Annotated in this window: 62 protein-coding genes and 1 pseudogene (1 of these 63 running past the window's edge); 31 read left to right on the forward strand and 32 right to left on the reverse strand. The window is 65.3% G+C overall.

Annotation, left to right across the window (positions count from 1 at the left end):
• Positions 1-74: 74 nt before the first annotated feature.
• From ACQUSX_RS15315 to cmtR, 9 genes are all read right to left on the reverse strand, one after another.
• Positions 75-620: a hypothetical protein gene (locus ACQUSX_RS15315; RefSeq protein WP_131494546.1), complete on the reverse strand. Its 546-nt coding sequence runs from the start codon at positions 618-620 to the stop codon at positions 75-77.
• 44 nt (positions 621-664) lie between these two features.
• Positions 665-1,480 (reverse strand): hypothetical protein, encoded by an 816-nt coding sequence (locus tag ACQUSX_RS15320; RefSeq protein ID WP_131494547.1) that lies wholly within the window; start codon positions 1,478-1,480, stop codon positions 665-667.
• Positions 1,473-1,904: an HD domain-containing protein gene (locus ACQUSX_RS15325; protein ID WP_131494548.1), complete on the reverse strand. Its 432-nt coding sequence runs from the start codon at positions 1,902-1,904 to the stop codon at positions 1,473-1,475. Before ACQUSX_RS15325 ends, ACQUSX_RS15320 begins: the two co-directional genes overlap by 8 nt.
• A gap of 47 nt (positions 1,905-1,951) precedes the next feature.
• On the reverse strand, positions 1,952-3,226 hold the full coding sequence (locus ACQUSX_RS15330; protein WP_428907931.1) for a Y-family DNA polymerase: 1,275 nt from the start codon (positions 3,224-3,226) through the stop codon (positions 1,952-1,954).
• Complete coding sequence (locus ACQUSX_RS15335) at positions 3,223-3,633, reverse strand: LexA family protein (RefSeq protein ID WP_428907930.1); 411 nt, start codon at positions 3,631-3,633, stop codon at positions 3,223-3,225. Before ACQUSX_RS15335 ends, ACQUSX_RS15330 begins: the two co-directional genes overlap by 4 nt.
• Positions 3,634-4,857: 1,224 nt before the next feature.
• On the reverse strand, positions 4,858-5,397 hold the full coding sequence (locus ACQUSX_RS15340; protein ID WP_428907929.1) for a signal peptidase II: 540 nt from the start codon (positions 5,395-5,397) through the stop codon (positions 4,858-4,860).
• A complete protein-coding gene (locus ACQUSX_RS15345; protein WP_428907928.1) occupies positions 5,394-6,002 on the reverse strand; it encodes a cadmium resistance transporter in 609 nt (202 codons plus the stop codon). Before ACQUSX_RS15345 ends, ACQUSX_RS15340 begins: the two co-directional genes overlap by 4 nt.
• Complete coding sequence (locus ACQUSX_RS15350; RefSeq protein WP_428907927.1) at positions 6,002-7,873, reverse strand: heavy metal translocating P-type ATPase; 1,872 nt, start codon at positions 7,871-7,873, stop codon at positions 6,002-6,004. The genes ACQUSX_RS15345 and ACQUSX_RS15350 overlap by 1 nt, the downstream gene beginning before the upstream one ends.
• A gap of 35 nt (positions 7,874-7,908) precedes the next feature.
• Complete coding sequence (cmtR, locus tag ACQUSX_RS15355) at positions 7,909-8,268, reverse strand: Cd(II)/Pb(II)-sensing metalloregulatory transcriptional regulator CmtR (RefSeq protein ID WP_428907926.1); 360 nt, start codon at positions 8,266-8,268, stop codon at positions 7,909-7,911.
• A gap of 247 nt (positions 8,269-8,515) precedes the next feature.
• Between cmtR and ACQUSX_RS15360 the strand changes: the two genes are divergently transcribed.
• Complete coding sequence (locus tag ACQUSX_RS15360) at positions 8,516-9,106, forward strand: hypothetical protein (RefSeq protein WP_428907925.1); 591 nt, start codon at positions 8,516-8,518, stop codon at positions 9,104-9,106.
• A gap of 79 nt (positions 9,107-9,185) precedes the next feature.
• Here ACQUSX_RS15360 and ACQUSX_RS15365 read toward each other — a convergent pair whose 3' ends face one another.
• From ACQUSX_RS15365 to ACQUSX_RS15430, 14 genes are all read right to left on the reverse strand, one after another.
• Complete coding sequence (locus tag ACQUSX_RS15365) at positions 9,186-9,791, reverse strand: hypothetical protein (RefSeq protein ID WP_428907924.1); 606 nt, start codon at positions 9,789-9,791, stop codon at positions 9,186-9,188.
• Positions 9,788-10,693 carry a ParA family protein gene (locus tag ACQUSX_RS15370; protein ID WP_017831621.1) on the reverse strand — a complete coding sequence of 302 codons (906 nt, stop codon included), beginning with the start codon at positions 10,691-10,693 and terminating at the stop codon, positions 9,788-9,790. The genes ACQUSX_RS15365 and ACQUSX_RS15370 overlap by 4 nt, the downstream gene beginning before the upstream one ends.
• A gap of 218 nt (positions 10,694-10,911) precedes the next feature.
• Positions 10,912-11,685: a hypothetical protein gene (locus ACQUSX_RS15375; RefSeq protein ID WP_428907923.1), complete on the reverse strand. Its 774-nt coding sequence runs from the start codon at positions 11,683-11,685 to the stop codon at positions 10,912-10,914.
• A 1,048-nt stretch (positions 11,686-12,733) separates the two neighbouring features.
• The gene (locus ACQUSX_RS15380) at positions 12,734-12,991 is read right to left on the reverse strand and encodes a hypothetical protein (protein WP_428907922.1); all 258 of its coding nucleotides are present in this window, start codon (positions 12,989-12,991) and stop codon (positions 12,734-12,736) included.
• Positions 12,992-13,060: 69 nt separating this feature from the next.
• Entirely contained in the window at positions 13,061-15,217 is a 2,157-nt protein-coding gene (locus ACQUSX_RS15385; protein ID WP_428907921.1) for an FtsK/SpoIIIE domain-containing protein, read from the reverse strand.
• Positions 15,214-15,486 carry a hypothetical protein gene (locus ACQUSX_RS15390; protein WP_428907920.1) on the reverse strand — a complete coding sequence of 91 codons (273 nt, stop codon included), beginning with the start codon at positions 15,484-15,486 and terminating at the stop codon, positions 15,214-15,216. Before ACQUSX_RS15390 ends, ACQUSX_RS15385 begins: the two co-directional genes overlap by 4 nt.
• A 68-nt stretch (positions 15,487-15,554) precedes the next feature.
• Complete coding sequence (locus tag ACQUSX_RS15395; RefSeq protein WP_428907919.1) at positions 15,555-16,073, reverse strand: hypothetical protein; 519 nt, start codon at positions 16,071-16,073, stop codon at positions 15,555-15,557.
• The gene (locus ACQUSX_RS15400; protein WP_428907918.1) at positions 16,070-17,188 is read right to left on the reverse strand and encodes a M15 family metallopeptidase; all 1,119 of its coding nucleotides are present in this window, start codon (positions 17,186-17,188) and stop codon (positions 16,070-16,072) included. The genes ACQUSX_RS15395 and ACQUSX_RS15400 overlap by 4 nt, the downstream gene beginning before the upstream one ends.
• The gene (locus ACQUSX_RS15405; RefSeq protein ID WP_428907917.1) at positions 17,185-19,332 is read right to left on the reverse strand and encodes a hypothetical protein; all 2,148 of its coding nucleotides are present in this window, start codon (positions 19,330-19,332) and stop codon (positions 17,185-17,187) included. Before ACQUSX_RS15405 ends, ACQUSX_RS15400 begins: the two co-directional genes overlap by 4 nt.
• A complete protein-coding gene (locus ACQUSX_RS15410; protein ID WP_428907916.1) occupies positions 19,329-21,890 on the reverse strand; it encodes an ATP-binding protein in 2,562 nt (853 codons plus the stop codon). Before ACQUSX_RS15410 ends, ACQUSX_RS15405 begins: the two co-directional genes overlap by 4 nt.
• A gap of 1 nt (position 21,891) precedes the next feature.
• Entirely contained in the window at positions 21,892-22,425 is a 534-nt protein-coding gene (locus ACQUSX_RS15415) for a hypothetical protein (RefSeq protein WP_428907915.1), read from the reverse strand.
• Between the two features lie 78 nt (positions 22,426-22,503).
• Positions 22,504-22,797, reverse strand: coding sequence for a hypothetical protein (locus ACQUSX_RS15420; RefSeq protein WP_428907914.1), 294 nt, complete (start codon positions 22,795-22,797; stop codon positions 22,504-22,506).
• A complete protein-coding gene (locus ACQUSX_RS15425) occupies positions 22,794-23,801 on the reverse strand; it encodes a conjugal transfer protein (RefSeq protein WP_428907913.1) in 1,008 nt (335 codons plus the stop codon). The genes ACQUSX_RS15420 and ACQUSX_RS15425 overlap by 4 nt, the downstream gene beginning before the upstream one ends.
• The gene (locus ACQUSX_RS15430; protein WP_017831610.1) at positions 23,798-24,100 is read right to left on the reverse strand and encodes a hypothetical protein; all 303 of its coding nucleotides are present in this window, start codon (positions 24,098-24,100) and stop codon (positions 23,798-23,800) included. The genes ACQUSX_RS15425 and ACQUSX_RS15430 overlap by 4 nt, the downstream gene beginning before the upstream one ends.
• A gap of 230 nt (positions 24,101-24,330) precedes the next feature.
• On the opposite strand from ACQUSX_RS15430, the gene ACQUSX_RS15435 reads away from it, so the two are divergent.
• Positions 24,331-25,101, forward strand: a complete 771-nt coding sequence (locus ACQUSX_RS15435) for an RNA polymerase sigma factor sigma-70 region 4 domain-containing protein (RefSeq protein WP_428907912.1) — start codon at positions 24,331-24,333, stop codon at positions 25,099-25,101.
• Positions 25,102-25,172: 71 nt separating this feature from the next.
• On the opposite strand, the gene ACQUSX_RS15440 is transcribed toward ACQUSX_RS15435, so the two are convergent.
• Positions 25,173-25,493 carry a hypothetical protein gene (locus ACQUSX_RS15440; protein WP_428907911.1) on the reverse strand — a complete coding sequence of 107 codons (321 nt, stop codon included), beginning with the start codon at positions 25,491-25,493 and terminating at the stop codon, positions 25,173-25,175.
• A 34-nt stretch (positions 25,494-25,527) separates the two neighbouring features.
• Between ACQUSX_RS15440 and ACQUSX_RS15445 the strand changes: the two genes are divergently transcribed.
• The 15 genes from ACQUSX_RS15445 (at position 25,528) to ACQUSX_RS15515 (ending at position 39,082) form a co-directional block, all read left to right on the forward strand.
• Positions 25,528-25,659, forward strand: coding sequence for a hypothetical protein (locus ACQUSX_RS15445; RefSeq protein ID WP_428907910.1), 132 nt, complete (start codon positions 25,528-25,530; stop codon positions 25,657-25,659).
• Positions 25,660-25,756: 97 nt separating this feature from the next.
• Complete coding sequence (locus ACQUSX_RS15450) at positions 25,757-26,440, forward strand: SAF domain-containing protein (RefSeq protein ID WP_428907909.1); 684 nt, start codon at positions 25,757-25,759, stop codon at positions 26,438-26,440.
• A complete protein-coding gene (locus ACQUSX_RS15455; RefSeq protein WP_428907908.1) occupies positions 26,440-27,270 on the forward strand; it encodes a hypothetical protein in 831 nt (276 codons plus the stop codon). The genes ACQUSX_RS15450 and ACQUSX_RS15455 overlap by 1 nt, the downstream gene beginning before the upstream one ends.
• Positions 27,270-28,907, forward strand: a complete 1,638-nt coding sequence (locus ACQUSX_RS15460) for an ATPase, T2SS/T4P/T4SS family (protein ID WP_428907907.1) — start codon at positions 27,270-27,272, stop codon at positions 28,905-28,907. Before ACQUSX_RS15455 ends, ACQUSX_RS15460 begins: the two co-directional genes overlap by 1 nt.
• On the forward strand, positions 28,904-29,770 hold the full coding sequence (locus ACQUSX_RS15465; RefSeq protein ID WP_428907906.1) for a type II secretion system F family protein: 867 nt from the start codon (positions 28,904-28,906) through the stop codon (positions 29,768-29,770). The genes ACQUSX_RS15460 and ACQUSX_RS15465 overlap by 4 nt, the downstream gene beginning before the upstream one ends.
• Positions 29,767-30,654: a hypothetical protein gene (locus tag ACQUSX_RS15470; protein WP_428907905.1), complete on the forward strand. Its 888-nt coding sequence runs from the start codon at positions 29,767-29,769 to the stop codon at positions 30,652-30,654. Before ACQUSX_RS15465 ends, ACQUSX_RS15470 begins: the two co-directional genes overlap by 4 nt.
• Before the next feature lie 134 nt (positions 30,655-30,788).
• On the forward strand, positions 30,789-31,211 hold the full coding sequence (locus ACQUSX_RS15475; protein ID WP_131493883.1) for a hypothetical protein: 423 nt from the start codon (positions 30,789-30,791) through the stop codon (positions 31,209-31,211).
• Complete coding sequence (locus ACQUSX_RS15480) at positions 31,208-31,654, forward strand: hypothetical protein (protein ID WP_240740568.1); 447 nt, start codon at positions 31,208-31,210, stop codon at positions 31,652-31,654. The genes ACQUSX_RS15475 and ACQUSX_RS15480 overlap by 4 nt, the downstream gene beginning before the upstream one ends.
• Positions 31,655-31,657: 3 nt before the next feature.
• Positions 31,658-32,032: a hypothetical protein gene (locus tag ACQUSX_RS15485; protein ID WP_131493879.1), complete on the forward strand. Its 375-nt coding sequence runs from the start codon at positions 31,658-31,660 to the stop codon at positions 32,030-32,032.
• A gap of 5 nt (positions 32,033-32,037) precedes the next feature.
• Positions 32,038-32,676 carry a hypothetical protein gene (locus tag ACQUSX_RS15490; RefSeq protein ID WP_428907904.1) on the forward strand — a complete coding sequence of 213 codons (639 nt, stop codon included), beginning with the start codon at positions 32,038-32,040 and terminating at the stop codon, positions 32,674-32,676.
• A 485-nt stretch (positions 32,677-33,161) separates the two neighbouring features.
• The gene (locus tag ACQUSX_RS15495) at positions 33,162-33,686 is read left to right on the forward strand and encodes a hypothetical protein (RefSeq protein ID WP_131493927.1); all 525 of its coding nucleotides are present in this window, start codon (positions 33,162-33,164) and stop codon (positions 33,684-33,686) included.
• Positions 33,687-33,703: 17 nt separating this feature from the next.
• Positions 33,704-36,697 carry an AfsR/SARP family transcriptional regulator gene (locus ACQUSX_RS15500; protein ID WP_428907903.1) on the forward strand — a complete coding sequence of 998 codons (2,994 nt, stop codon included), beginning with the start codon at positions 33,704-33,706 and terminating at the stop codon, positions 36,695-36,697.
• Positions 36,694-37,305 carry a prepilin peptidase gene (locus tag ACQUSX_RS15505; RefSeq protein WP_131493873.1) on the forward strand — a complete coding sequence of 204 codons (612 nt, stop codon included), beginning with the start codon at positions 36,694-36,696 and terminating at the stop codon, positions 37,303-37,305. Before ACQUSX_RS15500 ends, ACQUSX_RS15505 begins: the two co-directional genes overlap by 4 nt.
• A gap of 284 nt (positions 37,306-37,589) precedes the next feature.
• Positions 37,590-38,390, forward strand: coding sequence for an ArsR family transcriptional regulator (locus ACQUSX_RS15510; protein ID WP_131493871.1), 801 nt, complete (start codon positions 37,590-37,592; stop codon positions 38,388-38,390).
• A 20-nt stretch (positions 38,391-38,410) separates the two neighbouring features.
• A complete protein-coding gene (locus ACQUSX_RS15515; RefSeq protein WP_428907902.1) occupies positions 38,411-39,082 on the forward strand; it encodes a DUF3800 domain-containing protein in 672 nt (223 codons plus the stop codon).
• A 105-nt stretch (positions 39,083-39,187) separates the two neighbouring features.
• On the opposite strand, the gene ACQUSX_RS15520 is transcribed toward ACQUSX_RS15515, so the two are convergent.
• Genes ACQUSX_RS15520 through ACQUSX_RS15530 form a run of 3 tightly spaced genes read right to left on the reverse strand, consistent with a single transcriptional unit; the run spans position 39,188 to position 41,114 of the window.
• Positions 39,188-40,162 (reverse strand): M56 family metallopeptidase, encoded by a 975-nt coding sequence (locus ACQUSX_RS15520; protein ID WP_428907901.1) that lies wholly within the window; start codon positions 40,160-40,162, stop codon positions 39,188-39,190.
• Positions 40,162-40,551 carry a BlaI/MecI/CopY family transcriptional regulator gene (locus tag ACQUSX_RS15525; protein ID WP_428907900.1) on the reverse strand — a complete coding sequence of 130 codons (390 nt, stop codon included), beginning with the start codon at positions 40,549-40,551 and terminating at the stop codon, positions 40,162-40,164. The genes ACQUSX_RS15520 and ACQUSX_RS15525 overlap by 1 nt, the downstream gene beginning before the upstream one ends.
• Positions 40,548-41,114: a hypothetical protein gene (locus tag ACQUSX_RS15530; RefSeq protein ID WP_428907899.1), complete on the reverse strand. Its 567-nt coding sequence runs from the start codon at positions 41,112-41,114 to the stop codon at positions 40,548-40,550. Before ACQUSX_RS15530 ends, ACQUSX_RS15525 begins: the two co-directional genes overlap by 4 nt.
• Before the next feature lie 108 nt (positions 41,115-41,222).
• Between ACQUSX_RS15530 and ACQUSX_RS15535 the strand changes: the two genes are divergently transcribed.
• The 9 genes from ACQUSX_RS15535 (at position 41,223) to ACQUSX_RS15575 (ending at position 48,264) form a co-directional block, all read left to right on the forward strand.
• Positions 41,223-41,942, forward strand: coding sequence for a DsbA family protein (locus tag ACQUSX_RS15535; protein WP_428907898.1), 720 nt, complete (start codon positions 41,223-41,225; stop codon positions 41,940-41,942).
• 7 nt (positions 41,943-41,949) lie between these two features.
• Entirely contained in the window at positions 41,950-42,798 is an 849-nt protein-coding gene (locus ACQUSX_RS15540) for a cytochrome c biogenesis CcdA family protein (RefSeq protein WP_428907897.1), read from the forward strand.
• Positions 42,795-43,151 (forward strand): hypothetical protein, encoded by a 357-nt coding sequence (locus ACQUSX_RS15545; RefSeq protein ID WP_428907896.1) that lies wholly within the window; start codon positions 42,795-42,797, stop codon positions 43,149-43,151. The genes ACQUSX_RS15540 and ACQUSX_RS15545 overlap by 4 nt, the downstream gene beginning before the upstream one ends.
• Before the next feature lie 60 nt (positions 43,152-43,211).
• A complete protein-coding gene (locus tag ACQUSX_RS15550) occupies positions 43,212-43,877 on the forward strand; it encodes a class I SAM-dependent methyltransferase (RefSeq protein WP_428907895.1) in 666 nt (221 codons plus the stop codon).
• A 674-nt stretch (positions 43,878-44,551) separates the two neighbouring features.
• Entirely contained in the window at positions 44,552-45,382 is an 831-nt protein-coding gene (locus ACQUSX_RS15555) for a hypothetical protein (protein WP_428929992.1), read from the forward strand.
• A 50-nt stretch (positions 45,383-45,432) separates the two neighbouring features.
• The gene (locus ACQUSX_RS15560) at positions 45,433-46,842 is read left to right on the forward strand and encodes an MBL fold metallo-hydrolase (protein ID WP_428907893.1); all 1,410 of its coding nucleotides are present in this window, start codon (positions 45,433-45,435) and stop codon (positions 46,840-46,842) included.
• A gap of 30 nt (positions 46,843-46,872) precedes the next feature.
• A complete protein-coding gene (locus tag ACQUSX_RS15565) occupies positions 46,873-47,169 on the forward strand; it encodes a rhodanese-like domain-containing protein (RefSeq protein WP_417554743.1) in 297 nt (98 codons plus the stop codon).
• On the forward strand, positions 47,166-47,510 hold the full coding sequence (locus tag ACQUSX_RS15570; RefSeq protein WP_417554744.1) for a DsrE family protein: 345 nt from the start codon (positions 47,166-47,168) through the stop codon (positions 47,508-47,510). Before ACQUSX_RS15565 ends, ACQUSX_RS15570 begins: the two co-directional genes overlap by 4 nt.
• 1 nt (position 47,511) lies before the next feature.
• Positions 47,512-48,264 carry a sulfite exporter TauE/SafE family protein gene (locus ACQUSX_RS15575; protein ID WP_428907892.1) on the forward strand — a complete coding sequence of 251 codons (753 nt, stop codon included), beginning with the start codon at positions 47,512-47,514 and terminating at the stop codon, positions 48,262-48,264.
• Positions 48,265-48,384: 120 nt separating this feature from the next.
• Here the strand turns inward: ACQUSX_RS15575 and ACQUSX_RS15580 are convergent.
• A pseudogene (locus ACQUSX_RS15580) lies at positions 48,385-48,837 on the reverse strand (DUF4395 family protein); the annotation flags it as partial.
• A 63-nt stretch (positions 48,838-48,900) separates the two neighbouring features.
• Between ACQUSX_RS15580 and ACQUSX_RS15930 the strand changes: the two are divergent.
• From ACQUSX_RS15930 to ACQUSX_RS15935, 4 genes are read left to right on the forward strand one after another with little or no spacing between them, the layout of a single operon-like run.
• Complete coding sequence (locus ACQUSX_RS15930) at positions 48,901-49,032, forward strand: DUF8730 family Cys-rich protein (RefSeq protein WP_487250604.1); 132 nt, start codon at positions 48,901-48,903, stop codon at positions 49,030-49,032.
• A gap of 4 nt (positions 49,033-49,036) precedes the next feature.
• Positions 49,037-49,411: a thioredoxin gene (gene trxA / locus ACQUSX_RS15585; protein WP_417554747.1), complete on the forward strand. Its 375-nt coding sequence runs from the start codon at positions 49,037-49,039 to the stop codon at positions 49,409-49,411.
• Complete coding sequence (locus ACQUSX_RS15590) at positions 49,408-49,710, forward strand: metal-sensitive transcriptional regulator (RefSeq protein WP_417554748.1); 303 nt, start codon at positions 49,408-49,410, stop codon at positions 49,708-49,710. Before trxA ends, ACQUSX_RS15590 begins: the two co-directional genes overlap by 4 nt.
• 20 nt (positions 49,711-49,730) lie before the next feature.
• On the forward strand, positions 49,731-49,892 hold the full coding sequence (locus ACQUSX_RS15935) for a DUF8730 family Cys-rich protein (protein WP_165875491.1): 162 nt from the start codon (positions 49,731-49,733) through the stop codon (positions 49,890-49,892).
• 10 nt (positions 49,893-49,902) lie between these two features.
• On the opposite strand, the gene ACQUSX_RS15595 is transcribed toward ACQUSX_RS15935, so the two are convergent.
• Positions 49,903-50,220: a metal-sensitive transcriptional regulator gene (locus ACQUSX_RS15595; RefSeq protein WP_428907891.1), complete on the reverse strand. Its 318-nt coding sequence runs from the start codon at positions 50,218-50,220 to the stop codon at positions 49,903-49,905.
• Between the two features lie 116 nt (positions 50,221-50,336).
• On the opposite strand from ACQUSX_RS15595, the gene lgt reads away from it, so the two are divergent.
• Positions 50,337-51,224 (forward strand): prolipoprotein diacylglyceryl transferase, encoded by an 888-nt coding sequence (gene lgt, locus ACQUSX_RS15600; RefSeq protein WP_428907890.1) that lies wholly within the window; start codon positions 50,337-50,339, stop codon positions 51,222-51,224.
• Between the two features lie 39 nt (positions 51,225-51,263).
• On the opposite strand, the gene ctaD is transcribed toward lgt, so the two are convergent.
• The 3 genes from ctaD to ACQUSX_RS15615 all read right to left on the reverse strand — a co-directional run.
• Complete coding sequence (gene ctaD, locus ACQUSX_RS15605) at positions 51,264-53,012, reverse strand: aa3-type cytochrome oxidase subunit I (RefSeq protein WP_417554751.1); 1,749 nt, start codon at positions 53,010-53,012, stop codon at positions 51,264-51,266.
• A gap of 40 nt (positions 53,013-53,052) precedes the next feature.
• Positions 53,053-53,304 carry a hypothetical protein gene (locus ACQUSX_RS15610; RefSeq protein ID WP_417554752.1) on the reverse strand — a complete coding sequence of 84 codons (252 nt, stop codon included), beginning with the start codon at positions 53,302-53,304 and terminating at the stop codon, positions 53,053-53,055.
• A 180-nt stretch (positions 53,305-53,484) separates the two neighbouring features.
• Positions 53,485-55,131: the 3' portion of a heavy metal translocating P-type ATPase gene (locus ACQUSX_RS15615; RefSeq protein WP_428907889.1), read on the reverse strand. 612 nt of this gene lie beyond the right edge of the window; 1,647 of the gene's 2,259 nt are visible here — the last part of the coding sequence; its start codon lies off the right edge, out of view; it ends in the stop codon at positions 53,485-53,487.

Genomic DNA, 55,131 nt, shown 5'->3' on the forward strand with positions numbered 1-55,131 from the left:
AGCACAACCAGTAGCGGCCGCTCCCTGAATCGAGGGGCGGCCGCTACTGGTTGTGGCTGTGTCGTGCGGTCGAACTATCCGTTGAGGGATCGCGCGACCATGACTTTGACGTTCTCGTCGTCTTCCTCGAGGCGCGAATCGACAGCGCCGACCTTGGTGTTGACGATCTTGATCCTGCCCAGGCGGAGATCTCTTGCTGAGACGTGAGCGAGCTGCTTGTCCGTCAGCCGGTAGGACTTCCAGGTCATCCACTTCCCCCGGGGAGCCTGCACGAGCGCGTTGACGCGAGCCTCGGCCTGCTGGCGCGCCGTGGGGACTGGTGAGGAGCCGAGGATCTCCTCGACGGTTCGTGCGGCGGGATCCTGCTTGAACCGTGTGACGAGGTGGCCGACGGTCTGCTCATCGAGCTTGCCGATGCCGCTGCGGATCTGCTGCAGCGCATCGTCGGCGCTGATGGGCGCGTACGTGTTGGCGTGCTCGAAGTAGAAGTCGCGGTAGAGGCCCTGGTTGAGGTGGAACTTGCCCGTGTTCTGCACGTAGGTCCAGATGCGCTGCTCGTTGTCTTCGTGCGCGATCCAGACCGGGGTGCCGGCGGTGTTTCGGACCAGATAGAGGTTCATGATGTTCCTCGCTCCATTCTCAATTGCCTACATCTTAGTTTATCTTAGTCCGTCTTGGTAGGGGGCGGGGTGGGAGGTGTTGGTGGCCCATAGGCCTTCTCGACGGCGACGACGCTGCCGATGTGGAGGTCGACCAGGCCCGGCGGGGTCGGGACGATGTTCCAGGCGTCGACCATGGTCGCGTGGGCCGCGGCGCGTGTCGGGTAGGGCTGCGTCTGATCGCGCAGCGTTTCGTAGTCGTGGTGGTAGCGGTCTTTGATCGCGGCGCCGGCTTCGGAGTGGAACTGGATCTCGACGTCCTGGTCGGTCTCACTGTGGTGCACGACGATCGAGTGCAGGCCCTTGTACGGGTTGCCATCGACGAAGGAATGCTCGATCTCCTTCACTTCCCACCCCTTGGCGACGAGACCTTCCAGCGTCTCCTGTGCAGCAGGTACGACTCGATCGGGAGTCGGTGCGACCACGGTGTAGCGAACGAAGTCGGTGAGGCGCCCCGTGATCTCCACCGGCGTCGCTGTGGGATCAACCAGGATCCGGCTCTCAATCTTGCCCGCGAGGGATGCCGGCGACTTCATCCGATACTCGAGGTTGTGCATCCGGCAATCTGACGGGGCTGCGTCGATGATCGCCACGGTGATCTCCGGTTCGATGGCGGCGATCTCTTCGAGCTTGTGGATCGCGGCGCCGGCGACGGTGGAGCCGTAGGTGTCGTAGAGCTCTGCAGTCGACGGCGGGTGCTCTCCCCAGTCGACGTCGGGTGCGTCGTCGGTGGCCGCGGGGCGAAGGTCGTCGACGTCGACGTCGCGGAGGTGGCGGTGGTCGAGGCAGCGGCGGCCGCCGTCCTCAGATGATCTACACACGGGAGAGGGCCTCTCGTGCCGCGGCGTACTTCGCGGCCAGTCGGGAGCGGGTGACGTCGTCGAGCAGGGCAGTGCGGGCCGGATCGGTGTTGTCGTCGATGTCGGCGTCTTTCACCTGTCGCGCGAGGGGGTTCCGGCTGACACGGGCGTAGTAGTCGGCGCGCGGTTCGCCGGGCCGGTGGGTGATTGCATCGACGGCATCGACCACTTCGAGAGGGAACTCCGCCTGCAGGTCGACCAGCTGCACGTCGGTGTCTTCCACGACGTCGTGGAGCCAGGCGATCGCCTCCAGCAGCTCATCCCCCTGCACGCGAGCGACGACCCGCGCGGGGTGATCGATGTAGGGCTGACCGCTCTTGTCGACCTGGCCGGCGTGCGCGGCGCGGGCGATCGCCTCAGCTCGTGTGCTGATCTGATCTGTCATTTTGTGTCCCCCTCTACCTTCATCTTAGAGAGGGGGTCCGACACCGCTCAGGCTCGGGCGACGATCAGCTCATCCCAGTGCGTCGTGGCGCGTTTGGAGAGCATGCCGCGGTGCATCTGCCAGGACGGGCCGGGGCGCATCCCTCCCCACCCGAGCCCGAGGACCTCACGCCCGGCCTTCTTCTGCACCTGGTCGATGATGGTGGCGATCCCGGCGTCTTCGTGAGCATGACGGAACAGCTCGAGCGGTTGGATGACTGCTGCCGGTTTCAGGTCGGTGAGCATGACTCCCGCTCGCGCCCACTTCACCCCTTCCTCGATCTGCGGGAGGAGCCGGTGCGCGGCGCGGGTGAGCTCCACCGGGTCGGCGGTGGGGAACGGCAGTCGCACCATCTGTGACGGGTAACGGATCTGCTCCGTGTAGTGGCTGGTGCCCGCGAAGGCGGTGAGGATCTTCGCCACCTGCTGGTGCTTCATGAGCCGGGTCGACGCCTGCTGAGCGTAGATCGACAACGCCTGGCGCATCCCATCTCGGGTGGTGACCTTCTCGGAGAAGCTGCGGGACACGATCAGCTGATCCTTTTTGCCGGTGCGATCCTCCTCGGCGGCGATCGCCGGCACCCCGCGCAGCTCGAGCGCCGTGCGCATCACGACGACGTTGAACGCCTTCCGAATGAGGACGGGATCCGCGGCCGCGAGATCCGCGATCGTCGTGATGCCGATGCCGGCCAGACGGCGCTCGAGGCGAGACGCAATCCCCCACACCTCGGAGACCGGCAGCCGGGACATGAGCGCGTGGCGCCACTCGGGCCTGGTCGCCGGCCACACGCACACCCCGTCGAACACCGCGATCTTCTTCGCCGTCTTATTGCTCAGCTTCGCTAATGTGCGTGTCGGTGCGATGCCGACGCAGACCGGGACGCCGATGAGCCGGCGGAGGGTGTCCTTGATGTCTCGGCCGAGGGCGGCCATCGCTTCGGGGTCTTTCGCGATCCGTGGACTCACCTCGAAGAACGCCTCATCGATCGAGTAAATGGACAGGTCCGGGGTGAAGCGAGACAGCACGTCCATGACCCTGTTCGAGCAATCTTGGTAGAGCTCATAATTCGACGACAGGGCAGTCAGGTCGAGCCTCTGCGCGTGCGGCCGCAACTCGAACCAGGGCTTGCCGAGATCCAGGCCAATGGCTTTCGCTTCCTTCGACGAGGCCACGACCATTCCGTCGTTATTGCTCAACACGACGCAGGGGCGGTTCTCGAGACGCGGATTCACGATTCTCTCGAAGGACACGTAGGCGCTGTTGATGTCGACGTGCCCGATCATCTCCGGCTCCGATGGAACCTGAGGCTCACGGTGACCACCCCGAAGATCTCGAGTGTGGAGAGTTCGTCGACGACGACGTCGGGCCACTCGGCGTTCTCCGCGCGCAGCGCCCAGGTGCCGCGTTCTCGGACGAGGCGCTTGATGGTGAAGTCGCCGTCCAGGATCGCGACGACGACATCCCCCGAGAGCGCCGTCTTCGACCGGTCGACGATGACGACATCGCCATCGTGGATGCCGGCGTCGACCATGGATGTTCCCGAGACGCGGACGAGGAAGGTGGCGGCCTGGTCCTCGATCAGCAGCTCGGTGAGATCGATCGGACCGGCGTCATAGTCTTGGGCGGGGCTCGGGAAGCCCGCCGGGACCGCGTCGAGCAGTTGCGGCAGCGGAGTGGGTTCCGTGGTCACTGAGTACGCGTACAGAGGTACGACTGTTCTAGGCACTGGCTCCCCAAACTCTCGAAACCCTATTCGTAGAGTGTACGCCCGCCTGAGGGCGCTCACGAGGCCTCCGTGCGACCTCTCCCCCGGAATCATGCGGGAAATCGCGTGTATTCGTCCCCTCGCCGAGTCATCTTAGAGCGCGGCCGACGACGCCCGGCAGGGGGGCATCGAAGCGCTCGAGCTCGCTGCAAGCGGGGAACGGCGAGGGCGTTCTCCCCCTCTCATCGCCAGGCGGCAGCTCGGTCTTTGCGTGACACACAGTGTCACCACCCGGGGAACCTGTGTCACTCAAAGCGGGTTTGTGTCACCCAACTGCGATCGCTGCTCGGGTGCCCGGTCTCGCATCACCGAGGGCTGTGCTCCGCCGTCATCTGGGCACCCAGCCCCCTGTAGTCTCGCGCGGCCGCCGCCCCGGGGAGGCCGGAGAGAATCGTCCACAGGAGCAGCCAGACGATCGCTCGCCCGAGGGCGAACGGCACAGCTGCAGTGATGCCGAGCCAGCACCAGCGCCCCGCTCGCCAGCCCGGCGAGAACGGCCCCGCCACCAGCGATGTAGAACGGCGGTGCCATCGCGCGGTGAACCGCGATCCACGCTTTCGAATCGCGCATCGGTGAGGGTGGTTCGGCAGCCGAGGATCCGCTGCCTGCGTACGGTGCCGCGACGACAGGCATCCGCGTACCAGACCACCAGCGGCAGTGATGAGGAAGGGGGCGACGAGCTCGAGCATCACTGAGGCCGCGAGACGTTCTACAGGTCGGTGAGATTTCTACAGATCCGGTGAGACAGACCTGTCGAAAACTGCTTGAAAAATGCTTGCAGATTGCAATACACGTTGACAACCCTGATAGGCTGTGCCGTAGCTCATCTTGCGCTCTAGCGCATAGGGAGGCGGAGGCACAGTCTCTCACGGTAATCACCCCGCATACACCTTCCGCCCCGCGAAACCCGGCGAATCCTGCTGGCTTTTTTCAAGCACAAAGCAAGCATCCGAGGCACTGCCCGCCCAGCCCGCTGCCCCTTCCCCCAACCGCCTGTGGCGCCACAGCTCAGCCCGGTGAGGGTCGCAAGACCGTCGGGGGGTTCCGGTGTCCAGTCTCACCGGATCTGTAGAAATCTCACGTACCTGTAGAACGTCTCACTGGAGTTGTAGATTCTCATCGGAGTTGTAGATTACTCCTGGATGAGATCTACGTTTCGTTCTTTCGTTCGGTGTCGTTGCGGATCGCCAGGAGGGCTCCGGTGATCGCTGCGGTGAAGATCACGATGTCAGCGACGTTCCCGATGAACCAGTTCCCGTAGGCGAGGAAGTCCACGACGTGACCCCGGGCGAACCCGGGATCGCGGAAAAGGCGGTCGCCTGCGTGTGAGGCGGCAGCTCCACCGAGCGCACCGACGACGATGGCCCACCCCAGCCGTCGCACTCGGAACGCGAACACGATCGCTGTGACCGTGGCGGCAACAGCGAGTAGCGCGAACACCCAGGTGAAGCCTTCGCCGAACGAGAACGCCGCTCCCGGGTTATAGGCGAGCTGGAAACCCAGCAGGTCACCGATCAGCGGGATGCGCTCACGCTCGGTGAGGGTCGCTTCGGCCCACACCTTGGTTCCCTGATCAATCAGCACGACAACCACGGCGATCAAGAGCGCTCCACCAGTGAGCTGCCACCGCCGCGTCGACGACAGCTTGCGGACAGCGGGCGGGTGAGCCTCATTCTGGGAGGAGGTCATGCGAGCACCTCGATCAGACGGACAATGACCCCAGATTCGATCAGAATGAACAAGCCCAGACCGATGAACACGGCCGGTACGAGCCAGTGCTCGACGCGCTCCAGCCCCTCGGTGACAGCCTTGTTGGTACCGATCAGCCGACCGGCCGCACACCAGACCGCGACGAGGATCAGGAACACGACAATCGTGATCGCGACGTCGCCGGGGGCGCTGGTGCGGAAGATCGGCGTGTAGAGGGAGATGTTGTCGGCCCCGTTGGCGATCGTGATCCCGGCGACGCCCCAGAGTCCGACCGCGGTGATCTTGGCATCATCGTCATCGTCATCGCCGTTGCGACGCAAGCCGCGCACGAGCGTCCAGATGCCGATGCCGAGCGGGATCAGCCCGAGGAAGCCCACCCATTCGTCCGGGACGATGGTGAGGCCGAGCGCGGCGATCACGCTGATCACGACGAGGGTGATGAACCCGAGGTACTGGCCTGCGACGATCTGCCACGGTCGCGGCTTTCCTCGGCTGGAGGCGAGGAACAGCACGGTGAGCACGACAATGTCGTCGATGTTGGTCGCAGCGAACAGGCCGATCGCTGATCCGATGGTCGCGAGCATCAGCTCTTCACTCGCGGAGTACGGGCGGCGCGCAGGCCGTTGAGGATAACGATGACCTCGGCGACCTCGTGGACCAGGACGACGGCTGCGAGCCCCAGCACGCCGAAGAGCGCGAGCGGGAGCAGTGCGGTGATGATCAGCAGCGACAGGATGATGTTCTGGTTGATGATCCGTCGACCTCGGCGGGCGTGGTCGAACGCGCGCGGGATGAGACGCAGATCATGGCCGGTGAAGGCCACGTCGGCGGATTCGATCGCTGCGTCAGAGCCGGTCGCTCCCATCGCGATGCCGATGTCCGCGCCGGCGAGGGCCGGGGCATCGTTGATTCCGTCACCGATCATCGCGACCGGCCCTGCCTTCGACAGTTCTGCGATCGCGGCCGCCTTGTCCTCGGGACGCAGCTCGGCTCGCACGTCACTGATCCCGGCCTGCGCAGCAAGCGCGCGAGCAGTCCGGGCGTTGTCGCCGGTGAGCATCGTCACGCCGACGCCCTGACCGGTGAGCGTTCCGACCACCTCGGGGACTTCTGGGCGCAGTTCGTCACGGACGCCGATCGCGGCGACCGGCGTCCCGTCACGATGCACGATCACGACCGTCATGCCCTGCTCTTCCAACTCCGCGACCCGCTCCGCGAGGTCGCCGGCGTCCAACCAGCGGGGACTGCCGACGGTGATTCGCGATCCGTCGACGGTGCCATCGATGCCGTGCCCGGCCTGCTCAGTCACATCTGCAGCTGCTGGAGTCCCCGGCGCCGCGGCAGTGATCGCTGAGGCGAGAGGATGGGTGCTGTGCTGCTCCAACGCGGCCGCCCAGGCCAGTGCCTGGGTCTCGGTCACGCCGTTCGCCGTGAGCACGGCGGTGACCGCCGGTTCGTTGCGGGTGAGGGTGCCGGTCTTGTCGAGGGCAACGTGTCGGACGGTGCCGAAGCGCTCGAAAACGGCGCCGGACTTGATGATCACGCCGAACCTGCTCGCCGCACCGATCGCCGCGACGACCGTCAGCGGCACCGAGATCGCCAGCGCACACGGAGAAGCGGCAACTAGCACGACGAGCGCGCGAGTGATCCACACCTCCGGATCGCCCAGCAGCGACCCGATGATCGCGACGAGCGCCGCGAGGATCAGAACACCGGGAACGAGCGGGCGGGCGATCCTGTCCGCGAGACGAGCACGCTCGCCCTTCTCGGTCTGCGCTTTCTCTACCAGCTCCACGATCGTCGTGAGCGAGTTGTCGGTGCCAGCAGCTGTCGTCTCGACCTCCAGTGCGCCGGCGCTGTTGATCGCACCGGCCGACACTGCATCGCCGGGCTCCACCTCGACCGGGATCGATTCCCCGGTGATCGCTGAGGTGTCCAGGCTGGAGCGACCATAACGCACGACCCCATCGGTGGCGATCCGCTCGCCCGGCCGGACCACCATGATTTGGCCGACCGTCAGCTCTCTTGCCTGCACCTGCACGGTGGTGCCGCCCTGCAGCACGGTTGCCGTCTCCGGCACGAGCTTGAGCAGTGCGCGGAGCCCGCCGCGGGCGCGGTCCATCGCCTTGTCCTCGAGCGCCTCAGCGATCGAGTACAAGAACGCGAGAGCTGCGGCCTCCTCCACGTAGCCGAGGATGACTGCACCGATGGCGCTGATCGTCATCAGTAGACCGATGCCGAGCTTGCCCTTGAACAGCTTCCGAACCGCGCCCGGCGTGAACGTCGACGCACCCAGCAGCAGGCCGACCCAGAACAGCACCAGCGCCGGGATCTCCTGGCCGGACCACTCCAAGATCAGGCCGGCCAGGAATGCGACCCCGGAGAGAACCGGCACCATAATTCCGCGGTCTCTCCACCAGGGTCGCTCGGCCTCTTCGATCTCCTCCTCCGCCATGCTGGCAGGCTCGTGCTCGCAGCCACATGCCGCGCTCACGCGTTCGCTCCTGTCGCACAGCAACCAGCCACCGTGCACGCCGTGTCCACGCACGGCGCGTGCTCATCCACAGCCAGCGTCACGTCTACGAGCGCGACGAGCGCTGCGGCGAGATGCGGGTCGGCGATCTCGTAACGAGTCTGGCGGCCCTCTGGCTCAGCGACGACGATCCCGCAATCGCGAAGGCACGTTAGGTGATTCGACACGTTCGAACGGGTGAGTACCAGATCGCGCGAGAGGACGGCCGGATAGCTGGGCCCTTCGAGCAGGGTCATCAGGATCCGTGAGCGCGTCGGATCGGCCATCGCCCGGCCAAGCCGGTTCATTACATCGATACGGGAAGCAATAGTCAGCACACGCTGACTATACAGTCACTGGTGACATATTTCTAGTTCGACTGGGTGTCACCATAACCAACACCTCTGGTGAGACGACAGATCGAACGCGGCTGGTCTCTTGTGCGCAAGAATCTGAGGTACATGTGTCCCATCTCGCGACAACACCAGTGAGATCGGACATCCGGTAGGTTCGACCCACGACCTCGACGGGATGGTGTGACGGATGGCTGATTCGGGTTCTCCTTTCGCTTCGACGAATGCTCTGGTGGAGGTCTATGGCCGCTACGTCGACTGGGTCGAGAAGCTGGGTCAAGATGAGCGGCCCCAGTCGGACGGCGAATGGGTGGATGCTCTTCTCCGGTTGCTCTCGATCGATGAGGAGCTGCTCGATCGGGCTATCGATTTGAAGGCTGCGGTGGACGCTCGCGCGTTGTCGGATCTCCCGCTCGAGGTGCAGCCCGAGGTGCAGTTCGCGGTGGACTACGTCGCCGAGATCCCCGACGTCGCCAAGCTGCACTCCGAGCTCGCGCGTCGATCAGATCGGGTGCGGGCGATCAAGGCGTCTGGTGAGCCAATGACGGAGCCTTTCTCGACCGATCTCCCGGAACCGTTCCTGGCTCAGTGGGTCGGTGTTCGGGAGGCAGCGAAGTTGTTGTTCAACCAGGTGCAGCTCCACAACGCCCAGGCACGTGCTGCCGCGTTCGAGCGTGCTGCAGAGCTCAACGGCATGCCCGTCGAGACGAGCACCCACCGCGGCGACGATGGATCATTCACTCATACCGTGAGCGTCTCCTTCGACCGTGACGAGCAGCCCAAGGCCACCTGGTGGCAGAGGCTCTTCGGACGCCGCGCCTGACTCCCCCGGTGTGCTCCTGACGCACGGAGGGCCCGCTCAGCTGGTGAGCGGGCCCTCCGTGCGTTGAGGTGCTGCGGGTCTATTCCTTGAGGTACGCCAGGCGGTAGACCTCGTTGACGAACGCGCTGCGCGACGGTGCCCCCACGGATGCGGCCAGCTCGGTGAGCTCGTCCTCCTGGGCCCCGGTGATGCGCAGCTGGATCTGCGTGCCGCCGGCGCCACGTGAGCGGCGCTTACGGCGCTGGAGCAGCCCACCAGCCTCGGCATCCTCGGGTGCGAAGATCGCCCGGATCTCCTCGAGGGGAACGCGCTCGAGGGCGTCGACGAGGAGTTCGTCATACGTCTTGTCAGGCTCTCCCGCAGCGATGCCTTCACGACGGGCGACGCGAACGGCAGCGAGGACGACCGGGTTGATGTACGCGGGAACGTTGTCGACCTTGTTCTTGGCCGGATCGGCCGGGGCGGCCTCACGAGTCGCCGGCGTCACAGCTGCAACAGGTTCAGCTGCAGGAGCGTTCGGGATGCTCTCGGTCGCGTCGGGGCTGGCAGGCGCCGGTGTGGCGGCCTGACGCGGCGGAGACGGCTTGCGGGGTCCGAGGAGGCCGGTGAGTTCGGCTGCGTCTTCGCTGCCGGCGCCCTTGAATGCGTCGGCGAGGCTGCTCCTCTTGATCTCGGGGGCGTTCATGCGAGGACTCCTTCTGCTTCACGTTCCTGCTCGAGCTCACCGACGCGCTGCAGGAGCTCCTTGGTGAACTCCTTGTAGTTGTCGGCCAGCAGGCTGGGGTCTTGCGCGTAGAGCCCGTCGACGGGCTTCTCACCGCTCTTGAGCGCCTGGATGCGGGCGGTCTTGTCGGCCTTCGAGGCCTGCTTGAGCTCGTGGACGAGGAGGCCGCGCTTGCGGGCGTCGACGGCTGCGGCCTGGTGGTCTCGGATGATGGTGTGGAAGATCGGTGCGGAGTCCCCGACGATCCCGGAGAGGCTGTTGCGCACGTCTCGCTCGATGCGACGGGAGCGGCTGTTGATGCCGAAGAGGAGCACGCCGGCGAGGCGGAGGTTGGGGTTGCGCTTGCGCACGGCCATGAAGCGAGCAGCGACACGTTCGACGCCGTCGATGCTGGCCTCATCCGAGCGGGTCGGGATCACCACGGCGACCGATGCGGACAGAGCGGCTTCCACGAGGATCCTGTCGCCCGGAGGGGTGTCGATGAGGATGAGGTCGTAGTCGTCGGCGATCGCGGCCAGCTTCGACTCGAGGACCGCGTCAAGACCCTCGGCGCCGCGCTGTTCACGGGCTCCGAAGACAGCCGGGGCATCACCGACGGCTTCGCCGCCCGGGACGACATCGAGGTTCTCTCGGACGTTCTTGAGCAGCGGCAGCGGCATGCTCGTCAGGAACGCATTGAAGAGGGACTCCCCCGTGTCGGGCTCGAAACCCAGCTCGCGAGACAGGTTGCCCTGCGGATCCAGGTCGACGGCGAGTACTCGCAGTCCCGAGGCGGCCGCCATGCCGGCGACGTTCGCGGTGGCGCTGGTCTTGCCAACGCCCCCCTTGCCCTGGGCGACGCTTACGCAACGCTCAATGCTCATCGGTATCTCCTTCAGTAGTTCCTGCTTGTTTCAACGTATGAGAACTAGCGCAAAGTCCTGCGGTTCGACACGCTATATTTCCCGCTTGATTTCGTGCGGGTGTTGTTGCGTTACGTCAAGCGGTATTCACTTCGTGACTTATGGCTAGCTTTCCTTCGTGACGTAACGCCTGCCTTATGGCCTTAAGTATGGCGGTAAGTGTAGGTGGATGTCCAGCGTTAGTTGCCGCGTGTCGCGTGGCGCTCATGGATGAGATCCACGACGACAGCGAGGGGAGTGCCCGGATCGAGCTGAGAGGTGACGGCCGTGACGGTGTGGGGGAGTGCCGGGCTGAGTGTGACCTCGACGGCCTGTTCGCTATCCCGCGTCCAGATGAGGGCAGCGTCGCCGGTTATCAGCTGCCAGCCGTCCGCCGTGAGCTGCTTGTGCATGGCCGTGAGGTCTCCGACGAGCTCTTGAGTGGCTGCAGGAGCGTCGTACAGGCGGATGCCTCGGCCGAGGACGGCTGTGACAAGCTCGACGACGTCAGTACGGCGCTCCCGTGCGATCGGCTTCCGTAGCCGCCTGGTCGAGGCGAAGAATGCCTGTGCGGCTTCGTACGCGGCCGCCTGCTCCTCCGGGGTCGGCAGCTCCTGCAGGGCTGCCTGGCGGCGCTTCTCAGCTCGTTCGACATCCTCGCGGCGGATGCGCTCGAGCGTGGTCTCGCCCTCGGTGAGTTCGTTCAGGCGGCGAAGAGTCCAGGCGAAGTGCGCGAGCGGATCCCGCAGCTCTTCGTAGCGGGGGGAGCGGAGCTTTCCGGCCTCAATGAGGCGCTGGAGCGCGTCAGCCAGGCTCTGAGGCGTATAGCGGCGCGGTGTGATGCGGTTGCGTTCGAGGATCCGGGTGAGGTTGCCGATGTGGCGGCCGCCGCGGAGTACTCCAGGGCGCAGCGGGGCGCCTGGGCGGGGTGCGGAGCCGTCTGAGAGCAGGAATCGCTGGGCGATAGCCCACACGAACCGTTGTGTTTCGAGATCGCGAGGTGCTCTCTGGGACCGTGGTTGTGACTTCCTCTTCAGCTTCGGCCGCGCAGCGGCTTTCTCGCGCGCTTCAGCGCGTGTTGGTGAGTACTTTTTGACAGGGGGGGTCTTGTTAACCGAACCCCTGCGGGGTAGGTGGAAAGTATCCACAGGCACGGCTTCGGAGATCGGCTCAGCGCCACGAGGATCGTCCGTGTGGGTTTCTGCGGTGAGGGCGGGCATGGTGAGGGCTCGGACGGATCCTGCGGCCTCCTGGTAGCTGCCGTGGGCCTTGCGTGCCAGGGAACGTTCCTGTGGGGAGAGGTGGCGGCCGCGCACGATCGTCACGGACGCTCCAAGGGCTTCGAGGATCCCCCTGGCGGTGCCGACGTGCCGGCCAGACATCCCGAGCCGCTTCGCGACCGTCTCCCTCGACGTCGTGACGCCACGGCCTGAGGTGGAATCTGCCGTCGACGCATCGTCGCGAGCCACCATGATGACCGTGTCCGCCTTGATCTTCCCGCGGCACAGCTCCACACCTCGAGGAGAGGCGAGTTCTTCGACGACCCAGCTCATCCACGCCGACCGAGACCGCCATGCGGGCACAGCTGCGTAGGCGCCATCCTCGACAGGCAACGACCACGACGAGCATCCTCCGGAAACACCGCGGTGGCTGCGAGGGTGCGAGGCCTGCTGGGCATCGCTTAGACCCTGGTCGCTGGAGAGTGAGTCATCGAGCGGCGTACGAGAATCCCGAAGGCCGGATCTATTGGCGTCGGAAGTCGAAATCTGCTTGCAATTTTCTTGCAAATTGACAGCAGAAACAGGCTCGAAAGACTGTGTATCAGGGCGCGCTTGAGCTACGATGAGATCACCTTCTGATGAGCGTCAGTGGGTATAACAAAGCTCCGGGTGCCTCCCGGTGCGAAGCCAGGACGCCGGTCGCCAAACCGGATTCCTGCGAAATTCAGATCAGTAGCGGCAAACTTCTGAGATCTGAACCCAATGCGAACGGGCCCTCTGCTTCGGCAGGGGGCCTCTTGCGTTAAGCCGTGTCGATAGGCAGCTCCCCATCGCGGTCGAGCGGAGGAACCCAGGGCGGAATGCCCTGATCGGTCAGCTCGAGATGATCCACAACCGCCTCGAAGAACACAGCTCCCGTCATGCCGGAGCGCTTGGCTATAGCCTCGAACCGAGACTTGCTCGTGCTCTCCACAGTGTAGGTCAGCTGCACAGGTTGCACCATGGTGCCCCGTGCGCGGCGCTGAACGCGGCGCTTCGGCTGGTCTTCGGTCGTGGACATGCGCCCAGTTAACCCCACCAATGGGATTATCTCTAGTGGTGGGGTTAGGCGTGTCGCGAATCTCTCTCATCAGTTTTCTGCGCTCACGGGGGAACGAGTGATGAGGGTGTTGCCGGTGGGGATGGTCTTGGAACCGGGGTCTCCTGTAGCGAAGTCGCGGTAGGAGAAGGTGATGTCCTCTTCGTCCTCTTCGGCGAACTCGACCAGGCCCCAGGTGTCGGAGTCTTCGTCGACGAGGATCAGGATGCCCTCGGCCCGGAGCTCGCCGTCGACGAGCAGCTCTTCGGGGAACTGGTCGATGGCGGGGGAGTAGCCGCTGAACATCTCGGCCTCGTCGGAGATCTCCGGCTCTTCTTCTTCGATCTGGATGCGCTCGAGGAGGGCGACCTGAGCGGCGAGCTTTTCGCGGCGGATGTCACCTTCGGCATCGCCGAGGATCTTGCGTTCGCGCTCGATGAGCTCGGGGTCGCCGGCGTTGATGATGGGCGTTGCCATGTGGTGGCCGTAGTCGGCGTAGATCGGCTTGCCCTTTTCGTCGACGTCGATGACGTCGTCTTCCAGGTCGACGATCTTCATGATGTCGTGGATGCGCTTCTTGGGGCGCATGTTCTCGACGAGCTGCAGGTCACCGGGGAACACCCACCGCTCGGGGTGCTCGGCGTCGGTCTGGTACGGGTCGGGTGTCCAGAAGCCCTGCACCTCGACGGCCTGGCCCTGCTTGTTGTACGCGATGCCGCGGCCCTTGGCGGTAGTGGGGATCGTCGTGCCGGTGGTGTAGTTGTTCCACATCATCTTCGCGGCCTCGGCCGAGAGGCGACCCCAGCTGGCGCGGAAGGTGTAGTTGTCACGCATGTCACCGGTGAGGAAGTCGGCGTCGGGGCGCTGGAGGCCGTTCATGATGTGGATGCGCATCTTGCGGCCGAGGGAGGCGATGTCGCTGATCTCGTCGAGGACGGGCGGCTGTGCGGCAGCACCGCGCGGCTTGACCATCCGGTACCAGCGCAGCAGCGCATTGCGGAAGGTCTTGAACTCGTCGATGACGAACAGGATCGGCACGAACTCCTCGAGGCGGATGGATCCGGCCTCATAGGCGGCCATGCGGCGCTGCATCTCTTCGTAGACCTCGTGGGCGACGCGCGCCTGGTGGTCGATGCGGCCGGCGATGAGCTTGACGTTGGGCCAGGTGCGCAGTCCGAGCATCTCGAAGCGCTTGCCGTCGATGCCCCAGATCTCCCAGCCGTGTGCGGCGAGGAATCCGATGACGCCGAGCTCGCAGACGGTCTTGCCCTTACCGGTCTTCCCGGTGGTGAGGAAGTGGGGATCCTGCTTGGGGCGCCAGCTGATGACGTTGCCGTCTTCGTCGATCGCGACGGGCACGGCCAGGTCGTCGTAGGTGGCGAGCGGGTCGACGGTTTCGGGGGCGACAAACGGGTTGGGGATGACGTTCGGCAGCTCGGGGCGGGGTTCCATCCAGAAGGTGTCGTTGGGGAGATCCCAGAACGCCCTCCAGCGGCCCTCGAGCACGCCGGAGATCTGCGACTCGACGGAAGCACGCACACCGCTGCGGGAGAGCTTCGGGGCGACCTCGTACTTGACGCTGATGCGGGTGACCTTCGTCGACGTGATCGTCTTCCCGTCGACCTGGCGGGTGACCGGCTCGGTGGCGACGGTGGTGTTGGCGCTGCTGCCGAAAGTCTTGGCGACGATGAGCTTGGAGCGCTCGATCTTCTCGTCGCGATCGCGCTCGACTGCGGAGGTGCCGGAGGCGACCATGATGACGGTGCTCTTCTTGTGCTTGGCGACCTTGAACGCGGATCCGAACTGCCGCTTGGCCAGTCGACGGATCTCCGCGAGCATCTCGGGGACTTCCTCGTCGGCGAGCGGGTTGTAGACCACCTTGAGCTGGGTCGGCTTACCGACCCAGCCGCCGCGGTACTTCGAGGGCACGACCTGGCCGCGGTGGGGGTCTGGCCAGCCGAGGATCCCATGCACCCGGTGCAGGAACAGGTCTGCGTCGTCGTGGCGTTCACGGTTGCGCAGGTAGAGCGCGACGGTGCCGGCGATCAGGAGGGCGCCGAGGATCCCGATGAGTACGGCGCCGACAGTGTTGGAGGTGATGTACGCGAACATGCTGATCGCGATCGTCGAGAAGAGGACGATCGCGATAGCTGCAGTCGGCTTCGTTCGTGGCGGAAGCGTCGACCCGGGGATGATCATGCGGCTCATTTCTCAGCCTTTTCCTTGCGTGCGGCGCGGGCGCGGAGCAGGAGCAGGATGAGAGACACGATCGCTCCCACGACGCACAGCACGATGAGTACTCGGGGGAGATCCAGGCCGATGCCGTCGTGGAAGGGGATCAGCACGTTGTCGGTGACGAGGATGTGCCAGTTCACGAGGGCATCCCTCACGCCCGGGACGAGCTTCGCCAGCAGCGGCGGAACGAAGATCATCCCGGCCAGGATGTAGATCAGGGTGTCGGTGTCGTTTTCTTTCACGATGTCTCCTCGAATCGGTGCTCTCACTTAGAAGGGGTGGGCGCGGGCGCCGTTAACCGACAAACTGCCTATTCGGTGGTCTCGGGCGGCATCAGGGTGAAGGCCTTCCAGGCGCCCTGACCGGTGGTGCCGACCTCAGCTGCGCGCACGAGCTCGAGCCGCCAGACGCCGATGTCGGTCGGGACGTCGACGACGACGAGCGTGGAGCTGGGAGCGTCGACGATGGTTGCCGGGCCGGTCAGCTGCGTCACGGTGATCATGCGCGGGTCGGTATACGCCCACGCGTCCTGCGCCTCCACGGTGAGCAGCGGGGAGAGCTCGGCCCACCAGGCGTCGTAGTCGCGGTCGTGTGACACGAACACGGTCATCGCGGCCTCTGCAGCCGCCACCGCCTCCTGCTGGCTCTTGAAGTCCGCCTTGTCGTCGCCAACGGGCTCACCCAGCGTGGGGAATCCCTCGGGCCGCTCCGGCCCCTGCACCGCGGTGGGAGTCGGGGTGGGCTCTTCGATGTCGTTGGGGGTGGTGCACCCTGCGAGCAGAAGCACGCCGACGACGGCTGCGGCCGCGGTAATCAGGTGGATTCTCATGCTCTTGCCTTTCCGTAGTACTCCCAGTGCCATGCCTCGTCCGGCCCTTGGCCGCCGGCTGCCGCCCACGGCGGGTGCTGCCAGCCGTAGGCGGGGGCGTTCTGCTTGAGCCAGTGGAAGATCTCGCTGTTGAACCCGATGGCCCAGTGCCCGCGATCGCCAATGTCGACCGCCATCGCCCAGCCGTGGTTGCTGGTGCCGGGCTCGGCCGCGTTGTCGCCGTATTTCCGCTTCGCCTCGACCTGGCCGGGGTAGTCGCGGTAGCCATCGTTGATCGGGAGGTCGTACCCGAACTGGGCCTTGAAAGCCGCGTTGAGCTGGATGAGCGCCTGGGTCGCGTCGCCGCGCAGCTTGTACTCGGCCTGCCAGGGGATCGGGGTGAGCAGGTTCTCGGGGATGCGACCGTTCTGGTGCCCTCCCCACGGTCCGGGAGGCGTCCCTGTGGCCGGCGGGTAGTCGCCGGATGCGCCGACGGCGCAGCTGCCGGCATCAGGGCCGGAGGTCAGAGGAAGGCCGGTGAGCGTAGAGACGATCTCGCTGGCCGCGTCGAAGAACTTCGCGTAGTGGTACGGGTCGGCGTTGCGCTGCACGCGGTGCGCGGCGATGGTCGGCTGCAGGGTCTCCCACCCGCTGACCTTGAGCAGCGAGGCGAAGAACTTCGATGCCGCCGTCTGCGCGTTCATCCGCTCTGCAGGCGTGCCCCACCACTCCTGCTGCTGGAACAGACCGATCGACGACGTCGCCGATCCATCAGGGTTCCTCACCCCGTTGGTTTCCCAGTCGCCGTAGTCGATGTTGACGAGGCTCGACTCGCCCATCGCGGTCATGACACCGATCACCTGACCGCGCCCGTCGATGCCGAGCTTCTGCGCGGCGATGACGATGTGGGCGGCGTTGACGAGCTGCTCGTGCTTGTATCCGGCGATCGGCCCTGCAGGGACGCCGTCGACGTCGAGCTCCGCGGTCTGGGTCGTGCCTTGCTCGTTGGGGAAGCACCCTGCGGCGTTGGCGCCGAAGATCACCGTCATACCCATGACGAGCCAGTACACGAGCACCGCGGCGGGGATCACTGCGATAGCAGCAATCCCCGCGATGACACCGCCGGTCTTCTTCACTTGACGCCTCCTGTGGTGGCGGATGCTGCGGCCGCTGCCAGACGAGCCCGAAGTGCGCTCGAGGACGACGACGCCGCGCTGCTGACAACGGCGGAGCTGGTGGCCGCGGTTGCCGTAGCGGCCCCGGTAGCGGGCGTGCTGACGGGCGTCTTCGGTCGGTAGGAACTCGTGCGCGACGGTGCCTCTCGGGGCGCGATCTGGCTGGATCCTGCAGCGTCGACGATGATCTGGCGTCCGTACGCAGCGAATGACGACCCGGCAGGCCGCTCGTCGTGGTCACCATCCCCGGTGGAGGTGGCCTTCTCGCCTCGAGAGGCAACCTGCTCGATGCCGCGCTGCAGGACGAACTTGCCGCCCTCCTTGGTCAGGGTGAGCACCGCGGCGCTTGTACCGCCGGTCGCGGCCGCGAGAGCGACGGATGCGCCTGTGGTCAGCAGTTTCGTCGCGGCGGCCTTCACCCCGCCTGCCTTCTTCACATCGGTCTGGGTGAGCTCGATCATCGGCTGCGCGGGAGCAGCGCCTGCCGGAATGCCGGTGATTGCGGGCTGCGGGGCAGCACTGGGGGTTGGGGTCGCGTTGGAGGCGGCGGTGGCGGCGGTGGCGGCCGCCGCGGGAGAGCCGCCCGTCGCTGCTGCAGCGGCTCCAGCGGCCGCGGCCGCAGCTGTGGAAGCCTTCTGGTGAGCGTTCCACGACAGACGGCTGGAGACGTAGTTCTCGGCCATGCGCTGCGCGCGATCTCGGATCGGGTGCGCGCGGTCGGCAGACTTGCCCAGGCCAAGCCGGGCGAGTCGCTCGGAGAGCTTCTCCCCGGCCTTCCTGGCCTTGTAGAAGTTCCAGATGAGCGCGATCGCCATCGTGAGCACCACGGCGTTGATGACGATCATCTGTGCGAGCGTCGACAGCGGTGTGGTCTCTGCGAGGGCCATCATCATGCTGGTGGTGATGGACAGGAACCCGGAGACCAGGACGATGCTGGCGCCGATGCTGAACAGTCCTGCGAGGATTCCGAGGGCCGAGCTCCACCATGCGCGACGGGCGAACCCGGGCGCGATAGCGGCGTAGGTGGAGAACAGCCACTTACCGGCACTCCACAGCGTGAAGCCGGACGCGAGGAGCAGCACCATCCCGAGGATGAAAGACAGGAAGTTCAGGGCACTGGATCCTCCGGCAGCGATGCCGGCGGTGATGACGAACCCGATGTTGGTGTTGGAGGCGTACTCGGCGGCTTCGGGGGCGCAGGGGCGAACCGCGTCACGGACGGCGCTGCCGTCTTCGAACGGCTTCGAGGCGATCATCGCGTCGTTGAACGCAGTGGCGCACGAGCCCTCGAGCAGCTGGCCGAACACGATTTCCTGCGCGGGGTAGCGCACCCAGGCGTCCATGATCTGACCGATGAGCGCCTCAGAGACGACCTCCCGTGCGGTGTCGGGGGAGGGCATCTTGTCGAGGAAGGACGCGTCGCCGCTGGAGATAGATGCCGCAATGGATCCGCCCCATGCCTGTGCGGTGCGCAGGCCCCCGTCAGGGCCGGTGATCATACCGATCGGGTTCGCGAGAAGGGTGACAGCGAGGACGCTCGCGGCGACAGAGATGGCCATGTCCGTCGCTCCGGCGGCGACGCGGCCGCGCATGACGGCGACGAAGCCGATGATCGCAGCGAGGGCGAGGCCGACGGGGATCCATCCGATCTGCGAGAGAAGGCCGGAGAGCATCTGGAAGATCGCTTCGATCGGCGGGGCGATCCAGTCGATCCATTCGAGGGTGACGATGAACTGCATGAACCACAGGCCCCAGCTGAGGCCGGTGAGGTTAAAAACCCAGATCGCGTCGACGGTCTGCGCCAGGAACGCCTTGATCGGGTCGAACACGCCGCCACGATCCATCGGCAGGGACACGTACTGGGCGATCGAGATCCCTGAGCTGTCTTTGGCGTCGATAGGGGCGAGGAACGGCAGAGTCGCACCGGCGTCTCCGTCGGCTGCGTACGCGAGGATCACGTTGCCGCCGAGGATCGATGTGATCGTCCAGATGCCGACGAGGATCGCCACGGTGCGCAGCGGGTGGCGGCGGATCCACTTCCACACACGGCGGATGCGACGACGAGTCCCCTCAGCGGTGCGAGCGACGGATGCGAAAGCGGTCATGAGTTCACCTGCTCAGGGGAGGGCTTGACGGTCTTCGGGGTGGAGAGAGTGGCCGCGGCACGGTCAGGGCGACGAGAGACCCGCGTGCGGATCTTCCCCATGCGGCCCCGCGCGTCACGGAAGAGGGCTTCACCGCGGCGACCCACCGGCACCTTGTTGTCGGCGCCAAGAGGGGAGAGGCCTTCGGTGACGGTCTGCACGTTCGCCGGGATCTTGCTGAATCCCTTCTGGAACCACTCCAGGTTCGACTCCGCCGCCAACGGGTCGGTTTGACGGGTCAGGATGCGGTTCTTGATGAGTGATCGGGTGATCTCGTCGCCGAAGTCGCGGGCATCCTGAGAAGCCACGAGGACGGGTGCGCCGTGCTTGCGGCCGTCGCGGAGGAAACGATTGATTTCCGCGAGGCCCTGGGGGCTGGCGGTGACGTGTGCGAGCTCGTCGGCGGCGAACACCGCGAGCTCGTTGGGGTCGCGGAAGCAGATCTCCCGAGCGATGCGGGTCAGCAGCGCGTACATCGCGTGCCCGAAGAGCTTGTCCAGGCCCAGCTGGTCGAACATGGCCGAGTTGTCGATCTCTTCCTTGGTCGGAAGGGCGACGCCGTGGGTGAGGAAGACGATGCCGCGGCTGGCGAGGTTCAGCGGCGGAAGGTCGTTGTCGAAGAGGACGGCGCCGTACTCGGTGTCGGCGTACAGGTTCATCAGACCCGCGAGCTCGCGGGCTGTCTCGTCGGTGCGGCCAAGTTCGGTCAGTCGGGCGAGGAGCGCGTTGGCGTTGGTCAGCCCGGCGTTCTCTGCCTTGCGCTCATTGAGGACGTCGGCGAGCATCACCCCCGCTGCGGAACGGGCCTTCACGCCGAGGAGGGCAGAGCAGAGCGTGAGCATCTGGCTGGCGCCCGCCTTCGCGCCGAAGATACGCAGCGGGTCAAGTGACCACTCCGGGGCGACGAGGTCGACGATCGTCGCCTGGGACGGGTCGATCGACTCGGCGAAAACGCCGTACTCCTTGGCGTCGGTGCGGTCGATGACGATGAAGCGGCCTCCACGGTCATGCACTGCACCGAGGATGATCTTCATCGCGACGGACTTGCCACCACCGGGCTCACCGGCGATGCCGATAGAACCAGAGACGTCACCAGTGATCTGTCCCCACAGATCCAGGAGCACCGGCGGTTCCGTTCCCGACGTGATGTTGTCAGCGAAGAGCAGACCCGTTCCGTCTCCTAGGTCCGTGGACGTCATGGGGGCGAGTGAGGCGAACTGCGTGCCCGTGGTCAGCTCCGCGAACTCCTTCACGATGCGCTCGGACGGGTGTCCGGGCCACATCGCCCACCAGAGCTTCTCCTGACCCCCGATGGGGATGTCGAACTGGAACTCGAGGTTGTCGGCGAAGTACTTCTTGGTGAACTGCGCGCGCTCGGTGGCTTCGTCGGCGGTGTCGCCAGCAACGGCGACGATGAACGTCGCCTGAATCTCCACCTCGCGCTCGGACGCCCCAAGCGCCTGGTGCCATTCGCTGAGGTCGCGGGCAGTGACGTCGAGGTCGCCACCGGATCCGGTGATCGCGGCAGTGCCCTCCTGCTGATCCATCTGGTCGGTGAGGTTGATCTCTGCACGCGCGTTGCGACGCTTCGCATCCCGGGCTCGCAGGCTCTGCACCCGGAAAACCCAGTCGGCGTTCACGCCAAGCTCGTCGAGCGCTCCGACCCAGTCGAGATCCTCATCCCATCCACCCCGCGGGCTGCCAGCCAGTGCCATCAGAACCTGGTAGCTAGCCGCACCCGTGCGAGTGTCCGTCACCTTGAGGAAGCGGTTGGCCAGCGGGTTGATCCGGCTGATCTTGCCCTTCGAGTCGGTCTGCCCACCCTCGTCGAGGTGAGGCAGCGGGTACGACTTCGGCGTGGTGGTGTGCTGCAGGTGCTCATCGATCAGCACCTTCGTGGCTCCTCGAGGCAGCTCGTCCGCGCGGGGCGCCGGCGCCGGGTTCTCGTACAGTCCGCGGGTCATCGCGTGGGTGCCAATCCACAGCTGCTCGGCCGGGGTCGACCGACGCGGGACGAAGGATGCCGGGATGGCTTCTTCGATGCGAGCTGCAGCGCGCATCGCTGAGGTGATCTCTTCGGCCGAGGGGGCGCGCAGCGGAAGCGCCACGGTCTCGCGGACGGAGTGCTCCATCCAGCCGTAGACCATGCGGGCCTTGTCCTTGAGGCTCCGAACGCGCAGAGGCACGGAGATCCAGTACTCCCGGCGGCCGTTGGGGCGCATGTCGAACTCGTCCATGCTGAGGAGTACTTCCTCGGCCCACACAGGGTTCTCGCTGACGTCGACGCCGGCGAGCATCTTGTTCGCGACCTCCTCGGGGGAGACGATGCCTCCGAAGCCCATCAGCATGTATTCGCCGATCAGACCCTGCGCCAGCGCGCGGTGGATCTTGCGTCGGACGTCGTTGAGTTCGCTACCTCCGAGACCCTTGGGGAGTCCGTCGAGGCGCCAGGTGGCCCACACGGTGCCCGTGCGCGTCCACTTCAGGTGGCCCATGATCGCGGTATCGGGGATGCGCATGTCAGCTCTCCTTGGTGCGTGCCTGCTCGAGCAGACGGTCAAGCCCCGACGCGTAGCGAGCCGGGGCAGTGGGGGACGTGGCGAGGGTGAGCGGGGGAGTTTCCGTAGCCGCGGTGATCGTCGGTGCGGGAACCGCCACCGGTGCAGGACTCGGGGCGGCGACGCGGACGGGTGCGGGCTCGTTGACGGCGGGGGCTCCCGCGATTAGGACAGTTCCCGTGAGGCGATGGGGCGATCGCAGTTTCATCGGCTGACCGTTCAGCGTTCCCGCTGCTGGGTTTGCGATCGCCCCCACCGTGTCGGCGGCCATGTGATGGATCTTGCGTCGTGTCGAGGGAAGCTGGCCGGCCAGGTACAGGGCGACGGCAGCCATCCCCAGCAGTGCGACGATGCGGACGAGGGGGAACGTGCCGAACAGCGGCCCCCACACGCTCATCGTGTTCCACCCGATGACGAGCACGACACCACCAGCGATGAACTGCGGGACCGAGTAGGGCCCGCCGGGAAGACGGGTGTTGCCCGCCTTCCCGACCATGATGGGGATGCGGCGAACGCTTGTGTAAAAGCGGCTTACGCGAGGCCGCTCGACATCGGGAGTACTCATCGGCTGGGCCTACGCGAATTCGCCGCGGAACAGGTTGCCGATGAGCTGAAGGCCGCCGTTGAGTGCGAAGTACGCCAGAGCGGCGACGAACAGTCCGCCGAGAACCGCACCTGCGCTGAAGCCCTTCTTGAACGCGGTGATGAGGAACAGGATGACGATGACCGTGAGGCCACCGTTGACAACGAGCTGGTACAGCTCGTTGTTGAATCCGTTGGCGGTGCCGATAATGCCGTCGGCGTGGACGATCAGCTGCGTGCCGACGTGGTCAAATCCGGCGGCGAGTGGCTGGATGAGAGATTTCACTGGTCTTCTCCTTCGGTGGTGTCATCGGTCGATGACGGGGTGGGTGCAGGGGACTCATCGACCTGGGCGGTCGAAGAGGACTGGGAGGTGCTGAGGCTGGTGACTTCCCACCGCCCAGCACGAGCGGTCAGATCGACGAAGTACGTGGCGGTCACCGTGCGGCCTTCGGCGGTCTGGAGGGTCACGAGAGCCTGCACGAGGGTCGTGTCACCGTCGGCAGGAGACTTGGACGGCTGCTCCTCGGCGAAGAACGACACCGGAGTCAGGAGGGCGAACGGTGCCGGGGAGATAGCGGGAATGGTGACGCCAGGCGTCAGGTAGGAGCTCGTGCTGCCCTGTCCGATGAGGTAAGCAGCCAGCATGAGCTGGATCGTCTCGACGGCGGGGGAGTCGGAGGAGAGCTGCGTGTTGAGCCCGAGCCCCGCGGCTCCCGCGGTCGACTGCGGGCCGACAACGGGCGCCGGGTATCCGATGGCGCTGAGGCGGTCGGATGCGGTGTCAACGATCACCTCGTAGTAGCGGCGAACCCATACCGGTTCTTCTTCACCTGCCTGCTCCATCACGTCGGCGCCGACCATGACGGTGACCGTGGTGGCGTCCTCAGTGGGCGCTGTCTCCACCACGGCGAGGTTGCGGTACTCGAAGGGGATGTCGCCGAGTCCCGGGGGAGCGGTGGTGACGTAGGTCTCCAGCGCCGTGCTGTCCTCCTTGGTCGCTGACAGCCAGCTGCCGACGAAACCGATGGCGAAGGATCCAGCTGCCTGCTGCAGCGGGGTGAGGTCGCTGGACTCGGCCGCGGCCGCCACGGGAGCGGATCCCTGGCCGCGCGCAACCAACATGCCGATCGCGAGCGGCCCACAGGCGATCGCGACGAGCATGACTACGGTGACGGCTTTCGAACCGAGGAGAGAGCCGTTCGTGAAGCCAGCCGACTCTGCGGCGCCGTCGTCGATGGGAGCATCGGTCGCCGCCTCGGCAGGCTTCTTCTTCCCGAAGAGCTTCATGCCGCACCGTCCGTCGTGTTGCGCTGCGGAAGGTCGACGGGACCGGTTGTGAGGCGCTGGTAGGTCTCCGCGGCGTCTTCGTACCGACGGGACTGGAGGAAGGCCAGCGCCCGCTCCCGGGTCGCCTGATCGAACAGGCCCTCATGGAGATCGAGAGCGATGTCCTGCCCCTCGTCGTAAACCCCGAGCACCTCGGCCTGATTCTTCAGTTCGCCAAGAAGCTCAGGCCCGATCTCCTCCACGTCGCGACCCGCCTGTGAGCCCATCTCGATCTCTCCCATCGATCCCGGGCCCGGCATGGACCCTCCTACCTGTAAGGGGCAGCCAAGAACGGGCGAAACCGACAAAGAGATCGAGAAAAAGTTCGCGGAGCTCGCCGGTACACGTGAACTTCCCCGGAATCACGCGGATCTCGCGCGTGTACTCGCCAGCGAATCACGCAGCGAAGAAGGGGCTAATACACGTACGGGTACACGCGCGGTGAGGAACGTCGAGGGCGATCAGGTCCACAACACCTCTGGGAGCTCCGATGTCCTCCACCATCCAGCCGGCACCGCTGATGACGCGTCTCAACCTCGAATGGTCCACCACGCACGCACCCCGCGAGCACTACTTCGGTGCCCTCGGCATCCGCGTCTGTGGCGAGCTGCTCGAGGAGATCCACCACGTGCACCGCGCCGCCCGCAGCAAGCAGATCAGCTCGAGCGACCGGGACGCATACCTGGCCGAAGAGGATGCCACCCTCATCGAGCTGATCAGCCTCGCTCACACCGGTGACCGCATCGCCGAGCGCACGCTCGTGCAGCTCCTCCTCCCGGCCGCGCAGCGGATGGCGCACCGCGTCCGCAGCCTCGGCGACATGGACCGGGCCGACCGCGTCGGGTACGCGATCAGCATGGCCTGGGAAATGATTAGCCAGTACAAGCTGCACCTGCGTCGGCGCGTGCACGCGAACCTCACCATGGGGCTGCTGCGACTGCTCAGCCCGAAGAAGACCCAGAACGACCTGGTCGTCGCGAACTGCACGACCCCCGTGAGCGAGGATGTCCTCGAGGCGGTCGCCGGCGGATGGAATGGACCGGAGCAGCCGATCGAAGTTCTCGCCGCGCGACTGTTCTCCTGGGGCGTCGACAACGGCATCGTCACCCGTGAAGAGACCGCCCTGCTGGCCCGCGTCACGCTCGGTGAGGAGAAGCAGACAGACATCGCTCAGGAGCTCGGCGTATCCGTCGACTGCATCAACCAGCGCATCAAGCGCTCACGGCAGCGTCTCCGCGTCGCCTTCGGCGAGATCCTCTGACAGAGGACGGCACAGCGGGACGCCTGATCAGCGGCCCTCATCTCAGTCGAGGTGGGGGCCGCTCTCTGCGCTCACCGGGTCAGGCCGAGAGAGGTCGCCAACAGATCGAGCTGCTCACGCAGCGCCTGCTCATCGACGCGCCACACAAGCCGGTTGAACCCTGATCGGGCGCCCAGCTTCGACGGGTCACTCTCCTGCACGAGGATCCCTGCATCGACCAGCGCTTGAGTGTGCGCGATGAGGGTGGTTCGCCCCACCTGCAGATCTTCCATCAGGTCGTGCGCGGTCACGGAGCCCCGCGTCAGGGTCGCCCGGATGATTCCCGCCCGCAGTGCGGGGATCCCGAAGGCGCGAAGCACGCGGGCGCGCTCGTCGGGAGAGTCGGGGGTCATGACCCCCATTGTGGCATCCGCGTAACGATCAGCTGTGAGCACCGAGATGATCGCCACTGACCACCGATATAACGCCGAAGCGGTTTACCCTGAAGGTGGCGCTAAAGAAGGTGGCTTAGTCGCCTATGGGCTTTCAAAAATGATGAAAGCCTGTAGGCTGGGCTGAACCACCGGGGGGTGGCACCGAACATTGGATCAGTTTGTCGGTTTCAGACGTGAGAGAGCACCCCTTCTAGGTAGAAGCCCTCACGGAAGGACACGACGTGACCATCACGGCACCCCCGCTCACCCCGAGCACCCCGGACGCGGCCCCCGCATCCAAGGACGCCTCCTCGGCCGTCAAACCTGTCCGTACCCGTCGCTCCGGGATCTGGGGCTTCGCCGCACTCGCTCTCCTCCTCCTCGGAGCACTGGGCGGAATCTTCATGTTCCAAGCCGCAAGCAACGCCACTCAGGTGTTCGTCGCCGCTGGGGATATCGCCCGCGGCCAGACGATCGAGAAGGACGACCTCACGACGATCTCCATCGCCGCGGGGCAGAACACCACCGCGATCTCAGCCACCAAGGCGGATGACATCCTCGGGACGATCGCTTCCGTCGACATTCCGGCGGGCGGCCTCATCACCGAGACTTCCACCACGACCGCCCTCACCGTCCCCGACGGCAAGGCGCTCATCGGACTCACGCTGCAGCCAGGTCGGCTCCCCGCCCAGCAGCTCACCGCTGGAGACAACGTCATCCTCGTTCCCGTTCCGGCGCAGGGCGTTGCCGATGTCGAGGTCATCGCGGACCAGACGATCCCCGCTGTCGTCTCCCAGGTGCGCCCGATCCCCAACAGCAACGACGTCGTCGTCGACGTCTACGTCGCGACCCAGGCAGCCCCCGGGGTCACCAGCAAGGGCGCTGCCGGTTCCATTGCTCTCTACCTCGCACCGGGGGACAAGTAATGGCCATCATCGCCCTCACCAGCCTCGCCGGAGCCCCCGGGGTCACGACCGCGGCAACGGCACTCGCCGTGCACTGGCCGCGACCCGTCCTCCTGCTCGAGGCCGACACGAGCGCCGTCTCGACGCTGATGGCCGGCTTCTTCCGATCCAACCTGCGCACCACCGACGGCGGGATCGAAAAGCTCGCCTTCGCCCTGGCGCGCAACGCCCTCGACACTGAAGACCTCCTGGACGGCGACTACCAGATCGCGATCCCCGTCCACGATCTGCCGCCGATCCCCGACATGCCGATCCCGTCCATCCCCGACGGCCACAAGCTCTGGGTGATTCCCGGGTTCGTGAACTACGCCATCGTCGACGGCGTCCGCGGCCTGTGGAACAAGCTGCCGCGCCTGCTCAGCGGCCTCGACGACGGCGGCATCGACGTCATCATCGACCTCGGTCACCTGGACGTCGACGACCCTCGTCTGCCTCTTCTCGACGCCGCAGACTGGGTTCTCGTCACGGCGAGCTCATCCATGATCGATCTCAACAGGGCCTACCGTCGGCTCGAGCTGCCGGATATCAATCAGCGTGCACGTGCTTTCGCCGGCGATCGCTACTGGACCTTGCTCACCTCCCCTGCAGCAGAAGCGGTCTCCACGAAGGAGTTCGGCACCCATGTTCTCCCCGTGGTGTCCACGCTGCCGCATGACCCGGACGGCGCCGCCGTCTTCTCACACGGACGCCCCGACCCCAAGCCGAACAAGAACGCGTATCGACGGGCCATCCGAAGTGTCGCCCAGGATCTCTGGGTGCTGCGCCACCGCGATCAGAGGAGCGTCAGCTGATGACCGACCAGCCCGATATCGAGATCGCCACCCGCCCGTTCCTCGGCGACATGCTCAGCCCCAGCAGCAGCGCCACCCCTCCCGTGCAGCCTGCCCCGACCTCTGGCAACCACCACCTGCTGGCAGCGATGACCGGAGGCCGACCGCCCCTGCACCTCGTCGACGACACCGACAGCGAACAGCTCGAGCAGGTGTACGCGAACTCGGTCGACCTCGCCGCCGCGTACCCGACCGAAACTGAACCGGATGAGGAGAAGCTGCGCGCACGCTCTCGCCGCCGGGAGACCGCCGCCATCCGCGCCGACGGATACCTGCAGGTGGACTGGAACATCGTCAAGCAGCTCACTCGCGAGCTCACCGCGGCTGACGAATCGATCGGCCGGTCGCGCCGTTCCTTCGACGTCGCCACCGCCTCCCCGGATCCGGAAGATGAGTTCGAGCAGCGCACCATCGATGAGATCAAGGTCATCATCAACCGGTACACCACCCGCATCGCTGGTGCGAAGGGCTCAGATCACGACTGGACGGATCTGAAGAAGGCCCACTACACACAGGCCATCTTCGACCAGGCCCACCGCTATGGCCGCTTGCAGCAGTACCTCCGCGAGCCTGACGTGGAAGACGTCTCCGTTGTCGGATACGCGAACGTCGTGGTCACCAAGACCAACGGAATCCGTGAACGACGTAGCCCGATCGCTGAAGATGACAAAGACCTCGAAGACCTGATCGCCGAGATCGCGTCGCACCGAGGACGCACGTTCACCAAGCCGAATGGATACCTCGACCTGGACATCGGCGGTGCGCGGTTGTCGGCGACGGGTGTCGGGATCACTTCCGACACCAACCTCACGATCCGTAAGCACAACCTCGTCGACATCGAGCTTGCCGACATGGTGGCTAACGGGACCATCTCCCAGAAGATCGCTGATTTCATGGCCGCGGCGTCCCGCGCCAATCTGTGTGTCATCGTCGCTGGCTTCCCCGGTGCAGGAAAGACGACGATGCTCCGTGCGCTGATGTCCACCATCCGGCCGGAGGAGAAGATCGTCACGATCGAGACCGAAAGGGAGCTGTACCTCAACAAGCTCCCTGAGCGACACTGGCAGGTGCAGGATCTGCAGTACATCCCGCCGCAGTCCGCCGGCGCCGACAGTGCAGCCGGATTCACTCTCGACCAGTGCTTCATGCTCGCCGTTCGCTCCAGCGCGCAGCGCATCCTCTTCGCTGAGATCCGAGGCCCCGAGGGGCCCGTCGCTTTCAAAGCGATGGAAGCAGGACGTGGATCGATGTCCACGATTCACGCGCGGAGTGCGGACCACACAATCCGCCGGTTGGCGATCGTCCTCATGAGCGAGGAAGGGCTCACGGATGACACTGTGCCCATGAATCGGATTGGGGACAGTCTCGATCTCATTCTCTACATCAGCGAGCTCGAGAACCCCGATGGGACTCGGCGACGGGTCGTTACCGAGGTTGCTGAAGTCCGCCCCAATGACCAGGGCCTCCCGATGGCTTCGAAGCTGTTCAAGTACGACCCCAACATCAAGGACTGGACCAACCCGGAGGATCCGTCTCCCCAACTCGACGGGCCCCTGCGGCGCGCCGGGTACGACTGGGAAAAGGAGATCCGCGGATGATCCTCGGCAGTTCTCTGGCCGGGGTGGCCTTCGTAGGCGGACTCATCATGGTCGCGCTCTACTTCCGCCCCGCGCCTCCGAAGCAGGCGCCGACAAAGCCATCTCTCAGCACCCGCTGGGGTCAGGTGAGCAAGAAGACCAAGACGGGTCTCATCGTCGGTGGCATCCTCGGGATTATTGCCGCCATCATCTCCGGCTTCCCGGTGATGGTGATCGTCGTCCCCGCCGCGATCACGATCGTGCCGGCTCTCCTCGGAAAGCCGTCGACGTACGAACGCGACCTCATCCTCGCCCTCGAGAACTGGGCGCGATCGCTCGCGAGCACAGCAGATACCGGCGCCTTCACTCTGCGAGAGGTCATCGGGATCACCCAGGGTAGCGTGCCTCAGATGCTCAAGGCGCCGGTCAACCGCCTCTACACGCGGATGAGTTCCAGCTGGTCCACCGCTGACGCCCTTCGCGCGTTCGCTGACGAGCTGGACAACTCCCATGCCGACGAGGTCACCATCTACCTGATCCAGGCTGCAGAGTTCAACGCCGGCGGCCTCTCGAGAGCCCTCGAGAGCGTCTCGGAAGGCCTGAGCGCCACCGCCAAGCAGAAGATCCTCATCGAGGGAGAGCGGAAGAAGCCGCGCGAGACGATGATCTCGATGACCTGGATCGTTGGAATCACTCTGGTCATGCTCGTCTTCTTCGCTGGCACCGGAAACATGGACTTCTACCGGACTCCCCTCGGAGGCGTGGCGCTGGGTCTCATCCTCAGCTCCTTCGTCGGGCTGATGGTCTGGGCGCGCGCCATCACCCGGGTGCCCCCGGAGCCTCGATTCCTCAGCGCCCCGGTTTCGACGGAGGTCGGCGCATGAACCCCACACTGATCGCCGCCGTCCCCGGCCTCCTGGTCGGAGGGGGACTCGCAATCACGCTCCTCGTCCTGGCTCCGCGCACCGTCCGAGCAGGCGATGCACTCGTTCGTCTCGGCGAAGCATCCGTGGCCCCCACCATCAGCAGCCCTCCGCTTTCCCAGTGGGACCGGATCGGGAGCTGGCTCTCACAGAACCTCCCGCAGGTGAAGTTCCTGGCGCCGCCCACCCGAGATCTCGACCTTCTGGAGATCCCCGTCTCCCGATTCTTCGCGCGCAAGTTCCAGCTCGCGATCCTCGGCCTCTTCGCACCCGTCGTCCTGTCGCTCCTCGCACAGGTCTTCACCGGACAGCCCTTCCCGCTGCCCCTCCTCGTCAGCCCCGTGCTTGCACTCATCATGTGGATGATGCCCGACGGGCAGGTGAAAGCCCGTGCGGCAGCTGCCCGCCGAGAGTTCACCCGATTCGTGAGCGTCTACCTCAAGCTCGTCGCGGTGGCGCTGCTCGGCAGCACCACCGCAGACACCGCTCTCAACGATGCCGCTTCCGTCTCGGATACCTGGGTGTTCCGGCGCATCCGCCGAGAGTACGCGCGGGCCGAACTCACCCGCACGACCAAGTGGGACGCGATCGAGCGTCTCGGCGCTCAGATCGAGATCCCGTCACTGATCGAGCTCGGCCGCACGATGCGTCTCTCCGAAGCTCGGGTCAGCCTTCGCGACCAGCTGCTCGCCACCGATCAGAATCTGCGAACGCTCGTCGAGGCGGCCGATGAGGACGCGGCGAAGAAGATCACCAAGCGCAGCGGACTCCCGGTCTACATGACGCTGTTCCCCGTCATCCTCATTGTCTTGCTCCCTCCGATTTACAGCCTGTTCACCATCTGACCAACGAAAGGAAACATCATGGATGAAATCCCCTGGAAGGCCGTTTGGATCGTCGGCGGCGTGCTCGCCGGCCTCGCGATCATCGGCTTCCTCGGCCCGTGGGGCCTCAGCTACATCCAGAGCGTGCTGCCCGGATGACCATGCGAATCCGACAGCAGCAGGGATGGTTCACCCGTCTTCGCGCGAAGCTCTCGCGCGAAGACGGGTGGGCTGGCACCGTCGTGCTCATCATCGGCACGATGTTCCTGCTGCTGCTCGGAGTCCAGGGTTTCGTCTGGTTCACCGCCTCCAACGCCGCGCAGATCGCGGCCCAGTCTGCCTACACGGTCGCCCGCTCGTACGAGTCGACGCCCGAAGCAGGACAGGCAGCGGCAATCCAGCTGCTCGAGTCCATGCCGGGCACGCTGCGCGACCCCGTGGTGACGGTCAACCGCACGGCGGAGTCTGTCACCGTGACGATCACCGGGCAGGCCACCGAGGTCATCCCCGGCGGCCTGATCCCGCCTGCGACGTACACACTCACTGGACCTGTTGAGAGGTGGGTGCCAGCACCATGAAGACCTTCCTCAGAAAACTGTTCAGTGACGAGCGGGGAGATCTCGAAGACCTCCCCGGCTGGACGATCATGAGCATCGGCGCAGTCGCGCTCGTCAGCCTCATCCTGCTCTTCGGTCGACACGGATACGTGAACAACACCGTCCAAGCTGCCGCCTACGCTGCAGCCCGCGACGCCTCGCTCTCTCGTGCCGGCGACGCCGTCCCGCACGCCATCTCCGCAGCTCAGGTCGTCCTCGGCGACAACGTCCAGTGCACCGATCTGGACGTTCGAGTTGGCGGCAACGGTCTCACTACAGGCCTCGGCGAAGCAGGAACCGTCTCCGCCACGATCACCTGCACCGTCTCCACCGGTGACCTCGTGATGCCCGGCATCCCTCTCCCTGGCACGTTCACCATCGAGAAGACCGCTCACAGTCCCGTCGACCCCTACCGAGAGAGGTGACCCGTGAAGTTCCTCACTTGGTACGTCATGATCTTCATCGTCCTCGTCATGCTCGCCGGCCTCGCTACCGATTCCCTCGGGAAGATGCAGACGCTGCAGCAGGCCCTCACCATCGCGCAGAGCGCCGCTCGAGCTGGGACCAACGCCGCTACCGGCACCAGCACGAACGGCGACGCCTTCGACCTCTCCACGCAGATGGCGGCCACCGCCGCACAGAACTACCTCGCATCCGCAGACGTCCGAGGGACCGTTACCGTCACCGGAGATACCGTCTCCGTCACCGTGAACATGACGTATGAGCCTCATATGCTCGGACCCATCGGACTCCCGTCCATCCCCGTCGAAGCAACCGGCTCCGCCCGACTGATCGGAAACTGAGAATCATGAACCGCCGCACAGCAACCGCCATTGCCGGAGTCCTCGCCGTCACCGCGATGATGCTCACGGCATGCACGCCCAGCGAGCCGACGCCGACCAAGGAACCCACGGCGAGCGCGACGCCGACCGCGGAGCCGACCGGAGTGCCGACCCAGGCGCCCGTCGCAGCGCCGAAGGACGAAGCCGAAGCCGTCGCTGCAGCGAACACCGCGTACATCGCCTTCCAGCAGGCGCAGTTCGACTTCATGGCGGACCCTGATCTCGGGCCGGACTACTTGGTGAACTTCGTCTGGCCCGGAACCCGCATGGAGACGATCATGCAGGACACCTACAACAACAAGATCGAGAAGAAGACTTCAGTGGAAGGGGAGCCGTTCGGATGGCAGGCCAATGAGGCTCTGTCCTATGTCGCTCCCCTCACGAACCAGAGCAATGGCGAGGTCGATCCACTCGGAGCCGTGAATCTCTTCGGATGCAGCGACAACACCGGTACGACGTTCCTGCTGGAGGGCGTCGAGAACACGGACATCCCCAAGGGCAGTTTCCCGTACCAGGTCGAGATGCTCTACAGCCCGGACTTTGAAGGCTGGTTCGTATCGAACTCGACTGAGATGACGGGCATGGAAGGGGCGCCGCTGTGTTGAGAACATGGGCGCGTCGCGGCGCAGCAGTCCTTGTCAGTTTCGCGGCCGTGATCGCGGTGTCTGTCTCCCTCTCGGTCCCCGCCGCCGCAGCGAATAACTGTCACACGAACTCGCAGGGTCAGGTCGTGTGTGATGTCGAGGTAGAGGTTCCCGGAGGCCCGGGCTCGGAGACTCCAGGTACGGGGCCGGCTGATTTCACGCCAGGCCCGACGACCTGCACGTATACGCCGAAGGAGGGCGAGCCGAGAGAGGTTCCGTGCTCGAAGGACGGCGGTTGGTGGGCGAACGACATCCAGTGCTACTGGACGTTGGATGACCCGCAGCGCCCTGCTCCCACCGGGCGTGACGCCAGCGTAGGTGCCTGGTACTCCTGCCTGCCGATCGAGCCCGCGGACTGCGGCGGTCGCCTCTGCTACGGCACGAGCGTCTGGCGTGAGACGCCTCCTCCCGGTGTGAACCGGTACACCCCCGCTCAGGCGGCAGGGATGCTGGCACGCACGTTCGTCCTGAAGCCGATCGAGATCGGCATGGCGCCGGAGCAGAAGGTGCACTCGGACGACCCTGCAGGCACGGCTCCGTACCGACGGACCTGGGTGGGTATCCCGGTCTGGCTGTGGGTTGATCAGCCGACGGAGAGCACGTGGGGGCCGATCTCACGCACCGCGACGTATGGCGGTGTGACAGTCTCTGGAACCGCGAGCGTGCAGTCGCTCACCTGGACCTCGGGCGATGGACAGAGCCTCAGCTGCGGCGCGGGTACCCCCTTCGACGCTGCAGCGATGGCGAACCAGGCAGCGGTCGACTCGCCCACCTGCGGATTCCGGTACCAGCACCAGTCCGATGGCGGCACCTTCACCCTGTCGGCAACGTCGACGTGGGCGGTTGAGTGGACTGGTGGCGGACAGTCTGGCCGGATCGCGATGCCGACCACGACGACGTCGACGACAGTCCGTGTGGGTGAGCTGCAGTCCGTTAACGTGTCACAGGACGGCGATACCTTCGGCGGTTGAACCGGAAGGAACGAACGATGAAGAAGCTGCTCACCGGGGCGGGCGCGCTCCTGCTCCTCACGGGGATCCTCGTAGGGATCCCCGCAGCCCTCGTGGCGCTCGCCGGGAATCCGTTCCCGACCGCTGAGCAGTGGCACGCGATCGTCACCCTCACACCCGACTACGGCAACGTGATCATGTTCACGAAGATCCTGCCGTTGGTCATCTGGGTGCTGTGGGCGGCATTCGCGATCCCCTTCCTCGTCGAGCTCGTCGCCGCGATGGGCGGACGCAAGACCACGAAGAAGGTCGCCGTGTTGCGTAACCAGCAGAAGCTGGCCGCCGGTCTGATCGCCGCAGTCGCGGTCATGTTCGCCGGTGGCGCCGGGGCTCTCGCCGCCCCCGCTCCGGCGTCAGCAGACTCCTACTCGGTCGGCACCGTGGGCGCCTCTGCGAGCCCGCTGGACCTGTCCAGCGCCATGGCCTCGGTTCAGGCCGCACAGACCCCTCCTGCGGCCCCTGAGCAGCAGCAGGTGGTGCACCAGGTCGTCGACGGGGACACTCTGTGGGATCTCGCCGTCCAGTACTACGGCCAGGGCGAGCGATTCGTGGAGATCTTCAACGCGAACCTGGGGGGGCAGCCCGACGGACAGAGCCTGACCGACCCGGATCTCATCCTCCCCGGCTGGCAGCTCAGCATCCCCGGCGTCTACACGCAGGCTCCGGTCGAAGAGGCACCCGCGCCGACGACGCCGGCGCCGACGCCTGACGAGTCGGTGCAGGCTCCCTCGACAGATGCGCCGGTCTTGGACGGTGCAGAGGGAGGCGCTGGCGGAGGTGCCGGCGGAGGCGCTGGCGCCGGTGAAGCCACGGACGTGCGCGGCATGGGTGAATCCATCGACCGCCCGGTGGTTGAGCAAGCCCCCGCCGTCGACGACGCGTCAGAGACAGCCGACGAGGCCGACATCACGATCCCTCTGATGACGGCCGGAGGCATCGCAGGACTGCTCGTAGCCGGTCTTCTAGGCGCGTTGGGAGCGCGCCGACTACGACAGCGCCGCAAGCGCGTCAAGGGAGAGCGGATTGCTCTGCCAGAGCCTGAGGTGGCAGACCTCGAGCTGGAGATGCGGATGGTGGAGAACCCCATCGGCGTCACCGACGTCGACAACGCCCTGCGCACCCTGCAGGCATGGGCCGAGGACAACGGCGAGCAGCTGCCCGAGCTGCTCGCCGTCCGGGTTGCCGACGATGAAGTGGCCCTGTACCTGGCCGCGCCCGCGGATCTGCCGGAACCGTTCGAGTCGATGCACGAGGACCGCACCGCCTGGATCGTGCGGCCCGGCCGCGCGCAGGCCCCCGACCGCCCCACCGTGTCCCCGTACCCTGCCCTCGCCACCATCGGCACGGACGCACAGGGCGGCTACGTGCTGCTGGACCTCGAGCAGATCGGCTCCCTCAACGTCACCGGCGACGAAGAGATCGCACGAGGGATGCTGAACGCTCTGGCGTGCGAGTTCGCGACGAACCCGTGGTCGGACGAGATCCAGGTCACCCTCGTCGGCCTCGACGATGCGCTGGCCCGGGATCTCGATCGGATCCGCATCCACCAGGTCGCTGACATCCCCGCTCTCGTGCGCAACCTCCGCGCTGACCTCGACGACCGTCGGGACGCTCTGGACTCTTACGGCGTCGGCGGAGTGCTCGAGGCGCGATCGCGCGCCACCGACATCGAGACCTGGGCGCCGCACATCGTGATCCTGGCCGAGACTCCGATCGGCTCCCTCCGCGACGATCTCGCCGAGCTCGTCGCACGGATGCCGCGACTGGGCATTGCCACGATCGCCCAGGGAACCGCGCTGGCAGCCGGTGCCACCGTCGAGGTGACCTCGAAGGAAGACGCCGAGTACCGCAGCGGCGGGGCCCTCCCGCCCCTCCCGTTCCGCCCGCAGATCCTGGCGGGCGAAGAACTGGAGCTCGTGCGGTCCCTGTTCGCCACCACCGACCGCGAAGCGCAGCCCGTCGACCTCGAGCAAGAACACGCCCATGCCGCGGCCGAGGCAGAGCCTGCCGAGACCACGGCCGAGTCCGTCGACGTCGCAACGGCTGAGGACGAGCTGACGCCCGCCGCCGAAGCGACTGAGGTCGCCGCGGTGCCCGCAGCCCCCGAGCCCGTCGCCACCACGGCGGTCGAGATCCCCGAAGACGCCCCCGTGGCCGTCGTCGACGAGCATGCCGACGAGGAGCCCGCCGACATCGACGTGCCGAGCGTGGAAGTCCCCGACTGGCCCGCTCCCTACATTCGTCTCCTCGGCCCCGTTGATGCGCTTAACGTCGACATGGACGCGATCCCTGGCCGCGGCATCGAGTTCCTCGCCTTCCTCCTCCTGCAGAACACCCCCTCCGTCCCCGGAGCGCTCGTGCAGAAGAAGCTCTGGCCCGACACGTTCTCCAAAGACAACAACAACGCCCGCCAGCTCGCGAAGCAGCTCCGCCGCATACTCGGCCATGACCCGTTCGGTCAGCCGCTCCTCCCCGAGGGCCGCAGCAGCGCCGGCTTCACCATCCACGACCAGATCCGCACCGACTGGCACGACTTCTGCGACCTCATCGGTCCCGACCTCAGCACGACCCCGAACGAGAACCTGATCCGCGCCATCCGCCTCGTCCGCGGCCAGCCCTTCGACGGTCTCAAGCGCCGCGGCGCCTGGTGGGCCTGGCGAGGACCGATCGAGGAGACCATGCGCGCCGCGATCCTCGACGCAGCCGACGAGCTCACCCACCGCGCCCTCGCGACCGGCAAGTTCGACGATGCCCGCCTCGCCGCCCGCATCGCCCAGTCCGCCGACCGCCTCAACGAGGCCGGATGGCGGCTGGAGATCGAGACCGCCATGGCCGCCGGAGACGTCGACGCGTTCAACACCATCGTCGGCGCCATGTTCGAAGTCGTCGGCGTCGACGCAGAGATCGACGACGCCACCCAGCAGCTGCTCGATGACGCCCACGAAAAGCTCCCCGGGCTCGCAGCACGGTGACCGAGCCGTCCACGTACCTGCTGGAACCTGCCTACACCCCCCGGCGGTCCTTCGCAGGGCCGTGGACGCTCATTTCCCTCAGTGCTGCCGTCCTCGGCCTCCTGCTCGTCGCCGCCGCACCTGTCCTGGGTGGCACCGCCTACGGCTGGGTAGTCGTCGCCGTCACGGCGGTCCGCTCCGCGCGTCTCGCCGTTGTCGATGAGCGCACCCACACGCTCCCCAACCGGCTCACCGGGGCACTGGCCGTGTTCGGGATCATCCAGGCGATCGGCATCTCCGCGTGGCGGCACGACGCCGCTCCTCTCGTCATCGCGGGGGTGACAGCGGGGATCCTCGCATCTCTTTACGCTCTTCTCGCGCTCACCAAGAGCGGCGGATTCGGTGACATCAAGTTCGCCGGCGCGCTCGCGTTGACCATCGCCCCCTACGCGGGGCTCTTCACGTTGTACTTGCTCCCCATCGCCTTCGTCATCAGCGCGGTCAGGATCATGGCCCGTCGCGTTCGTGGACGAGCGGCCAAGCACCCTCACGGGCCGTCCCTTGCGATCGCCGGCATAGTTCTCCTCGTTGGATCGATGCTCGCCGGCCCCGCACTGATCCTGGCCTAGCCGCGACACGCCGCAGACGGCAACGGGGCGATCAGTTCCTCGACTTGCTCACGGACGGCAACTGGCCCCCCCGAGTGGTCACCGGTTGTACGCAATCGTGAATGGTGAGTCGCATCGAGTCGCATCGAGTCGCAACGGCGAATCGCAGCGGTGAGTCGCACTGTGTGGTGCGAAACGGCAAGTGAGACTTCGCCGATTCGCCGAGTGGCGAACGGTGAATGTGGTTCGATCTCCTCATGAGTTCCGAAACGACCACTGCCACTCCCGAGCAAACGAGGGAGGCCATGACGACACTGTCCCGAAGGAGGTACACCCAGATCCGCAGCATCCTCGTCCAGCTGCCCGAGCGTGGCGCCCCGAGAGCATCGACGGTATCGAAGATGCTGCACGGGCGGAAGCACCGAGCGCTGCTGCTCTATCTGCTCCTGCTCACCTGCTGGCCCTGGCTGGAGGAGCGCCGAAACCCCCTCGAGGGGTCGATCTGGATCCGCGCACTCACCTCCAAGAGCGGTCTCACCTGGACGCCGTCGACGCTCTCCCGCGCATGGGCCGAGCTCGCGGATCTCGGACTAGTGGAGCTGCCGAAGAAGGAAGGGCGATTGCGTCGACCACGGCCCCGCCGTGAGGACGGCGCTGCAGACTACGACGTCCCCGGAGGGCGCCGAGACAGGTACAACGCCTACTTCTCCCTCCCCGACGAATTCTGGACCGATGGCCTGTTCGCCAAGCTCTCCCTCCCTGCTCTCGTAATGCTGCTCGTCATCGCGAAAGAGACCAACTCGAAGAAGACCAAGGAGGTCTGGCTCCCCTATGAACACATGCCCGAGTGGTACGGGATCAGCGCAAAATCGGCGCAGAAAGGCATCACTGAACTTCTCGCGGAGCGCCTCATCAAGCGTCGCCCGGATGTCAGGCCCGCCCCACTCTCACCCACAGGAAGCACCACACACATGTACTACTCGCTCACCGGCGTCTACGGCCACACCTCGCGCGCCGCCCGCCGTAAGAAGGCCGCGAGCGCCCGCGCCGAGCGTGAGGCGCAGCGAGCGCTGGACGCGACACCCGAATCTCAGGAGACATCATGAACCCACCACCATCTAAGCCCGTGCGGCTCATCTATGTCGACGACTCTGGTGCCGAGCGCAGCGGCTACGCGACCTTCAGCTGGCTGGAGCTGCGCATCGACGACTGGCAGGTCGCGCTGCGTGAAGTGCTGGACTGGCGGCATCGTCTCGCTCGTGAGCAGCAGGTCCCGGTGACCTACGAGCTGCATGCCACCAAGTTCGTCAATGGCCGCGGCGATCCGTCGCTCGATCCTTCGTGGAACCGCCATAAGGCGAAACGGTCGCTCGTCGTCGACGACGCGTTCCGGATGCTTGCGGCAGCACCTTGGTTGTCGGTGGGGACCGTGTATTCGCAGACGTCGCTGCGCGGGCGCGCCTTCGCTGACGAACGTTCACGTGTCTATGGTGAACTCGTCACCCGGCTGGATCAGCGCCTCACGGCTGCGGGTGAGCTCGGAATTCTATACATGGATGGGGATGGCACCGACCGTAGCTATGTTGCGGCACACCGAGAGCTCAAGCTCGCTACCCGTTCCCTCATCGAGGATCCCGCGTTTCAGCACTCGCACAGCAGCCATTTGGTGCAGTTCGCCGATCTCGTCGCCTATGCCGGCTATCAGCACGTTCTGCAGCTGCCGGAGAAGCGGTTCACGTGGCCGTGGTACCCGTCTCTCAGTGCGGTCGACGTGAACGGTGGCCCGCTCGCTGTATAAGCCCGGAAAAAGAAGCTGGACCCGTTGGCCAGTGTTCACTGGGCGGGTCCGCTTGTATAGCTTACCTGATTCCGCGGGCCGAGTCTCAGCCATCTGGGTACTTCGTCAGACGCAACCGGTGATCGCAGCGGACGCGTAGGGGAGCTGGATGGCAATGGAGACTATGCCCAAGGCCAACAGGTACGCCGCGATCGCGATCAGTGGGACTGCGCCGGACAGTCCGCCCCCTGGTCGCACGAGTTGCCTGATCCGTTCAGGACCGGCGGCATGCAGCGCAGCTGGGTGAGAGTCGAGGGATGTATCAGGAGAGGGCTTCGCTATTTTGAGTAGGGCCCCTACAAGAGCGGGGGTTCCGACGGCCTGGCGCGCATGGTTGTCGGCCGCGATCTCGAGATAGTGAGGGATTGCTTCGGCGACTGCTGCAACGAGAGGCACCCATCGGAGATAGGCAGCTATGCCGTCGACCAGTGAAGATATCAGATGGTGACGCTGCCGCAGGTGAGCATGTTCGTGTTCCAGCACGGCGGCGAGTTCGTCGTGGTCGAGTGAGCGGATGGCGCCCGAGGAGAGGACGATGCCGCCATCACGCAAAGCGAATGTGAGGGCGAGGACTGTCTCGCTGTCGATGACGGAGACTTCGTGACCGTGGAGGCGGGTACGAACCGATCCCGACCGAACCGCTTCGGCGGTGACACGCGCTTTGCGCGCATTCCGCAGCATCCGTGCGCTCGTGGCTACACCCAAGGTCAGCGCGACGACCGCTGGTATGGCGAGGAAGAGAATTGTCGGAACGAGCGAGCTCGTCGTTGAGTCGAGGAAGGGATTCGCCGCCGCCAAGCAACGCTGACAGACATCCGCAGCCTGCCCGGAGAGCACCACAGGTCCGGACCCGGCCCAGGCGAGCACTGGGCCGATGGCCAGTACGGATCCGATCCAGACGAGCATCCCGCCGACGATCAGTCCGATCGCTAGGCGAGGGATGCGGACCAGCGCCGGTGCAGCTCGACGCAACAGCCACGGGCCGAAAACTGCGAAGGCCGCTCCTCCCACGAGGAGAAGAACGGCGACGGTCAGTGGCATCACGGCCGTCCAGCCTCGTCGCGGCGATCCAGGTAGTCACGGAGAAGGTCGAGCTCATTCTCGGGCAGTGAATCGACGAACTGCAGTATCGACGACACGCGGTCGTGCGTACCTGCCAGTACCTGCTCGATGAGGCCCGCTGCATGCTCTTGCCTGCTCACGCGGGCGGCATATCGAGTCGACCGGTCTTGCCTTGTGATCACCAGCAGACCTTTCCGATCAAGGTTTCCCAGCACGGTCGCGATCGTGGTGTACGCAGGGTCAGTGGGAAGTCCGTCGATGACATCTCGGACTGTGGCGGGGCCGCGCTCCCAGAGCACATCCATCACCTGCGACTCGAGTGCACCAAGGCGAAATACCTCGCGGGGTCCATCTGCTGGATTTCTCATGCCGCCACCCGTGCGCGACGTCGCGATACCGGGCATGCCACCTGACCGCGCAGCCGTGCAACGAGTGCAATTCCCGTCGCGACGAGCGCCACGACGGCAAGCACAGGCTGAAAGGGCGCGAACCATGCTATGGCTCCCGAATACCCCAATGCGAGAAGCGCCAGCTTGTTGCAGACCGGGCATCCCACTGCGAACCACGTCAGCAGTCCGCCGGCCACTCCGAGTCGTCCACTCCGTCGATCACTGCGATCAGCTTCGGCCTCTGCTGGAGCGGGATCGGTTGCACCGGCCGATGAGTCACCCTTCACGTAGGTGCCAACGAGCATTCCTGACATGGCCGCCGTGAGAAGCAGGACAGGCCAGTTCCACCACACTGGCGGGATATCGCGAGCGAACACATCGTTGGGAATCAGAACGGTGACGAACCCGATCACGAGGACGACGGGTACCGCCGTGATCACCGAGGCCAGAACCTGCCGCGGCCCCCACCGTCTAAGCGCCTGTGCGGCGAGTGTCAGGCTCTCCCGCTGCTCCCGGAAGAAGTCACTGACGGCGCGCTGCATGGAACCATCATCACACGAGGTCGACTATCTTGCACAGTCGACTATCTGACATAGTTGACTATGTTGGATAGTCGACTGCCACCTACTCTGCGACCAGGAGGTCCACTCATGACGAACGCACAGAAGCCCCGGCCGTGGCCAGTCTGGGTGGTGCCGGTGGGGGTTCTTGCCATCGTGGGGATACTCATCGCGCTCGTGCTCTCGCTCACCGCTCCACAGGAGAGCGCAGGTGACGACTCGACGGGCCCCATCGTGATGGAGAACCCGGAAGGGCCTGATCTGTCCACTGCAGAGAGTCGTGACGAGAACGATCTCCTCGCAGCCGGTCCAGCTGATGCGCCCGTGGTCCTCGTCATGTTCTCCGACTACCAGTGCCCGTTCTGTGCGCTGTGGAGCGAGAACACATTGCCGGCGATGATGGAACACGCGGAGAACGGCGACCTGCGGATCGAAGTGAGGGACGTCAACGTATTCGGCCCGGCCTCCGAGCGCGCTGCACGAGCCTCCTATGCAGCCGCCCTGCAGGGATCGTTCTGGGAGTATCACCACGCTCTCTTCGCAGACGGACACCACCGCACAGAGGCCAACCTCAGCGAAGAGGCGCTCATCGCTCTCGCAGACGACGTGGGCTTGGACACGGAGAAGTTCTCGACAGATCTGAACGCCCCTGCGACAGCGGAGGTGATTGCGAAGAATCAGAATTTCGGACTCGAGTTGGGCGCGACGTCGACGCCGATGTTCGTACTGGGTGGCAAGCCGATCATCGGCGCACAGCCGACCGAGGTTTTCGAAGACGCGTTCCAAGCCGCACTGGAATCGGCGCGCTGAGGCCGCCGTGGAGATCGGATTCGTTGCCGCGTTCGTCGGAGGAGTGCTTGCGCTCCTGAGCCCGTGTGCGGCACTGCTGATGCCCGCCTTCTTTGCGTCGACGATCGGCACCGGTTCTCGACTCGCGCTCCACGGTGCAATCTTCTACGGAGGTCTGCTCGTCGTTCTCGTCCCGCTGGGGGTCGGGGCCGGGGCACTGGGAGCGCTCTTCGTATCGCATCGTCAGGTGGTCGTTCTCGTGTCATCTGTGGTGCTTGTCGCCCTGGGTATCGCACAGACTCTGGGCTTCGGATTCGACCCTGCCCGCCTCCTTCCGTCAGGTGCGGATCTCCACGCTCGCGCCGCTTCCAAATCGGGCATCGCGAAGACCGCGATCCTCGGCGCAGCCAGCGGCATCGCCGGCTTCTGCGCCGGCCCGATTCTGGGCGCCGTCCTGACCCTGGCGGCGACCCGCGGCAACGCCGTGGCCGCCGGAGCGCTTCTGGCTGTCTACGGCGCGGGGATGGTCGTTCCGTTGCTGCTGATCGCCGCGCTGTGGCAGAAGCTCGGGGCTCGCGGGAGACAGGTGCTTCGCGGCCGCACCTTCACCTTTGTCGGTCGCGAGTGGCACACGACGTCAGTGATCACCGGCCTGCTCGTCACCGGCGTCGGCATCCTCTTCTGGGTGACGAACGGCCTGGTGGGTGCACCTGAACTCGTTCCCGTCGAGGCTCAAGCCTGGTTGCAGGCGAACGCGAGCATGTTGGCGAACCCGCTCGTCGATATCACTCTCGTCCTCATCCTCGCTGCCCTCATCCTCGCCCTGTGGAGCCGTCGCCGTAAGCGTCTCGCCGCCCCAACAAGGGATCCGGAATGACCGAGAGCACCAGCTCGATGTACCCCATGGGGTATATCGAGCTACCCTGGTCGCACGGCCCGTCGGAGACGAAGGAGGAGACGATGGCTCGAAAACTTCCCGAGACGAACGACCCTCACGACGACGCAGGATCGGAGGCGATCGCCACGCACGCGCGGTCAGGCCACCTCGACATGAACGACCCAGTGATTCGCCGCGAAGCAAATCGAGCGATGCGGCAGGAAACCCTATCCCACCTGTGGGGCGACAGTGCTCACCGAAAGGGGGTGCAGAGGGCGCTGTTCATAGCGCTCATTGTCCTCGCGGTGTGGATCGCGGCACTGTTCACACCGGTCCTTCTCGGGATCCCGTGACACCGCGACATCCGCGGCGACCTCGCACGACATCGCATCAGTGAGCTGATGAGGCACCGCATGATCACAGAAAGCGAGCCAACCATGACGGACGCAGATTCTTCTGACGCACAGGCGTTCTGGGAGGCCCGATACGCGAGTTCGGAAGCCGTGTGGTCAGGGCGTGTCAATACGGTCGTCCGAGAGGTCGCCGAGTCCCTGGAACCCGGATCAGCTCTCGATCTTGGCTGCGGCGAAGGCGGCGACGCGGTGTGGTTGGCATCTCGCGGGTGGGAGACGGTGGGCGTCGATCTCTCTGAGACTGCTGTGGAGAGAGCGCGCACCGCCGCGGCGAGTGTCGGCCTGGACGCCAACGCTGTCAGTTTTGTCGCAGCCGACTTGAGCGAGTGGACGACTGCGCAGACGTTCGATTTCGTCACGTCGGCGTTTCTTCACTCGTGGCCGGTGGAGATCCCGAGGTCGGACATCGTGCGACGCAGCAAGGACTTCGTGGCGCCGGGCGGCTCGCTTCTTGTCGTGGCTCACGCAGCGCCGCCCCCCTGGGCAGACGCCGCATCCGCTTCCTCCGCGAGCTTCCCGACCCCGGAAAGCGATCTCGCGACCATGGATCTTCCCGACGGTTGGCACGTCGACCGTTGCGAACTCAACGAGCGCGAGGCGATCGGTCCGGGTGGGCGCCGAGCGACGCTTATCGACAGTGTCGTGCTGGCGCGCCGCCCGAGCTGATCGAGAGGGGTCGTCTACGTGTTACGAGGTCGAGCACATGCCGCGCGGAATGCTGGGCCCCGCATCGGCAGTTTCGCCAACGGTCCGAGCAGGCAGAAATCGAACACAGCTGACGCGAGGAAGAGCAGACCCGGGGCAAGCAGGAGCAGCCACCACTGGCCCGCGATTACACCGACCGCGCTCAGAGCAACGCCGAGGATGCCCCGCACCCAGCGGCCAGCGGTCGATCCAAGAAAAGCGATAACGGGCATGACACCCCTCCGATTCCATACCCCCGTGGGTATACAGCTGAGAGTAGCGCACATCATGAACCGCAGGGTGGCAACTTCTGTCGAGAATCTGCAGCAGGGGTCACCGCGCGGCCGACACGACAGGGATCAGCGATGAACCGCCGCCTGACACGGGCCTGCGCAGCAGTCGCCGCCGTGCTGGTGTTGACGGGATGCACGAGCGAGCCGCTGGGAGCGTCCGCCGGGGAGTTCTCGGCCGCGAGCGACACCGTTGTGTTTGATCGGTCCCCCACCCGGTTCGGCGATGGTCTTGTGGCCGTCCGTTATCCGAGCGCACAGTCAGCGGAACTCACCTTCGTTGTGACAGACGGAGAACAGCAATGGGAAGCACGCACGAACCCTGCCTGTACGGGGTTCGCTGTCACGCGAGTCGATGGGGAAGACTTGCTCGTCATCTTCGATTCCGACGCAGCCTTGCATGACGGTGTCATCGCCACAGAGACCACGGCGACTGCGTTTCGCGATGACGGGGCCGTGGCGTGGGGGCCGGTGAGCGTGAACGGCGGGATGTCCGACCTCGGCCTGATCACAGTCGAGATGCTGGGTGGCGCTCTGACCGATGAGCCGGCATCGGGGACGGCGCTCTCACCGCGCACGGGCGAGGCACTTGACCTGCCCGACACCGAACGGCCGGCGTACGCGCACGGCGGACTCCTGGCCTCGAACACGCCAACTGGGGTGGCCGTGCGGGATGCGGCAGCTGACGGAGCTCCTCTGCTGTGGAAGTCCGAGCCCGAAGCGCCACCCGGGGCAAGCGGTCCGGCGCGTGTTGCGGCAGACTCGACGATCCCCGCGGGCGACATTCTCGTCCTGGAGTGGCCGACGGCCGACGGCGTTCAGTTCACGGCCCACCGGTTCGACAACGGCGCGCTCCTTGCGATTCTTCCGGGCACACCTGCTGCGAGAACACTCTCCACGCCGGCTGAGGACATTGTCTTCTTCACCACAGACACACCAACCGGACGGACCGTGGTCGCTGTCTCTCCGTCTCTGGGAGAGCTCTGGCAGGACGAGGTTCCTTCAGCCAGTCAGCCGGTGTCGGCCACCACGGGCAGCGTCTGGTTCACCGCCTCGAGCGGATACATGAGGCGGGATGTCGATGCCGCAGCCTTCGTCGACGATGCCGGCCCCGCGCCCGCACTCGCGCTGCGCTCGGGTGCCGTTCTCATGGCGACGACGCGGGCGACTGAGTTCACGCTCGCACCGTCACCTTGACACGCATACCCCTGGGGGTATGCTGGGGTGAGGTTTTCGAAGGGAATGTCATGCTGTTGGAACGCTTCTATGATGAGGATCTCGCTCAGGCCAGCTACCTGATCGGCTGCCAGGCCACGGGGGACGCCGTCCTGGTCGATCCGCGACGGGATATCGGGATCTATCTCGATGCGGTGAAGAAGCACGGGCTGCGCGTCACAGCCGTGACGGAGACCCACATTCACGCGGACTATCTCTCCGGAACGCGCGAACTGGCGCACGCCACCGGCGCTGATATCTTCGTCTCCGGCGAGGGTGGGATCGACTGGGAATATGGCTTCCCCGCGAACCGCCTGCATGACGGCGACATCATCACGGTGGGAAACATCCGGGTGCAGGCACGGCATACGCCCGGACACACCCCTGAACACCTTGTCTTCCTGGTCACCGATGGCGCGTTCGCTGACGAACCGGGCTACGTGCTGTCCGGTGACTTCGTCTTCGTCGGCGATCTCGGGCGACCCGATCTCCTCGACGAAGCCGCCGGCGGGGTGGACACCCGATTCCAGGGCGCGCTGGATCTGTTCGACAGCCTGCGCACGGTCTTCCTCGCACTTCCTGATCACGTGCAGGTTCACCCCGCGCACGGTGCGGGAAGCGCGTGCGGGAAGGCACTCGGTGCCATTGCGTCGACGACCGTGGGCTACGAACGGCGTCACGCCTGGTGGGGGCCGTATCTCGCCGCCGGCGACAGAGACGGATTCGTCGCAGAGCTTCTGGACGGGCAGCCTGATGCGCACGCATACTTCGCACGGATGAAGCGGGAGAATCGTGATGGCCCCTCGGTCCTCGGACCGCTGTCCGACCTGGTCGAACTCGACGCGAACCGCGCGGCGGGTGCCATCGATGCCGATGAAGTCGTATTTGTCGACACCCGCACCCCTGACGCTGTGAGGGCAGGCTCCGTTCCGGGCGCGCTGGCGATCCCGGCTGTAGGCAAGACCGCGGCATGGGGCGCGTGGGCGGTGGATCCTGAACGCGAGAAGCGCCCGCTGCTGCTCCTCGTCCACGACGGGGCGCAGGCCATCGAAGTCCGCGATCACCTCATCCGGGTCGGCATCGACTCGTACGCGGGGTTCGTCACCTCACTCGGCAACCTCCCCACGGCGCCCTCGGACACAGTCTCACCGGAGTCGGTGGCGAACCTCGAGAACGCGTTCGTTCTCGACGTCCGACAGGCGAGCGAGTACGCCGACGGGCATGTCCCCGGTGCGACCCGGATCGGCGCCGGGCGGGTGCTGTGGGACAGCGATGAGCTTCCCTCGGATCGGACGATCGTCACCTATTGTCAGAGCGGTGCCCGCAACATCGTCGCCAGCCAGGCACTGCGTCGAGCGGGGATCCCGGTCGTCGAGCTCGAAGGCAGCTACCTCGGGTGGGTGCGCGCCGGCCAACCGGTGGAGACACCCGTAGCCTCCTGATCATCCATCAGTCGTGAAAGAAGCGTGGACATGAACGAGATCTCTGTAGACGAGCTTGCCGGCATCCCTTCCGCCGTCGTCATCGACGTGCGCGAGCCGGATGAGTACGGGGACGGCCACGTGCCGGGTGCCCGCAACATCCCTCTCGGCGAGGTGAGAGATCACAGTGCCGAGATCGACACGACGGATGCCGTCTATGTGATCTGCCAATCCGGGCGTCGAAGCGCCAGAGCGTGTGAGGCGCTGGTGTCTGCAGGCATCCGGGCAGTGAACGTCACCGGGGGCACGTCTGCGTGGATCGAGTCGGGCCGGCCGGTGCAGTCGTGAGTGGGCAGCGCGAGCTTCTCATCCACGCATTCGGCTCGGATCCCGCGGTCATCACCGGCGCGCTGCGGGTTGCTCGCAACGCGAGACACGGGCTTCCCCAAGCCCGCATCCGCGTGGTTGTGCAGGGCCCGGCCGTGACAGGACTGGTCGGCGGTTCAGGTTTCGACGATGACCTCGTCGACACGCTCCGAGGCATGATCGACGTCGCGGCATGCGGCAACAGCATGGAACGTGAACGTATCGAGCAGGACCAGCTGACGGAGGGCGTCACCGTCGTGCCATCGGCTGTGGTCCATCTTGCGGAGCAGCAATGGGCGGGCGCCGCCTACGTGCGCGTCTGAGGTGATCGCCCTCGTCATCGCCCTCGGCATCGTCGTGGGCGCCGTCATGGGGCTGGTCGGCGCCGGGGGCGGGATCATCTCCGTGCCCGCGCTCGTCGGTCTGGTCGGAGTCCCCGTCGCGGATGCCATGACCGCATCTCTCGTGATGGCGATCGCCTCCGCATCCACCGCAGTAGTGCCGCGCCTTCGTGGCGGGATCGATTGGCCGGTGGCGGCGGCCGTGAGCGGGGCCGGAATTCCGGCAGCACTCGTGGGTACCGCCGTGAACGCCCTGCTCCCGCAACCGCTGCTCTTGATCGGATTCGGCGCGCTTATGCTCGTCGCGGGCGTGCGGATGCTCCGGCCTCTCACCGACACGGCATCAAGCGGGGAGCGGCAGCCTCGCTGGCTCATCCATGCCGTTCTGATCGGACTGGGCGTGGGTATGCTCACGGGCCTGCTGGGCGTCGGCGGGGGGTTCGTCATCGTTCCTGCGCTGGCCCTCCTCTTGCGTCTCCCGATGAAACTCGCGATCGGTACCTCACTCGTCGTGACGGTCGCGAACTCGCTAGCCGGTGCCGCCGCGCACGCCAGCATCGGCGGCATCGACGTTCCCCTCACCGTGGCCTTCACCATCCCCGCGATGATCGCATCGCTCCTGGCTGCACGTCTGGCGGCAAAGCTCCCGGGCAAGGGACTGCAGATCGGCTTCGCCGTGCTCGTACTCGTCATCGCGGTCGTCACCCTCGTAGCGACCATCATCCCTCTGACCTGAACGTCGCCAGTCCCCCAGTACTGAATGCTTCGAGCCCCGCGGCGGGGGCGTGTAGGTGCACGTGTCCCCCGCGCACAGCTCCGGCTTGCGGCGCGAAAAGCGCCGCGCCAGAGCGCATCCCGCGCAGAACCCGAACGCCGTCTCCAGATACAGAAGAAGCAGGCATCCGCCGCAGATCGTCTGAGCAATCACCGCAGGAAGCCCGAGCCAGCCGAGACTGACGCATCCCACCAAGGCCATTCCTAGTCCGAGGCTCCACGCCAGCACCTTGGAGCGAGCCTCAACCCATTCCGGACGTTGCGCGCGGGTGAGCAGAGTGCCCAGCAGCAGAGTCGGGGTGTACGCCGTTCCGATGACGAGCCGGATCAGCATCTCCACCGCGAAGACCATGCCGAACGCACGCATCGGCTGCAAGTCCCCGGTCGCCCACGCCCATATCCACGCGGCGAAGCCACCGAGGAACAGGATGCCGGCCGATGCTCGGACGGCACGCTCGTTCACGACCGGCACATCCACTCCGGTCACCCACTGTCCGACCGTGGGGCGTTCAGGCATCTCAGAGGGGGAAGGCATGAAGACATAATACCCTGGGGGGTATAGTACGATTGTCGATGATCCCGAACGAAGGAGACAGAAATGTGCGCGAGAGTGACCTGCGACGTGTGCGGCAAGGCCACCTGGGAGGGCTGCGGGCAGCACGTGGAAGAAGCGCTCCACGGAGTTCCCGTGGAGCAGCGCTGCCCCGGTCACCTCGACACGGCAGCGTGACCGGATGAGCACCACAACGGTGACCGGCACTGCACTGCGCGAAGTGATCGAGGGCACCGATATCGTGATTCTTGACTTCTGGGCCGCCTGGTGCGGCCCATGCCGCGCCTTCGCGCCCGTGTTCGAATCCGCATCGAGCGCGCACCCGGACATCACGTTCGGCAAGGTGGATACCGAAGCCGAGCAGGAGCTCGCAGCCGTGTTCAATATCCGCTCGATTCCTACCCTGATGGTGTTCCGCAGCGGAATCATCGTCTTCTCCCAACCTGGGGCCCTCAACGAGGCTCAACTCGACCAGGTCATCACCGCCGTCCGCGGGCTGGACATGGATGATGTGCGTCGGCAGCTGGACGAGGCCTCCGCGGGTGCATCGGAATGACAGTCCTCACCGACCCGCTTCCGGCCGGCAGAGCGGACGCTGACGCTCAGCGGCGCGTGGTGCACCGCTTGCGACGCGCGCGGGGGCAACTGGACGCGGTGATCGCCGCGGTCGAAGCCGACGCGGGGTGTCGGGATGTCGTCATCCAGCTGGCCGCGGTGACGAGCGCCTTGAACCGTGCGGGCTTCGTGATCGTCGCCGATGCTTTGAAAGAGTGCCTCTCCGTCGACGATGCGGAGAAGGAACCGACCGATATGACCACGGAAGAGATCGAAAAACTCTTCCTGATGCTCTCGTAGCAACGATTGAAGGAGACCCCATGTGCTACCAAGTGACCTGCAAGAAGTGCGGCAAGGCGACGTGGAAGGGGTGCGGTCAGCACGTCGATCAGGTGATGCGCGGCATCCCTCGGTCGCAGCGCTGCGACGGACACGCCAACGAACCGTCCACGGGGTTCTTCGCCCGACTGTTCAACCGGTAGGCGCGGTCGTTCACGCGAGGGTGAGGAACAGCTTCTCCAACTCGTCCGGTGTCAGCGACTCGCTCTCCGGGTCGGCCACGCAATTGCGCATCGCGGATGCGACGATCGCATACCCGGCACGATCCAGCGCCTTCGAGACTGCGGCGAGCTGAATGACGACATCGCGGCATTCGCCACCGGACTCCACGGCGGTGATCACCGCAGCGAGCTGCCCCTGAGCACGACGCAGACGGTTGACGATTTTCCGCTGCTGCGCAGCTCGAGCTGCCCCGGCTTCCTCGGAAATGCCGGTGTCCTCGGAAACGCTGGCTCCCATGGTCTCAATCATTCGGGCACCCCTTGCTTCTCACGTCCCTGATGGACGACGCCCTTTCAGTATCCCACGAGTCCGCATACCCAGGTGGGTATGCGGACTCTCGGGGACTATAGTTGCGCGGTGTGCGCATGAGTATCCCCAGCCCCGATCCGAACTGGGCCCAGTTCGCCATCGGCCCCCTCACCATCCACACCTATGCCCTGTGCATCATCACGGGAATGATCGTGGCGGTGATCCTCACCCAGCGGCGACTCGCCAGTCGAGGCGCAGAACCGGGCGTGGTCATCGACATCGCCTTGTGGGCGGTGCCGCTGGGTATCATCGGCGCCCGGTTCTACCATGTCTTCACCCACGTCGGCGACTACTTCTATCCCGGCGCGAATCTCGCAGACATCTTCGCGATCTGGGATGGCGGCAACGCCCTCTACGGGTCGCTGATCGGCGGCGCGCTCGGCGCATGGATCGGATGCCGACGAGCCGGAATCCGCCTCTGGTCGTTCGCCGACGCACTGGCACCTGGCCTGCTCATCGCTCAAGCGATCGGCCGTATCGGCAACTACTTCAACCACGAACTCTTCGGCCTCCCGACAACGCTGCTCTGGGGACTCGAGATCGAACCAACGAACCCGAAGTTCCCCGACGGCCTCGCCGACGGGACACTTTTTCACCCGCTGTTCCTGTACGAGATCATCTGGAATCTTGCCGGTGTCGCGATCATCCTGCTCCTCGAGCGCAGAATCGCCCTCCGATGGGGTCGCACGTTCGCGCTCTACCTCATCTGGTACGGCCTCGGCCGCAGCTGGTTGGAAGCAATCCGCATCGACCCGACCAGTGACGGCTTCTGGGGTATCCCCGCCAACGTCTGGGCGTCGTTCGTTGCCATCGCACTCGGCGTGGCGCTGTTCGTGGTCCAATCCGTCCGCCACCGCACACCGGAGACGAGCATCGATCGCAATCCCAGTGAGCGCCGCGTATCTCTACGACGTCCTCAGTCTGCGGCCACACGCGAAAACTGACCTAGACCCTCCAGCTCATAGCTCGCCGACGCATTCGTGTCACTTCACCTCGCGAACAGGATCTGCCGCGCCGTTCGCGTCCTCCGGTGGTACGCCTTCTGCCCGAATACCGGCCTCCGGGTGATTGAAGTCGAACGCGGGCCGCTCGCTGCGAATGCGCGGGATCGCGACGAAATTGTGCCGCGGGGGTGGGCAGGAGGTCGCCCATTCCAGCGATGCACCGTACCCCCAGGGATCGTTCGTTGTAATCTTCGGTGCCTTTCGCGCCGTGATCCAGATATTCAGAAGGAACGGGATCATTGACGCGCCGAGGATCATCGAGCCAATTGTTGATACCTGGTTCTGCCATGTCCACCCGTCGGCTGCGGAGTAGTCGGCATAGCGACGGACCATGCCGTCGACGCCGAGCCAGTGCTGGATGAGAAATGTCGTGTGGAAGCCGATGAAAACCATCCAGAAGTGCACGTAGCCGAGCCGTTCGTTGAGCATCCGGCCCGTCCACTTGGGCCACCAGAAGTAGAAGCCGGCGAACATCGCGAAGACGACGGTCCCAAACAGGACGTAATGGAAATGCGCGATGAGGAAGTATGAATCGGTGATGTGAAAGTCGAGCGGTGGTGAGGCGAGGATGACACCGGTCAGGCCGCCGAACAGGAAAGTGAACAAGAACCCCAGAGCGAACACCATCGGCGTCTCGAAGGTCACTGAGCCTCGCCACATCGTCCCGATCCAGTTGAAGAACTTCACCCCTGTGGGCACAGCAATGAACATCGACATCAACGCGAAGAATGGCAACAGCACGGAGCCGGTGACGTACATGTGGTGCGCCCAGACCGCCACCGACAAACTCATGATCGCCAACGTGGCATAAATCAGAGTCTTGTAGCCGAAGATGGGCTTGCGGCTGAATACCGGGATCACCTCGGAGATGATGCCGAAGAACGGCAACGCCACGATATAGACCTCCGGATGCCCGAAGAACCAGAATAGATGCTGCCACAACAACACCCCGCCAGTCGCCGAGTCATAGATGTGTGAACCAAGGATCCTGTCGGCGGCGGCAGCGAAGATTGCTGCGGCGAGCACCGGGAATGCCATCAGAATCAGGATGCTGGTGATCAGAGTGTTCCAGGTGAAGATCGGCATGCGAAACATCGTCATTCCTGGGGCACGCATCGAAATGACCGTAGTGATGAAGTTCACTGCGCCGAGAATCGTTCCGAAGCCGCTCATCCCCAAACCCAACATCCACAAGTTCCCGCCAACTCCCGGCGAGAACGTCGCATTCGCGAGTGGTTGATACGCAAACCACCCAAACGACGCAGCACCCTGGGGAGTGAGGAAGCCGGCGACTGCCATCGTCGAGCCGAAGAGGAAAAGCCAGAAGGCAAAAGCGTTCAGGCGAGGGAACGCAACGTCGGGGGCGCCAATCTGGAGCGGAAGGAGCGCGTTCGCAAAGCCAGCAAACAGGGGGGTTGCGAACATGAGCATCATGATCGTGCCATGCATGGTGAACAGCTGGTTGTACTGCTCCTTGGTTGGGAGCACCTGCATCCCCGGTGCGAACAACTCCGCACGTATGACAAGCGCCATCACCCCGCCCAGCATGAAGAACATCAGCGACGTGATGAGATACATATACCCGATCGTCTTGTGATCAGTGGAGGTGATCCACGAGACGACAAGGTTGCCCTTCTGCTGCACACGTGACTGACTCATCAACGCCGCTTGACGGGCGGGAAGAGACCCTTGACGGGCATCGGACGGTGCAGGAGTTGTCGCCGTCATGACCAATTTCTCCGTTTTCTGAGGACCATCAAGACCATCTTCACGAATCCATCACCTTGAGCAGGGCCGCTGAGTTGTCCGAGCGCTCATCTGGCGCCCTGGCGACCCCCACCGCCAGGTACACGATCGCTAAAACGAAGAAGCTCCCGAAGAACACCAGAACACCGGAAATGACCGACAACCCCCACGCCCGGGTCGTCATCAACACCACAGCGGCGAAGAACACTGCCGACAGCGTCGGAAGCACGAGCAACGGCCACAGGTCGCTGAGACGAATCGAACGAGTCCGCATGAACCCGATTAATACCTCCCCGCGTATCGGAACGGGAGGGGCTTGACAATACGGCTAGTCTCGGGCGCCACTCAATTGTGGGTGTCTCCGCGCGGGTGACAGACATTCCCGGGTGGTTGCCATTCGCCCCTGGAGGGGTACTGGAGGTGCGGGAGCGCACCCTTAGATGTGAGACGGCGATCAGTGATGCATGGGTTGCACCTTCTGAATGCGGAGGCTGTTGTAGACGACCAGAACCGAAGACAGCGACATGGCGGCGGCGGCAATGAGCGGATTCAAAAGACCGGCGGCGGCGATCGGTATCGCTGCGACGTTGTAGCCGAACGCCCAGATCAGATTGACGCGTATGGTGCTGAGCGTCTTGCGGGCGATGGTGATCGCGTCTGGGACAACGCGGATGTCGTCGCGGACGAGAATGATGTCCGCGGCTTTGAGGGCAATGTCCGTTCCTGTCGCGAGCGCGAGTCCGAGATCGGCGGTTGCGAGTGCAACCGCGTCATTGATGCCGTCCCCGACCATCGCCACTTTTCGGCCTTCCTGCTGCAGGGCGCGGATGATTTCAGCTTTCTGCATGGGCAGGACTCCTGCATGGACACGATCGATGCCCAGCTCAGAGGCGATCCGCTCTCCGGCGCTCTGCGAGTCACCGGTGAGAAGCACCACCTCCAGTCGCTGTTCGATGAGTGCGGCGACGCTGTCAGCCGCGTATGGTTTGACGGCATCGGCCAGGCCGAGCACGCCGATCAGATCCCCGTCGCACGCGACGAGGATAGCCGTGTATCCGCAGGCATGCGCGTGATCGACGGCCTGCTCGGCAGAATCGGAGACCAGAACGCCTCGATCGCGAATGAGAGCAGGATTGCCGAGGACTACCTGCCGCCCTGCGACGCGTGCGTCCACGCCGAGCCCGGGTAGCGCCGTGAAGCGCTCCAGACGCAGGAGCTCCTCAGATCCAGGACCGGCCGTGTGGATCGCGCGTGCGATGGGATGCTCCGAGCCGCTCTCTGCGGACGCTGCGAGCCGCCACAGCTCATCTTCGGAGACGCCGAGTGCGGTGATCTGTTGGACGGTCATTCTCCCCGTGGTGAGGGTTCCGGTCTTGTCCAGCACGACGGTGTCTATCCTGCCTGAGGCTTCAAGCGCGTCGTGCCCTTTGATGAGGATGCCGAGCGTCGCCGCACGCCCAATCCCGACCATGAGGGCGGTCGGGGTAGCCAGCCCCAGAGCGCAGGGGCAGGCGATGATGAGCACGCTGATCCCGACCGCGAACGCGTGTTGCATCGGCGCGCCCGAAAGTGCCCACCCCGCTGCCACCAGAATCGAGAATACGATCACCGCGGGGACGAACCATCGGACGATGCGATCCACAAGTGCCTGCACGCCCGCCTTGCGGGCTTGTGCCTGCTCTGTGAACGCAGCCATCTGTGCGAGCTGGGTGTTCGCGCCGATCGCGGTTGCTTCGATCTCGAGACGCCCGTCCGTACTGATCGTCCCGCCGATCAGACGATCACCTGGCACAGCGGGAACCGGCGCGGGCTCGCCGGTCATCATGCTCGCGTCGACGGCGGCGGTCCCAGCGCTGACCGTGCCGTCAGCCGGGATCGTCTCTCCGGGCAGGACGACGAACGTGTCGCCGATTCGCAGGTCTTCGATCGGTTCGATGTTCGACTCTCCGCCGCGCAGAACCCGCACGTGTGTGGCAGTGAGCGCGCTGAGCGCACCGAGCACATCACCTGCCTTGCGCCGAGAGCGAGCTTCGAAATAGCGTCCAGCAAGCTGGAACGTGGTCATCCCCGCAGCGACATCGAGGTAGATCGAGTCCGCACC

This window comes from Microbacterium alcoholitolerans (assembly GCF_050408615.1).
Lineage (GTDB): Bacteria > Actinomycetota > Actinomycetes > Actinomycetales > Microbacteriaceae > Microbacterium.

Bases quoted from the DNA above. Each gene is read 5' to 3' on its own strand.
- ACQUSX_RS15315 (WP_131494546.1), bottom strand. From the start codon at position 620: ATGAACCTCTATCTGGTCCGAAACACCGCCGGCACCCCGGTCTGGATC.
- ACQUSX_RS15325 (WP_131494548.1), bottom strand. From the start codon at position 1,904: ATGACAGATCAGATCAGCACACGAGCTGAGGCGATCGCCCGCGCCGCG.
- ACQUSX_RS15330 (WP_428907931.1), bottom strand. From the start codon at position 3,226: ATGATCGGGCACGTCGACATCAACAGCGCCTACGTGTCCTTCGAGAGA.
- ACQUSX_RS15340 (WP_428907929.1), bottom strand. From the start codon at position 5,397: ATGACCTCCTCCCAGAATGAGGCTCACCCGCCCGCTGTCCGCAAGCTG.
- ACQUSX_RS15345 (WP_428907928.1), bottom strand. From the start codon at position 6,002: ATGCTCGCGACCATCGGATCAGCGATCGGCCTGTTCGCTGCGACCAAC.
- ACQUSX_RS15350 (WP_428907927.1), bottom strand. From the start codon at position 7,873: ATGGCGGAGGAGGAGATCGAAGAGGCCGAGCGACCCTGGTGGAGAGAC.
- ACQUSX_RS15365 (WP_428907924.1), bottom strand. From the start codon at position 9,791: ATGAACGCCCCCGAGATCAAGAGGAGCAGCCTCGCCGACGCATTCAAG.
- ACQUSX_RS15370 (WP_017831621.1), bottom strand. From the start codon at position 10,693: ATGAGCATTGAGCGTTGCGTAAGCGTCGCCCAGGGCAAGGGGGGCGTT.
- ACQUSX_RS15380 (WP_428907922.1), bottom strand. From the start codon at position 12,991: ATGTCCACGACCGAAGACCAGCCGAAGCGCCGCGTTCAGCGCCGCGCA.
- ACQUSX_RS15385 (WP_428907921.1), bottom strand. From the start codon at position 15,217: ATGAGCCGCATGATCATCCCCGGGTCGACGCTTCCGCCACGAACGAAG.
- ACQUSX_RS15395 (WP_428907919.1), bottom strand. From the start codon at position 16,073: ATGAGAATCCACCTGATTACCGCGGCCGCAGCCGTCGTCGGCGTGCTT.
- ACQUSX_RS15405 (WP_428907917.1), bottom strand. From the start codon at position 19,332: ATGACCGCTTTCGCATCCGTCGCTCGCACCGCTGAGGGGACTCGTCGT.
- ACQUSX_RS15410 (WP_428907916.1), bottom strand. From the start codon at position 21,890: ATGCGCATCCCCGATACCGCGATCATGGGCCACCTGAAGTGGACGCGC.
- ACQUSX_RS15415 (WP_428907915.1), bottom strand. From the start codon at position 22,425: ATGGTCGGGAAGGCGGGCAACACCCGTCTTCCCGGCGGGCCCTACTCG.
- ACQUSX_RS15425 (WP_428907913.1), bottom strand. From the start codon at position 23,801: ATGAAGCTCTTCGGGAAGAAGAAGCCTGCCGAGGCGGCGACCGATGCT.
- ACQUSX_RS15430 (WP_017831610.1), bottom strand. From the start codon at position 24,100: ATGCCGGGCCCGGGATCGATGGGAGAGATCGAGATGGGCTCACAGGCG.
- ACQUSX_RS15435 (WP_428907912.1), top strand. From the start codon at position 24,331: ATGTCCTCCACCATCCAGCCGGCACCGCTGATGACGCGTCTCAACCTC.
- ACQUSX_RS15440 (WP_428907911.1), bottom strand. From the start codon at position 25,493: ATGACCCCCGACTCTCCCGACGAGCGCGCCCGCGTGCTTCGCGCCTTC.
- ACQUSX_RS15455 (WP_428907908.1), top strand. From the start codon at position 26,440: ATGGCCATCATCGCCCTCACCAGCCTCGCCGGAGCCCCCGGGGTCACG.
- ACQUSX_RS15460 (WP_428907907.1), top strand. From the start codon at position 27,270: ATGACCGACCAGCCCGATATCGAGATCGCCACCCGCCCGTTCCTCGGC.
- ACQUSX_RS15465 (WP_428907906.1), top strand. From the start codon at position 28,904: ATGATCCTCGGCAGTTCTCTGGCCGGGGTGGCCTTCGTAGGCGGACTC.
- ACQUSX_RS15470 (WP_428907905.1), top strand. From the start codon at position 29,767: ATGAACCCCACACTGATCGCCGCCGTCCCCGGCCTCCTGGTCGGAGGG.
- ACQUSX_RS15475 (WP_131493883.1), top strand. From the start codon at position 30,789: ATGACCATGCGAATCCGACAGCAGCAGGGATGGTTCACCCGTCTTCGC.
- ACQUSX_RS15480 (WP_240740568.1), top strand. From the start codon at position 31,208: ATGAAGACCTTCCTCAGAAAACTGTTCAGTGACGAGCGGGGAGATCTC.
- ACQUSX_RS15490 (WP_428907904.1), top strand. From the start codon at position 32,038: ATGAACCGCCGCACAGCAACCGCCATTGCCGGAGTCCTCGCCGTCACC.
- ACQUSX_RS15495 (WP_131493927.1), top strand. From the start codon at position 33,162: ATGCTGGCACGCACGTTCGTCCTGAAGCCGATCGAGATCGGCATGGCG.
- ACQUSX_RS15500 (WP_428907903.1), top strand. From the start codon at position 33,704: ATGAAGAAGCTGCTCACCGGGGCGGGCGCGCTCCTGCTCCTCACGGGG.
- ACQUSX_RS15510 (WP_131493871.1), top strand. From the start codon at position 37,590: ATGACGACACTGTCCCGAAGGAGGTACACCCAGATCCGCAGCATCCTC.
- ACQUSX_RS15520 (WP_428907901.1), bottom strand. From the start codon at position 40,162: ATGCCACTGACCGTCGCCGTTCTTCTCCTCGTGGGAGGAGCGGCCTTC.
- ACQUSX_RS15525 (WP_428907900.1), bottom strand. From the start codon at position 40,551: ATGAGAAATCCAGCAGATGGACCCCGCGAGGTATTTCGCCTTGGTGCA.
- ACQUSX_RS15530 (WP_428907899.1), bottom strand. From the start codon at position 41,114: ATGCAGCGCGCCGTCAGTGACTTCTTCCGGGAGCAGCGGGAGAGCCTG.
- ACQUSX_RS15535 (WP_428907898.1), top strand. From the start codon at position 41,223: ATGACGAACGCACAGAAGCCCCGGCCGTGGCCAGTCTGGGTGGTGCCG.
- ACQUSX_RS15545 (WP_428907896.1), top strand. From the start codon at position 42,795: ATGACCGAGAGCACCAGCTCGATGTACCCCATGGGGTATATCGAGCTA.
- ACQUSX_RS15550 (WP_428907895.1), top strand. From the start codon at position 43,212: ATGATCACAGAAAGCGAGCCAACCATGACGGACGCAGATTCTTCTGAC.
- ACQUSX_RS15560 (WP_428907893.1), top strand. From the start codon at position 45,433: ATGCTGTTGGAACGCTTCTATGATGAGGATCTCGCTCAGGCCAGCTAC.
- ACQUSX_RS15565 (WP_417554743.1), top strand. From the start codon at position 46,873: ATGAACGAGATCTCTGTAGACGAGCTTGCCGGCATCCCTTCCGCCGTC.
- ACQUSX_RS15930 (WP_487250604.1), top strand. From the start codon at position 48,901: ATGTGCGCGAGAGTGACCTGCGACGTGTGCGGCAAGGCCACCTGGGAG.
- trxA (WP_417554747.1), top strand. From the start codon at position 49,037: ATGAGCACCACAACGGTGACCGGCACTGCACTGCGCGAAGTGATCGAG.
- ACQUSX_RS15590 (WP_417554748.1), top strand. From the start codon at position 49,408: ATGACAGTCCTCACCGACCCGCTTCCGGCCGGCAGAGCGGACGCTGAC.
- ACQUSX_RS15935 (WP_165875491.1), top strand. From the start codon at position 49,731: ATGTGCTACCAAGTGACCTGCAAGAAGTGCGGCAAGGCGACGTGGAAG.
- ACQUSX_RS15595 (WP_428907891.1), bottom strand. From the start codon at position 50,220: ATGATTGAGACCATGGGAGCCAGCGTTTCCGAGGACACCGGCATTTCC.
- lgt (WP_428907890.1), top strand. From the start codon at position 50,337: ATGAGTATCCCCAGCCCCGATCCGAACTGGGCCCAGTTCGCCATCGGC.
- ctaD (WP_417554751.1), bottom strand. From the start codon at position 53,012: ATGACGGCGACAACTCCTGCACCGTCCGATGCCCGTCAAGGGTCTCTT.
- ACQUSX_RS15610 (WP_417554752.1), bottom strand. From the start codon at position 53,304: ATGCGGACTCGTTCGATTCGTCTCAGCGACCTGTGGCCGTTGCTCGTG.